At 71.6% G+C, this 54,699-nt stretch carries 53 protein-coding genes, 8 pseudogenes and 1 riboswitch (1 of these 62 running past the window's edge); of the genes and pseudogenes, 28 read left to right on the forward strand and 33 right to left on the reverse strand.

Features of this window, described 5'->3' with window-relative positions; translation table 11 throughout:
* A protein-coding gene (locus ACIBEC_RS17430) for an aquaporin (RefSeq protein ID WP_360503916.1) crosses the window boundary here: on the reverse strand, window positions 1-121 show its beginning. 764 nt of this gene lie to the left of the window's left edge; 121 of the gene's 885 nt are visible here — the first part of the coding sequence; its start codon is at window positions 119-121; its stop codon lies off the left edge, out of view.
* Between the two features lie 5 nt (window positions 122-126).
* On the reverse strand, window positions 127-528 hold the full coding sequence (locus tag ACIBEC_RS17435; protein ID WP_360503914.1) for a DnaJ C-terminal domain-containing protein: 402 nt from the start codon (window positions 526-528) through the stop codon (window positions 127-129).
* A 587-nt stretch (window positions 529-1,115) separates the two neighbouring features.
* On the opposite strand from ACIBEC_RS17435, the gene ACIBEC_RS17440 reads away from it, so the two are divergent.
* From ACIBEC_RS17440 to ACIBEC_RS17460, 5 genes are all read left to right on the forward strand, one after another.
* Window positions 1,116-1,679 carry a hypothetical protein gene (locus ACIBEC_RS17440; protein ID WP_360503912.1) on the forward strand — a complete coding sequence of 188 codons (564 nt, stop codon included), beginning with the start codon at window positions 1,116-1,118 and terminating at the stop codon, window positions 1,677-1,679.
* Between the two features lie 38 nt (window positions 1,680-1,717).
* Complete coding sequence (locus ACIBEC_RS17445) at window positions 1,718-1,915, forward strand: universal stress protein (protein WP_360503911.1); 198 nt, start codon at window positions 1,718-1,720, stop codon at window positions 1,913-1,915.
* A 7-nt stretch (window positions 1,916-1,922) separates the two neighbouring features.
* The gene (locus tag ACIBEC_RS17450; RefSeq protein ID WP_396287967.1) at window positions 1,923-2,582 is read left to right on the forward strand and encodes a universal stress protein; all 660 of its coding nucleotides are present in this window, start codon (window positions 1,923-1,925) and stop codon (window positions 2,580-2,582) included.
* 427 nt (window positions 2,583-3,009) lie between these two features.
* Complete coding sequence (locus ACIBEC_RS17455) at window positions 3,010-3,306, forward strand: hypothetical protein (protein ID WP_360503909.1); 297 nt, start codon at window positions 3,010-3,012, stop codon at window positions 3,304-3,306.
* A 46-nt stretch (window positions 3,307-3,352) separates the two neighbouring features.
* Window positions 3,353-4,255 (forward strand): ribose-phosphate pyrophosphokinase, encoded by a 903-nt coding sequence (locus tag ACIBEC_RS17460; protein ID WP_360503907.1) that lies wholly within the window; start codon window positions 3,353-3,355, stop codon window positions 4,253-4,255.
* A 133-nt stretch (window positions 4,256-4,388) separates the two neighbouring features.
* On the opposite strand, the gene ACIBEC_RS17465 is transcribed toward ACIBEC_RS17460, so the two are convergent.
* From ACIBEC_RS17465 to ACIBEC_RS17485, 5 genes and pseudogenes are all read right to left on the reverse strand, one after another.
* Entirely contained in the window at window positions 4,389-4,727 is a 339-nt protein-coding gene (locus ACIBEC_RS17465; RefSeq protein WP_360503905.1) for a hypothetical protein, read from the reverse strand.
* Between the two features lie 216 nt (window positions 4,728-4,943).
* On the reverse strand, window positions 4,944-5,738 hold the full coding sequence (locus tag ACIBEC_RS17470; RefSeq protein WP_396287968.1) for an RtcB family protein: 795 nt from the start codon (window positions 5,736-5,738) through the stop codon (window positions 4,944-4,946).
* Between the two features lie 10 nt (window positions 5,739-5,748).
* A complete protein-coding gene (locus ACIBEC_RS17475; protein WP_360503903.1) occupies window positions 5,749-6,372 on the reverse strand; it encodes an RtcB family protein in 624 nt (207 codons plus the stop codon).
* A gap of 5 nt (window positions 6,373-6,377) precedes the next feature.
* Window positions 6,378-7,361, reverse strand: coding sequence for a CapA family protein (locus ACIBEC_RS17480; protein ID WP_360503901.1), 984 nt, complete (start codon window positions 7,359-7,361; stop codon window positions 6,378-6,380).
* A 24-nt stretch (window positions 7,362-7,385) separates the two neighbouring features.
* Window positions 7,386-7,640 (reverse strand): annotated as a pseudogene (locus ACIBEC_RS17485) (archease); the annotation flags it as partial.
* A gap of 551 nt (window positions 7,641-8,191) precedes the next feature.
* On the opposite strand from ACIBEC_RS17485, the gene ACIBEC_RS17490 reads away from it, so the two are divergent.
* From ACIBEC_RS17490 to ACIBEC_RS17505, 4 genes and pseudogenes are all read left to right on the forward strand, one after another.
* Window positions 8,192-8,608 (forward strand): CBS domain-containing protein, encoded by a 417-nt coding sequence (locus ACIBEC_RS17490; RefSeq protein WP_360504010.1) that lies wholly within the window; start codon window positions 8,192-8,194, stop codon window positions 8,606-8,608.
* Between the two features lie 264 nt (window positions 8,609-8,872).
* On the forward strand, window positions 8,873-9,166 hold the full coding sequence (locus ACIBEC_RS17495) for a DUF2267 domain-containing protein (RefSeq protein ID WP_396287961.1): 294 nt from the start codon (window positions 8,873-8,875) through the stop codon (window positions 9,164-9,166).
* Between the two features lie 43 nt (window positions 9,167-9,209).
* A pseudogene (locus tag ACIBEC_RS17500) lies at window positions 9,210-9,855 on the forward strand (uridine monophosphate kinase).
* Window positions 9,856-9,998: 143 nt separating this feature from the next.
* Complete coding sequence (locus tag ACIBEC_RS17505) at window positions 9,999-11,123, forward strand: site-2 protease family protein (protein WP_360503897.1); 1,125 nt, start codon at window positions 9,999-10,001, stop codon at window positions 11,121-11,123.
* A 261-nt stretch (window positions 11,124-11,384) separates the two neighbouring features.
* Here ACIBEC_RS17505 and ACIBEC_RS17510 read toward each other — a convergent pair whose 3' ends face one another.
* Window positions 11,385-11,729, reverse strand: coding sequence for an Hsp20/alpha crystallin family protein (locus tag ACIBEC_RS17510; protein ID WP_360503895.1), 345 nt, complete (start codon window positions 11,727-11,729; stop codon window positions 11,385-11,387).
* A 508-nt stretch (window positions 11,730-12,237) separates the two neighbouring features.
* Between ACIBEC_RS17510 and ACIBEC_RS17515 the strand changes: the two genes are divergently transcribed.
* The 4 genes from ACIBEC_RS17515 to ACIBEC_RS17530 are packed head-to-tail and all read left to right on the forward strand — an operon-like array spanning window position 12,238 to window position 15,566.
* Entirely contained in the window at window positions 12,238-13,365 is a 1,128-nt protein-coding gene (locus ACIBEC_RS17515; RefSeq protein ID WP_360503893.1) for a Vms1/Ankzf1 family peptidyl-tRNA hydrolase, read from the forward strand.
* A gap of 14 nt (window positions 13,366-13,379) precedes the next feature.
* The gene (locus tag ACIBEC_RS17520; protein ID WP_360503892.1) at window positions 13,380-14,183 is read left to right on the forward strand and encodes an HPF/RaiA family ribosome-associated protein; all 804 of its coding nucleotides are present in this window, start codon (window positions 13,380-13,382) and stop codon (window positions 14,181-14,183) included.
* A 32-nt stretch (window positions 14,184-14,215) separates the two neighbouring features.
* Window positions 14,216-14,452 carry a hypothetical protein gene (locus ACIBEC_RS17525; RefSeq protein ID WP_360503890.1) on the forward strand — a complete coding sequence of 79 codons (237 nt, stop codon included), beginning with the start codon at window positions 14,216-14,218 and terminating at the stop codon, window positions 14,450-14,452.
* Between the two features lie 22 nt (window positions 14,453-14,474).
* Complete coding sequence (locus ACIBEC_RS17530; RefSeq protein ID WP_360503888.1) at window positions 14,475-15,566, forward strand: hypothetical protein; 1,092 nt, start codon at window positions 14,475-14,477, stop codon at window positions 15,564-15,566.
* 92 nt (window positions 15,567-15,658) lie between these two features.
* Window positions 15,659-15,829: riboswitch (TPP riboswitch) on the reverse strand.
* 104 nt (window positions 15,830-15,933) lie between these two features.
* On the opposite strand, the gene ACIBEC_RS17535 is transcribed toward ACIBEC_RS17530, so the two are convergent.
* The 3 genes from ACIBEC_RS17535 to ACIBEC_RS17545 form a co-directional block, all read right to left on the reverse strand.
* The gene (locus ACIBEC_RS17535; protein ID WP_360503886.1) at window positions 15,934-16,299 is read right to left on the reverse strand and encodes an HPF/RaiA family ribosome-associated protein; all 366 of its coding nucleotides are present in this window, start codon (window positions 16,297-16,299) and stop codon (window positions 15,934-15,936) included.
* A gap of 365 nt (window positions 16,300-16,664) precedes the next feature.
* Window positions 16,665-16,958 (reverse strand): hypothetical protein, encoded by a 294-nt coding sequence (locus tag ACIBEC_RS17540; protein WP_360503884.1) that lies wholly within the window; start codon window positions 16,956-16,958, stop codon window positions 16,665-16,667.
* Window positions 16,959-17,349: 391 nt separating this feature from the next.
* Window positions 17,350-17,988 carry a pyridoxamine 5'-phosphate oxidase family protein gene (locus tag ACIBEC_RS17545; RefSeq protein ID WP_360503882.1) on the reverse strand — a complete coding sequence of 213 codons (639 nt, stop codon included), beginning with the start codon at window positions 17,986-17,988 and terminating at the stop codon, window positions 17,350-17,352.
* Between the two features lie 263 nt (window positions 17,989-18,251).
* Here ACIBEC_RS17545 and ACIBEC_RS17550 point away from each other — a divergent pair, with 263 nt between their 5' ends.
* Entirely contained in the window at window positions 18,252-18,389 is a 138-nt protein-coding gene (locus ACIBEC_RS17550) for a hypothetical protein (protein ID WP_360503880.1), read from the forward strand.
* 30 nt (window positions 18,390-18,419) lie between these two features.
* Here ACIBEC_RS17550 and ACIBEC_RS17555 read toward each other — a convergent pair whose 3' ends face one another.
* The 7 genes from ACIBEC_RS17555 to ACIBEC_RS17585 form a co-directional block, all read right to left on the reverse strand.
* On the reverse strand, window positions 18,420-18,866 hold the full coding sequence (locus tag ACIBEC_RS17555) for a universal stress protein (RefSeq protein WP_360503878.1): 447 nt from the start codon (window positions 18,864-18,866) through the stop codon (window positions 18,420-18,422).
* A 169-nt stretch (window positions 18,867-19,035) separates the two neighbouring features.
* A complete protein-coding gene (locus tag ACIBEC_RS17560) occupies window positions 19,036-20,397 on the reverse strand; it encodes a nicotinate phosphoribosyltransferase (RefSeq protein WP_360503876.1) in 1,362 nt (453 codons plus the stop codon).
* 145 nt (window positions 20,398-20,542) lie between these two features.
* A complete protein-coding gene (locus ACIBEC_RS17565; protein ID WP_360503874.1) occupies window positions 20,543-21,367 on the reverse strand; it encodes a hypothetical protein in 825 nt (274 codons plus the stop codon).
* The gene (locus ACIBEC_RS17570; RefSeq protein WP_360503872.1) at window positions 21,364-22,581 is read right to left on the reverse strand and encodes an ATP-dependent metallopeptidase FtsH/Yme1/Tma family protein; all 1,218 of its coding nucleotides are present in this window, start codon (window positions 22,579-22,581) and stop codon (window positions 21,364-21,366) included. The genes ACIBEC_RS17565 and ACIBEC_RS17570 overlap by 4 nt, the downstream gene beginning before the upstream one ends.
* A 326-nt stretch (window positions 22,582-22,907) precedes the next feature.
* The gene (locus ACIBEC_RS17575) at window positions 22,908-23,261 is read right to left on the reverse strand and encodes a hypothetical protein (protein WP_360503870.1); all 354 of its coding nucleotides are present in this window, start codon (window positions 23,259-23,261) and stop codon (window positions 22,908-22,910) included.
* Window positions 23,262-23,308: 47 nt separating this feature from the next.
* Entirely contained in the window at window positions 23,309-23,473 is a 165-nt protein-coding gene (locus tag ACIBEC_RS17580) for a hypothetical protein (RefSeq protein WP_360503868.1), read from the reverse strand.
* Entirely contained in the window at window positions 23,470-23,754 is a 285-nt protein-coding gene (locus ACIBEC_RS17585; protein ID WP_360503866.1) for a DUF1540 domain-containing protein, read from the reverse strand. Before ACIBEC_RS17585 ends, ACIBEC_RS17580 begins: the two co-directional genes overlap by 4 nt.
* 383 nt (window positions 23,755-24,137) lie before the next feature.
* Here ACIBEC_RS17585 and ACIBEC_RS17590 point away from each other — a divergent pair, with 383 nt between their 5' ends.
* From ACIBEC_RS17590 to ACIBEC_RS17615, 6 genes are all read left to right on the forward strand, one after another.
* Window positions 24,138-25,004, forward strand: coding sequence for a universal stress protein (locus tag ACIBEC_RS17590; protein ID WP_360503864.1), 867 nt, complete (start codon window positions 24,138-24,140; stop codon window positions 25,002-25,004).
* A gap of 262 nt (window positions 25,005-25,266) precedes the next feature.
* The gene (locus ACIBEC_RS17595; RefSeq protein ID WP_360503862.1) at window positions 25,267-25,764 is read left to right on the forward strand and encodes an adenosine-specific kinase; all 498 of its coding nucleotides are present in this window, start codon (window positions 25,267-25,269) and stop codon (window positions 25,762-25,764) included.
* Window positions 25,765-26,176: 412 nt separating this feature from the next.
* The gene (locus tag ACIBEC_RS17600) at window positions 26,177-27,187 is read left to right on the forward strand and encodes a universal stress protein (RefSeq protein ID WP_396287962.1); all 1,011 of its coding nucleotides are present in this window, start codon (window positions 26,177-26,179) and stop codon (window positions 27,185-27,187) included.
* A gap of 180 nt (window positions 27,188-27,367) precedes the next feature.
* On the forward strand, window positions 27,368-28,234 hold the full coding sequence (locus ACIBEC_RS17605) for a universal stress protein (RefSeq protein ID WP_360503858.1): 867 nt from the start codon (window positions 27,368-27,370) through the stop codon (window positions 28,232-28,234).
* 659 nt (window positions 28,235-28,893) lie between these two features.
* A complete protein-coding gene (locus ACIBEC_RS17610; RefSeq protein ID WP_360503856.1) occupies window positions 28,894-29,703 on the forward strand; it encodes a PfkB family carbohydrate kinase in 810 nt (269 codons plus the stop codon).
* A 513-nt stretch (window positions 29,704-30,216) separates the two neighbouring features.
* A complete protein-coding gene (locus ACIBEC_RS17615; protein WP_360503854.1) occupies window positions 30,217-30,978 on the forward strand; it encodes a CBS domain-containing protein in 762 nt (253 codons plus the stop codon).
* An 847-nt stretch (window positions 30,979-31,825) separates the two neighbouring features.
* Here ACIBEC_RS17615 and ACIBEC_RS17620 read toward each other — a convergent pair.
* Both ACIBEC_RS17620 and ACIBEC_RS17625 read right to left on the reverse strand, forming a co-directional pair.
* On the reverse strand, window positions 31,826-32,428 hold the full coding sequence (locus ACIBEC_RS17620) for a CBS domain-containing protein (RefSeq protein ID WP_360503852.1): 603 nt from the start codon (window positions 32,426-32,428) through the stop codon (window positions 31,826-31,828).
* A gap of 338 nt (window positions 32,429-32,766) precedes the next feature.
* On the reverse strand, window positions 32,767-33,351 hold the full coding sequence (locus tag ACIBEC_RS17625) for a CBS domain-containing protein (RefSeq protein WP_360503851.1): 585 nt from the start codon (window positions 33,349-33,351) through the stop codon (window positions 32,767-32,769).
* Window positions 33,352-33,514: 163 nt separating this feature from the next.
* On the opposite strand from ACIBEC_RS17625, the gene ACIBEC_RS17630 reads away from it, so the two are divergent.
* Both ACIBEC_RS17630 and ACIBEC_RS17635 read left to right on the forward strand, forming a co-directional pair.
* Window positions 33,515-34,939, forward strand: a complete 1,425-nt coding sequence (locus ACIBEC_RS17630) for an MBL fold metallo-hydrolase (RefSeq protein ID WP_360503849.1) — start codon at window positions 33,515-33,517, stop codon at window positions 34,937-34,939.
* Window positions 34,940-35,114: 175 nt separating this feature from the next.
* Complete coding sequence (locus ACIBEC_RS17635) at window positions 35,115-35,579, forward strand: universal stress protein (protein ID WP_360503847.1); 465 nt, start codon at window positions 35,115-35,117, stop codon at window positions 35,577-35,579.
* 286 nt (window positions 35,580-35,865) lie between these two features.
* On the opposite strand, the gene ACIBEC_RS17640 is transcribed toward ACIBEC_RS17635, so the two are convergent.
* Window positions 35,866-36,225 (reverse strand): recombinase family protein, encoded by a 360-nt coding sequence (locus ACIBEC_RS17640; protein WP_360504008.1) that lies wholly within the window; start codon window positions 36,223-36,225, stop codon window positions 35,866-35,868.
* A 98-nt stretch (window positions 36,226-36,323) separates the two neighbouring features.
* Between ACIBEC_RS17640 and ACIBEC_RS17645 the strand changes: the two are divergent.
* A pseudogene (locus tag ACIBEC_RS17645) lies at window positions 36,324-36,461 on the forward strand (exodeoxyribonuclease III); the annotation flags it as partial.
* A gap of 121 nt (window positions 36,462-36,582) precedes the next feature.
* On the opposite strand, the pseudogene ACIBEC_RS17650 reads toward ACIBEC_RS17645, so the two are convergent.
* The 3 genes and pseudogenes from ACIBEC_RS17650 to ACIBEC_RS17660 all read right to left on the reverse strand — a co-directional run.
* Window positions 36,583-37,035, reverse strand: a pseudogene (locus tag ACIBEC_RS17650) (LysR family transcriptional regulator); the annotation flags it as partial.
* A gap of 12 nt (window positions 37,036-37,047) precedes the next feature.
* Window positions 37,048-37,935, reverse strand: coding sequence for an oxygenase MpaB family protein (locus ACIBEC_RS17655; protein ID WP_360503843.1), 888 nt, complete (start codon window positions 37,933-37,935; stop codon window positions 37,048-37,050).
* A gap of 194 nt (window positions 37,936-38,129) precedes the next feature.
* Window positions 38,130-38,261, reverse strand: a pseudogene (locus tag ACIBEC_RS17660) (ATP-binding cassette domain-containing protein); the annotation flags it as partial.
* Window positions 38,262-38,630: 369 nt separating this feature from the next.
* Here ACIBEC_RS17660 and ACIBEC_RS17665 point away from each other — a divergent pair.
* Entirely contained in the window at window positions 38,631-38,870 is a 240-nt protein-coding gene (locus ACIBEC_RS17665) for a DUF3311 domain-containing protein (protein WP_360503841.1), read from the forward strand.
* Window positions 38,867-40,519 carry a monocarboxylate uptake permease MctP gene (mctP, locus tag ACIBEC_RS17670; RefSeq protein WP_360503839.1) on the forward strand — a complete coding sequence of 551 codons (1,653 nt, stop codon included), beginning with the start codon at window positions 38,867-38,869 and terminating at the stop codon, window positions 40,517-40,519. Before ACIBEC_RS17665 ends, mctP begins: the two co-directional genes overlap by 4 nt.
* Window positions 40,520-40,648: 129 nt before the next feature.
* Here mctP and ACIBEC_RS17675 read toward each other — a convergent pair.
* From ACIBEC_RS17675 to ACIBEC_RS17700, 6 genes and pseudogenes are all read right to left on the reverse strand, one after another.
* Window positions 40,649-41,080, reverse strand: a pseudogene (locus ACIBEC_RS17675) (sensor histidine kinase); the annotation flags it as partial.
* 8 nt (window positions 41,081-41,088) lie between these two features.
* Window positions 41,089-41,387 (reverse strand): annotated as a pseudogene (locus ACIBEC_RS17680) (response regulator); the annotation flags it as partial.
* Window positions 41,388-41,603: 216 nt separating this feature from the next.
* Window positions 41,604-41,750, reverse strand: coding sequence for a hypothetical protein (locus ACIBEC_RS17685; RefSeq protein WP_360503837.1), 147 nt, complete (start codon window positions 41,748-41,750; stop codon window positions 41,604-41,606).
* Window positions 41,751-41,851: 101 nt separating this feature from the next.
* Window positions 41,852-42,430 carry a sigma-70 family RNA polymerase sigma factor gene (locus ACIBEC_RS17690; RefSeq protein ID WP_360503835.1) on the reverse strand — a complete coding sequence of 193 codons (579 nt, stop codon included), beginning with the start codon at window positions 42,428-42,430 and terminating at the stop codon, window positions 41,852-41,854.
* A 380-nt stretch (window positions 42,431-42,810) separates the two neighbouring features.
* The gene (locus ACIBEC_RS17695; RefSeq protein ID WP_360503833.1) at window positions 42,811-43,539 is read right to left on the reverse strand and encodes a zf-HC2 domain-containing protein; all 729 of its coding nucleotides are present in this window, start codon (window positions 43,537-43,539) and stop codon (window positions 42,811-42,813) included.
* Window positions 43,536-44,036, reverse strand: a complete 501-nt coding sequence (locus ACIBEC_RS17700) for a sigma factor-like helix-turn-helix DNA-binding protein (RefSeq protein ID WP_360503831.1) — start codon at window positions 44,034-44,036, stop codon at window positions 43,536-43,538. Before ACIBEC_RS17700 ends, ACIBEC_RS17695 begins: the two co-directional genes overlap by 4 nt.
* A gap of 198 nt (window positions 44,037-44,234) precedes the next feature.
* Here ACIBEC_RS17700 and ACIBEC_RS17705 point away from each other — a divergent pair, with 198 nt between their 5' ends.
* Window positions 44,235-47,003, forward strand: a complete 2,769-nt coding sequence (locus ACIBEC_RS17705) for an AAA family ATPase (protein ID WP_360503829.1) — start codon at window positions 44,235-44,237, stop codon at window positions 47,001-47,003.
* On the opposite strand, the gene ACIBEC_RS17710 is transcribed toward ACIBEC_RS17705, so the two are convergent.
* Complete coding sequence (locus tag ACIBEC_RS17710) at window positions 47,004-49,859, reverse strand: AAA family ATPase (protein WP_360503827.1); 2,856 nt, start codon at window positions 49,857-49,859, stop codon at window positions 47,004-47,006. It lies immediately after the preceding gene.
* A 427-nt stretch (window positions 49,860-50,286) separates the two neighbouring features.
* Here ACIBEC_RS17710 and ACIBEC_RS17715 point away from each other — a divergent pair, with 427 nt between their 5' ends.
* Window positions 50,287-51,222 carry an NADP-dependent oxidoreductase gene (locus ACIBEC_RS17715; RefSeq protein WP_360503825.1) on the forward strand — a complete coding sequence of 312 codons (936 nt, stop codon included), beginning with the start codon at window positions 50,287-50,289 and terminating at the stop codon, window positions 51,220-51,222.
* Window positions 51,223-51,518: 296 nt separating this feature from the next.
* On the opposite strand, the gene ACIBEC_RS17720 is transcribed toward ACIBEC_RS17715, so the two are convergent.
* Window positions 51,519-52,970: a hypothetical protein gene (locus ACIBEC_RS17720; RefSeq protein ID WP_360503823.1), complete on the reverse strand. Its 1,452-nt coding sequence runs from the start codon at window positions 52,968-52,970 to the stop codon at window positions 51,519-51,521.
* Window positions 52,971-53,250: 280 nt separating this feature from the next.
* Between ACIBEC_RS17720 and ACIBEC_RS17725 the strand changes: the two genes are divergently transcribed.
* A complete protein-coding gene (locus tag ACIBEC_RS17725; protein WP_360503821.1) occupies window positions 53,251-54,411 on the forward strand; it encodes a 3-hydroxyacyl-CoA dehydrogenase NAD-binding domain-containing protein in 1,161 nt (386 codons plus the stop codon).
* A gap of 188 nt (window positions 54,412-54,599) precedes the next feature.
* On the opposite strand, the pseudogene ACIBEC_RS17730 reads toward ACIBEC_RS17725, so the two are convergent.
* Window positions 54,600-54,699 (reverse strand): annotated as a pseudogene (locus tag ACIBEC_RS17730) (IS481 family transposase); the annotation flags it as partial.

The following is a 54,699-nucleotide window of genomic DNA, read 5'->3' on the forward strand; positions in this document are numbered from 1 at the left end:
CGGTCCCGCCGCCGGTGACGGCGTCGACCACCACGGCTCCGGCCGCGACCAGCACTAGGAAGAACGTCCCCACGCCCTCGGCGACCAGCCGCCGCCACTCGGACTGCCGGACCGTGGCCACGCACCTCACCTCCCTGAGCCCCATCGTGCTCTCCGTACCGCTCCCGGAGCAGGGCCGACCGGGTCACACAGGCGGCCTGCGCCGATTTCGCCACCGCCCCGTGCGGCAGTTGGCTGACGCTGCGGCTTCCTGCTGTCGCTGCTCCGGCGGGTTCCCGTCCGCCAGGTGCGGTTGCGCGTGGGGACCGGGCCAGCTCTCGCAGCTGCCGGTACAGCCTGGTCTCCGGGGTGGTCGGTGCAGAGGGTCACGGACACGTGCAGTTCGTCACGCCCACGGGTGCCCCGGCGGGGCAGGCCCCGGCCGGGAATGCGAACAGTGCCGGGCCGGCTGCCGGGCGGCACGGTCATCGGCACGTCGCCGTCGAGTGCGGGCACGGTCAGCGTGGTGCCGAGGACGGTGTCCGGCACGGTGATCCTCGGCGTGCCACAGGTCCGCGCCGCGCCGGAGGAATCGAGGGTCTGCGGCGGTGCGGACGATCACGAACGCGTCACCATCGGCGCCGCCGCCGGCCAGTGTGGGCATGCCCTTCCGCCAGGCGCAGCGCGGTTCCGTAGGCGATGCCGCGAGGGATCTTCAGGATGACGGACTCGCTCTGCTCGACGTCGCCGTGTCCTGCGCAGGCGGGGCACGACTGCTCGATGACCCGTGCCTTTGCCGCCGCAGGCGGTGCAGGTGACGATCTGCCGCATGACGACGTTTTTCTGGCGCCGCTCGGTCACCATGCTGCCCGCGCCGTGGCACTGGTCGCAGCCGTAACGGCCGGGTGCCGCCTGAGGCGCCGGAGCCGCCGCATGCGGTGCAGGGTCTGGGTGGCGGAGGGTCACGGTCCCGGTTCCTCCGGTCGGGACGGTGGGCCAGGGCCGGGCCCACGGGCGTCGGCTCAGGGCCGGTCACCGGTCCCAAGTGGGCCCATCGGACCATGGACCAGAGACACCCCCGAACCCGACGATGGAAGCAGCACAGCCTACGCCTCGACACTGAGGAGGCGGACACCATGCCCACAGGTTCAACGCGGAACAATCCGCTGCGGCGGACCTCCGACCGCGTCCAGTGGTGGCTCGGACGTGTCCTGCTGGCCATCGTGATCGTGGGCCTGCCCGCGGCCTCGGCAAGCGTCGGCATCCTGTCCTACCGCTCCCAGTTGCACACCGGCCAGGTCCAGTCCGCGACCCGGCACCCCGTCACCGCGCAGCTGACCGCCGACGCCGCGATCCCTCCCGCCCAGAACGCCAACAAGGTTCCGGCGACCGCCGCCTGGACCGCATCGGACGGCACCACCAGTACCACGACCGTCCGGGTGTGGCCCGGGGAGAAGGTCGGCACTCCCGTCCAGGTGTGGGTCAACAGCCACGACGCTGTCGCCTCCCCGCCCGTCACCCGGGGCCAGGCCACCTCCGCCGGATGGACGGCCGCCGTCGTGACCGCCGCCTCCGTCTCCCTCCTGTGCCTGGGCGTCTGGAAGGGCTCCGCCCGCGTACTGGACCGCCACCGCTACGCCCAGTGGGACGCGGACTGGGACCAGGTCGAACCCCGCTGGTCCAAGCGGCTCCCGAACTGACCCGCCCCGTGCAACCCACCACACGGAAGGCCATCACCATGCCCAAGGACATCACCGTCGGCCTTGACGGCTCCCCCGAAAGCCTGTCCGCCGCTCACTGGGCCGCCCGCGAAGCGCAACTGCGCGGGCTGCCGTTGCGACTGCTGCACCTGTGGATCCTGCCGCCCATGACCGCACAGCGGATCTCGCGAGGACGAACAGTCCGTCGCCGCCGAGCGCCTCCTCCAGGACGTTGAGGCCGACCTGCGAACCCAGTACCCCGACGTACTCATCCACACCCAGCTCCTGCCCGCCGACACCCCTGTCGCCCTCCTCCCGGCCGCGCCCGACGCCGAGCTGCTGGTCCTCGGCTCCCAGGGGCTCGGTGCCGTGAGCGGCTACCTGCTCGGCTCACTCGGCCTGCACACGGTCGCCCAGGCGGACCGGCCCGTGGTCCTGGTCCGCGCGTACGAGCAGCCCGCCGGAACGAAGACCCCGGCCGCACAGTCCGGCGCGATCGCCGTCGGCGTCAGCCTCCGTGAGGGGTACGACGGCGCCCTGGAGTTCGCCTTCGACGCCGCCAGCCGGCGGGCCACTCCCCTGCTGGCCGTCCACGCCGCCGTCCGCCACCTGTCCGTGATCACTCGCGAGCACCCCGCGAAGGCGACCGTGCAGGAGGAGGACCGGAAGGCCCTGGCTGCGGCACTGGCGCCGTGGCGCGAGAAGTACCCCGACGTCCACGTCGTCGAGCACAACAGCCCGGAGGGCCCCGCCCGCGCCGTCGTGGACATCGCCACCGGTGCACGGCTCCTGGTGGTCGGACGCGGCGGCTACCGCACCGGCCTGTCACCGCGCATCGGACCCGTCACCCACGCCGCCATCCATCACGCCGCCTGCCCCGTCGCCGTCATCCCCCACGACTGACACCCCGGCGTCCGCATGCGTTCCACGCCCCCTCGCCTGGAATCCGCCTGAAGCGCTGCCGAGTCGGCCCGGGCCCCCGGCTGACACCGCGTGAGCCTCCGGGGCGGACAGCTGACAGCTGACGGACCCGCGAAGGAAAGCCGCCGCTCATCGGCGGCGGCGGAGAACGAAGGGGGACTCTGTCCGCTTCTCGCGGAACACGATTGCGCGGTGCACGGCCAACCAGACCGCTACTCCGTATCTCAACCCGGAGTCCCTCTTCCACTCACATGTTGCCCGTTTCCGGTCTCCGGAAAACCTGCCTCCGCCGCCCCGCACAGTCCGGGCCGACCGGCCCATGAAGGTCGGGGCGCTCGGCCGCTGCCTCCGCCGGAGCCGTCTGACAGGCTGGTGAAGTGCAAGGACTCGCCGGGGGGGGGTGGCGGCCATGATCGCAGCACTGATCAGGTATCTGGGCCGGTTCACGGCAGGCTCGGCCCGGGCCACCACCCGGCGGCGCGGCCAGCCGCCGCGTCGACAGGATCCCTCAGCCGAGCCACAGCCCTCCACCGATGGCATCCCCGGCTCCAGGGGCTCCACAACGGCGAGCGCGGACCAGACGGAGCGGATGCTCGTCGCCGCTCTGCTGGCCGGGCTGATCGAACCGGCGGAGTATCGCGAGTCGATGGCCGTCCTGGCCCGGGCCGACGACGCCGGTCGACCGCTCCACGTACCGTCGGCGTGACCCCGCTCCGACGGCCGCCACGGCCGAGACCCTGTGGGAGGACGCGATGACCGGCCCGCGGATCCTTTCCGGCACCGCCCACCCCGGGCTCGGCGACGCCGTCTCGGAGGCGCTCGGCACCGAACCGGTCGAGTGCGAGGTGAAACGCTTCCCCGACGGCGAGTTGCAGCCCACCGTCGGCCATGTGCGAGGCGAGGACGTGTACCTGGTCGAACTCCTGCTGCTCCTGGACGCATGCCGCCGGGCAGGCGCGCGCCGGATCACCGCCGTCGTGCCGTACTTCGGCTACGCCCGCCAGGACCGCCGCACCCGCTCCGGGCAGTCGGTCGGCGCCCGGGTCGCACTCGACGCGCTGACCGCCGCCGGCGCCCACCGGCTCGTCGTCGTCGACCCGCACTCCCCCGCCCTCGAAGCGATGAGTGCCGTCCTGGTCGAGACACTGACCGCGGTTCCGCTGCTCGCCGGCACCCTGGCCGAGCACACACCCGGCGAAGCCGTCGTGGTGTCGCCCGACCTCGGCGCCGTCAAACTCGCCGAGCGCTACGGCGCGTTGCTCGGCCGTCCGGTCGCTGTGGTCCGCAAGACCCGCCTGTCCGGCAGCGACGTGCAGGCCGAGGAACTGGTCGGCGAAGTCGCGGACCGGCCCGCGGTGATCGTCGATGACATGATCAGCACCGGCGGCACGATCGAGGCGGCCGTCCAGGCCCTGCTGGCCCACGGCGCGGCAACTGACATCACCGTCGCCGCCACCCATCCACTGTTCGTGGCCCGGGCAGCCGAGCGGCTCGGACGACTCCCGATCAGCCTGCTCGTGGTCACCAACACCCTTCCCCCGGACCACATCCGGGCGATGCCCTTCCGCGTACGGACCGTAGCGCCGCTACTCGCCGAAGCCATCGCTCTGCTGCACGGCGGGGAGCCCTTGGACACCCTCCTGGCACATGCCTGACGAGCTTCGGGACGTGACCCGCCTGATCCGAGGTTCCCGGGCGCCGCCGGCCGGGAGACCCCCGATGCCGGTAGTGCCGTGAGTGCTCGCGGCACCGGGGGGTGCGCTCTCGGCCCGTTTCTCCCCGCTGGGCTCAGATCGTCTCCAGGGCCTTGCCGAAGGTCACCATGAACTTCTCGGCGGCGTCCCCAGTGTGGAAGAGAACCGTCGTGAAGTCCTTGAGCAGCAGCTCGCCCCGCATGGTGAGGAGCTGCACCTCGTCCGTCATGGACAGGGCCATGAGGTCCTCGCGCTCACCCTTGACCATCCGGATGCCGAAGCCGGTCTCGGAGAAGAACGTCTCCGGCGCCGTGCACTTGCCCTCCTTCGCGCGCCGGCGCCAGTAGGCATCCGCCTCGCCCGCCCATTCGAGCAGCTTCCTCTCCCGCCCGGGAACCGGCTGAGTCCAGGTCGATACGAATGCCGCCTTCATCTCACCTCCAAGTCCTCCCTGAGTGGCAGCGCCCTGTCCTGCGGTCGCACCCGCGAGAACCGGCCATGCAGAGGCCGCCAGGCAACAACGACGGCCGGGCAACAGCGGCGCCCGATCCCGCGGGCCCAAGTGCACAGCCGAGCCGCGGGACGCTCGTCCAGCTCATCACCCGCCGCAGGGCCCGGCAATCGGGGCCCCCTTCAGGTGCGCACCCCGTCAGCCTTTGACCACGCCCAGTGGGACGAAGCGCGCGACGAGCCGGGCAAGTCCCGCGCCCTCGGTGGCGGCGGCCACCGCGTCGACGTCCTTGTAGGCCTCCGGTGCCTCCTCCGCAAGACCGCGCCACGAGGACGGGCGCACCGCGATGCCGCTCGCCTCCAGCTGGTCGCGGAGCCGTTCGCCGCGCACCATGCGCAGCGCGTGGTGGCGGCTCCACACCCGGCCGGCGCCGTGGCAGGCCGAGTGGAAGGCGTCGTTGCCAGGAAGGCCGACCATGACATACGAGGCGGTGCCCATTGTCCCAGGGACCAGCACCGGCTGGCCCGCTGCGGCCAGGTCCGGCGGCAGGTCCGGGTCGCCGGGCGGCAGCGCCCGGGTGGCGCCCTTGCGATGGACGCACAGCGGACGTTCCACCCCGTCGACCTCGTGGGTCTCGAGCTTGGCGGTGTTGTGCGAGATGTCGTAGACCAGCTCCAGTCCCGCCCCGACCGCGTCGGCGAAGGCACGGCGGGCGGCCTCGGAGAGCAACTGCCGGTTGGCGCGGGCGTAGTTGGCGGCGGCGGCCATTGCCCCGAGGTAGTCGCGGCCGGGCGGGGAGTCCACGGGCGTGCAGGCGAGCTGCCGGTCGGGGACGGAGATCCGGTAGCGGTGCATCGAACGGTTCATGGTGCGGACGTGGTCGGTGCAGACCTGGTGACCCAGGCCGCGCGAGCCGCAGTGGATCATGACGCAGACCTGGCCGGCGTGCAGCCCGAACGCGGCCGCGACATCCGGGTCGTAGACATGGTCAATGGTCTGGACCTCAAAGGAAGTGGTTGCCGCTGCCGAGGCTGCCGACCTGGTGGAGGCCGCGTTCGACGGCCCGGGTGCTGACCTGTCCGGGGGCGGCGCCCTCGAGAACGCCGAAGTCCTCGCAGCGGTCCAGGTCGCGCGGGATACCGCGGCCGTGCTCGACCGCGTACCGGGCGCCGCCGACCAGCAGGTCGTCCATCTCCTCGGTGCCCGACAGCTTCCACAGGCCGCCGCGTCCCATGCCGCGCGGGATGGTGGTGTCCAGGATGTCCATCAGCCGCTGCATCCGGTGGTGGTCGAGCGCCTCGCGGTCGATGCCGGCGGCCAGCAGCCGTACGCCGCAGGAGATGTCGAACCCCACACCGCCGGGTGAGACGACCCCACCGTGGGCGACATCGGTGGCGGCCACCCCACCGATAGGGAAGCCGTAGCCCCAGTGCACGTCCGGCATGGCGAAGGAGGCACGGACGATTCCGGGCAGGGTCGCCACATTGGCCACCTGCTCCAGCGCCTTGTCCCCCGCCGCCTGCGGCAGCAGTTCCTTGGAGGCGCACACCATCCCGGGCACCCGCATCGGGTCCCGCCGCTCGATGCGGAAGCGGTAGGGGCTCTCCTCGACAAGCGTGATCTCCACGTCACTCATCTCCAGTCGACCGTCAACCGTCCGGCCCGCTCACCCACGTCGGTGCCGAGCTCGGCGCAAGCGGTGGTGAACCGCTCGCGAATCCACTCCCACTCCTCGCCGTGGGCGAAGCGGGTGTGGCAGAAGTCCAGGGCCAGCGGCACCGCCTCCAGACGGACCGGGGCCAGGCGTCCGGGCTCGGGCCCGTCGAAGGTGACCAGGAACAGCAGCCCGAGGTCGTTGCGCAGTGCCGGGTGGACGGCGTAGTCGTCGACGAAGTCGCCCATGTCGTAGATGGTCCGGTCGCCGACACCGTGGAACACGTGGGCGGAGTGGCCCGCCACCAGCGTGGCCCCGGCCGCTAGCAGGTGCGGGGCCGCCGCGAGCACGTGCGGCGGTGGTCGGGAGGTCATGTTGGGCCCCCAGTGCGCGGTGACCAGCACGGCGTCGGCTTCCGTCGCGGCCCGGGCCACCAGCGCGCCGAGCCAGGCGGGCACGCCCGCGCGGAGGTCGGCCCAGGCCACCCCGGGATGTTCCTCGGCGGCCGCGTAGTCCTCGGGGTGGTCGGTGACGGCGACCACCGCCAGCCGCACCCCGCCGGCCTCCAGGACCACGAACTGCCGGGCCGCCAGGACGTTCCGACCGGCACCCACCGTACGGACCCCGGCCCGTTCCAGCAGGGTGCGGGTGTCGGCGAGGGCGTCGAAGCCGTAGTCCAGGGCGTGGTTGTTGGCCAAGGTCACACAGTCCACCGCCAGCGCGGCGACCACGTCGGCGGCAACGGGAGGGGCTCGGAAGAAGAACAGCTTGTGCGGGTTCGGCCAGCGGTGCCCTCGATCGGAGACACAGCACTCCAGGTTGAGCACCACGAGATCGGCCTCCGCCAGCGCCTCCCGCACCTCGGCGGCGAACAGGGTCTGCGGTGTCGGGGAGCGCCGCAGTGCCTCGGCGACGCCGCGCCCGAGCATCGTGTCGCCGGCCAGTGCCACCGTGAGCGCCATCCTCCTGCCCCGCTCCCTTCGTGGTCAGACGTCGAGTGTCACCTGGCAGATCCAGCCTCCGGAGCCGCCGTCCAGGCGGAGACCGTGCAGCGAGACGGCCTTGGGGACGGCCCCGACCGGCTCGGCGGTATCGGCGTCCACCATCGTGAAGCGCACCGACACACCCCTCCCCTCCGCCGTGTCCCGGATCTCGCCCACCTGCGTGTCGAGCGGTATCTCACCGTCGACGTCCATCTGGTAGATCACTTCCTCCAGCACCGAGACCAGCAGGTCCTCGTCCTTCTCCGCCGTGACCTCGTACTCGCGCTCGCCGACCGGCGGGGCCGCGGAGGTGTCGGCGAGCCTTCCACCGCCGCGCGCACCGCCTCACCGATGCAGCCCTCCACCGTCGGCGCGCAGGCCTCCACGCGCATGTCCGCGGTGTGCGCCACGGCTCGGTGACCGCTCCGAGAACTCTGCTGCCCGGTCATCACCGACAGCTCCCCTCATGCACGTCCGCGACCGCAGCCGCCTCACCCTTCTCAGGCTCGTCCCGCTCACCCTCCCAGGGCAAATCCGTCCAAGTCACCACCAGCAATCGCACCCGCGACCATCACGGCTCGGCGGGCGGTGGCCGCTCATGCGCACGTACCTGGCGCTGACGACCGGCTCTCGGGATGCGCAGGTTTCACCACCAGGACAACCCTGGAAGGGAGGGCTTCCGTCCATGTGGCCACCGCCTGTCGGGGCTCGACCAGAACCGGTCGATGCATCCGACGACCTTTCCGATTATCCGCCAGGCGCCGGGCCGCATCACGAGGCCGGAGCCACACTACGAGGGGACGACAGTCATGGCTACTACGCGAGACATCATGCATGCCGGAGCCACCTGTGTTCAGGGGAGTGAAACGCTGGAGACCGCGGCCCGGCGGATGCGCGAACTCGATGTCGGCGCCCTTCCCGTCTGCGGTGCCGACGACCGGCTGCGCGGGATCATCACCGACCGCGACATCGTGGTGAAGTGCCTCGCCGAAGGCAGGGACCCGAGGACCACGACGGCGGGCGAGCTCGCCCAGGGCAAGCCGATCACTGTGGACGCCAGCGCCGAACAGGCGGAGGTCCTGCGTCTCATGGAAGAGCACCGGATCCGGCGACTGCCGGTCATCGAGGCCCACCGACTGGTCGGCGTGATCAGCGAGGCCGACGTCGCACGGCATCTGAACCGGCACGAGGTTGGCGAGCTCGTCGAAGCCGTCTGCGCCGCCTGAGCCCGGGGGCCGCCCGCCGTCACAGAGCCGGATGGAGCGGGACCTACGCGAGTGACCTATCGCGTTCCGCGCACGTCGACCGCCGGCCGTCAGCCTCAGATGTCGCCATCACGAGAGTTAGGACGATCATGACTGTGACCGGACTGCCCAACTTCGGCCATGCCGTGCAGACTGCGAATGCCTGGCTCATCGACGTCGCGAAGGCTGCGGGGAGCGCGGAGGCGCCACGCTGTATACCGGCTGCTGCGGGCCTGGCTGCACACGTTGCGCGACCGGCTTCCGATCGATGCCGCGGTCCACTTCGGCGCGCAACTGCCGACCCTGATCCGTGGTGTCTACTACGAGGGCTGGGATCCGCACCCCACGCCGGTGAAGTTCGACCGGCAGGAGTATCTCAACCGGTTCTGTTACGAGACCTCCCTCGCGGAGGAAAATGCCGAGAAAGCCGTCCGCGCCGTCACCGGCGCGCTGTTCCTGCACATGCCCCCGGAGCAGTTGGGGCACGTCTTCAATGCTCTCCCGCACGGTTTGCGGTCACTGATCACTCCCGCGGTGTGAGGGGAGGGGAGTAGGCGCCGTGGGCCGGTACCGGCGGGTTGCGGTGAAGCTCAGCGGCGAGGCGTTCGCGCGCGCGGCCGGCTGGGGCACGGATCCGATGAGTCTCGCACACCTGACCGAGGAGATTCTCTCGGCAGACGAACTGGGCGTCCAGGTCGCGGTCGTACTGGGCGGCGGGAACTACTTCCGCAGCCGGAGCGCGACGGCCTGGGGCATCGACCGGGCCGCGGCCGACACCGTTGGCATGCTCGGCACCGTCATGAACGCACTCATGCTCCGTGGGGAGCTCACCGCAAGCGGCACGCAGGACGTCCGCCCTGCGGCATCTGCGCCACCATCTGATCGTGCTGCTGGCCGGAGGCATAGGTCAGCCCTACGTCACCACCGATTACGCCGCCGTCCAACGCGCCCTGGAACTGGAGGCCGACGCCCTTCTGCTTGCCAAGCACGGCGTTGACGGCGTCTACGACCTTGACCCGCGCACCCACCCCGGCGCCGTCCGCTACACCAGCATCAGCCACCAGGATGCCCTCGCCCAGGCCGTGGGCGTGATGGACACCACCGCCCTGGTCCTCGCCGCCGAACACCACCTGACCATGCACGTCTTCGACGCCGCCGCCACCGGCGCCATCCGCGCGATCTGCCAGGGCCACGACATCGGCACCCGTATCACCGACCAATCTCCATAAGAGGCCCTCCGAAGGCATGACACACCGCAGTCCTGGAACCCGACAGCCCCTGGGCGGGGACCCATACGGCCCTGTGCCGGCCCTTGCGGTGAGAGGACATTGGAGTGGAGAAAGGCTGATGGCAGACTTCGGAAGAGGCCGGAATGCACGGGTCCGCACCGCTGGGGAAGATTTTCGGCATACCGCTGCGGATCCACTGGAGTGCGCCTGTCCTGATCGTCTTCCTCGCTATCGGCCTGGCCGGGCAGACACTGCCATCGTGGGTCCCGGGCCACTCTTCCACGGCCTACGGCTTCGCCGGCCTGGTCGGCGCACTGCTGCTCACCCTGAGCCTGCTGCTCCACGAGGCGGCCCACGCCGTCACCGCGCGCCGCGCCGGGATCCGCGTCGACGACATGACCGTCTTCGCGCTCGGCGGCGTCACCCGCATGGGACGCCCCCCGAACCCTCGACTCCAGTTCGCCGTCGCCGGGATCGGACCGCTCACCAGCCTGGCACTGGGCGGGCTGTCCCTGGCCGCCGGGCTCGGCATGCTGCACACCATTCATTGGGCGATGCCCGCGGCGGTACTGCTGTGGACGGGCTGGACCAACCTCCTGCTCGGCGTGTTCAACCTGCTGCCCGCCGCGCCCCTGGACGGCGGGCGGATCCTCCAGGCGGCGGTCTGGTGGCGCGGGCGTGACCGCGAACGGGCCGAGCGCGTCGCCGGCCGGGTCGGCCAAGGCGCCGGTCTCCTGCTCTCGGCGGCCGGTTGGGTCGAACTCGTCTACGGCAGCGGGGCCGGGATCTGGCTCGCGCTCATCGGCCTGTTCATGTGGTCCTCCGCCACGGCCGAGGTCCGCCGGGCCGCGCTGGTGGCCGCGCTGCGAGGAGTGCGTATCAAAGAGGCCATGACGGCTCCTGTGGTCACCGGTTCCGACTGGCTCACCGCGGAGCGCCTCCTCACCGATCTCGCCTCGCGCACCCGCCACCCGATGGTTCCCGTGGTCGACTTCGAAGGCCGCCCGAGCGGCCTGGTCGACCTGCGCCGGGTCGCCGTGATCCCCTCCGCCCGCAGAGCCGAGATCCGCGTACGTGACGTGGCCACACCACTCGGGCTGTGCGTAGTCGCCGCACCCGATGACGACCTCGTCGAGGTCCTGGACCGCGCCACTGCGCAGCCCCCGATCCTCGTACTGGACGACGGACGACTGGTCGGAATCGTCACCCTCGATGACATCTCCAGGATCGCCCGGATGAGAGCTCCGACCACTGTGCGCGGCAGTTGAACCGCCTGGTCTGCGGCGACAGGCCGGCGTCCTGTCGGTGTTCCCAGCCGGTGGTCTGCCCGTTAGAAGGCCGCGGGCCCGCGGTGGTGTCTGCCCACTCCGCTCTGATCGTTGACGATCGGCACCGGTCGACGTCCGGCACCGATCGCGCCACACCGGAGACCGGGAACGACAAGCGGGGACACCGGCCGGTGTGCGCTCGCCGAGCGGCCTCCGTCGACTGGTTCCGCGGAGGCCACAGCGCCGTTGGGCTGCCGCAGGTCAGGCGCTGCTTTCGATCTCGATCCGCCAGCTCGGCTTCTCGACCTCGCCGATCGGGGCCTTCACGGTCAGGACGCCGTTGTCGTAACTGGCCGTGATCTCCTGCTCCTTCACACCCTCGGGTAGCCGAATGCTGCGGGTGAAGGAGCCGTAGCGGAACTCGGAACGCTGCTTCTCCTTCTTCTCCTCGCTGCGTTCGGCGTGAACGGTCAGCACCCCGCCCTCGAAGGTGATCTCGACGTCCTTGGCGGGATCGATCCCCGGCAGTTCCGCCTTGACCACATAGGTCCCGTCCTCTTCGGACTCCTCCACCCGGATGAGGTGCTCGCCCATCCGCAACTCCATGGGGAAGTCCTCAAACCACTCCGAGAAGGCAGACGGCCACCAATGCGGCGCGCGCCTGTGGAGCAACTCTCCGGCCATCTCAAACCCTCCTTACTCGTTCGGTCACCTTCCTCCATGCTGCTGCGCCGGACAGACACGCGCGATCGGAAGCATCACCGGGCCGCGAGGCAACTCCCCACTCCGATCGGCAGATTCACCGAGCAGCTGGACGAGGGGGCGTGGCGGTCTCGCGATCCGGAGGCAGCGGTGCTGCCGCCCATGCCGACTGTCTCGGATGGGCCGTCCGCCGCCCCACTTGGGCCGTCCGGCACTGTCCTGCGCCGCGGACGGCGAAACACTGGGAGTACGCACACCGGTCCGTCGCTGAGGGAGACCACCGTGAGCGAGTACGAGCACGCCAAGGCAGGCACCGAGGCCCTCCGGGCCGTTCCCGGCAGGGCATGGAGCCCCGAGGGCCCTCGTTTCCTCTGATCCTTCCGACCAGCACTCCACCCCCGGGAGGTGGGCAATGACTACCGGAACTGAGACCGGCACCGCCGCCCTGCGCGAGCTGCTCGCCGCATCCGGCCCATTCCTGTCGGTCTACTTCGATCTCGATCCACGTCCGGAGATGGGACTGGACGCCGAGCAGCGCTGGCAGGGGCTGTGCCGTGACCTCGCCGCACAGGGGGCCACGGTCGACGACCTCGCCGCGCTGACCCGGCGCTTCCTGTCCTCCCAGCCGGGTTCCGGCGTGCTGGCGGCCTTCGCCGCGGGCGGCGAGGTGGTGCACTCGGCCGTCCTGCCCGGCTGCGAGCAGACCGACCTGGCCCGCCTGGCGCCCCTGCCGCACCTGCTGCCGCTGCTGGCCTGGCGCCAGGACCACCCCGCCCATGTGGTCGCCGTCGTCGACCGCACCGGCGCCGACCTGCAGCTCTACCCCACAGGCGCCACCGAGGGCATGCGCCGCACCGTCACCGGCCCGGACGACGAGATCGAGCGCAACCAGCCTGGCGGCACGTCCCAGATGCGCTACCAGCACCGCGCCGAGGACTCCTGGGAGCACAACGCCGTCACCGTCGTCAAGGCCCTCGGCACCGCCCTGGCGAAGGTGGACGCCCATGTGCTGATGCTGGCCGGCGACGTCCGCGCCCGCCAGTACCTCACCAAGCACCTCCCCACCTGGGTCCGGCACGAGGTCGAGATCCATCCGGTCAGCGGCAGCCGCAGCCCCGACGGCGCCTGGCCGCAGCGCGCGGTCCAGGTCGACGCCGAAACCCACAAGGCCGGGCAGAAGGAGACCGCCGCCCTGCTCCACGCGTACGGCGAACAGCTCTCCCCGCGCGGCCACGCCGTCGAGGGCATCTACGCCACCCTGCGCGCTCTCGCCGACGGACAGCTGCGCACGCTGCTGGTCACCGACGATCCCGCATCCCGCCGCACCGCCTGGTTCGGCCCCGAGCCCACCGACATCGCGGACGCCAGCACCGCGTTCACCGAGCACACCAAGGGACTCATCCGGGCCCCGCTGGCGGACGCCGCCGTCCGCGCCGCGCTGCTCACCGGCGCCGACGTCCGGGTACTGCAGCCCGGCGCCACCGGCGCGCCCGCCCAGGGAATCGGCGGCCTGACCCGCTACACACACATCCAGCCGTGAACGGAGGGCTTCCGATGGCAACCGACCCAGTGGCCAGCCAGACACCCGAAGTCGAACTCGAATCGCAGGGCGACCTCCCGCCCGGCATGCCGGAACTCGCCCGCAACAAGGTGCTCACCCTCCTCGACGAGGTCCGCGAGCCCGTCCTGTCCGTCCGGATCCGGCTCACCCGCATGCACAACCCCGCGACCGAACGGCCGTTCATCGCCCAGGCCAACCTGGACGTCAACGGCCGCCCCACCCGGGCCCACGTCGCCGCCGAATCCATGCCCGAGGCGATCGACCTGCTGCGCGACCGCCTCGCCCTGCAACTGAACCGGCTGCGAAGGCATTGGGAGAACCAGCGCGCCGGCCAGCCGAAGCCCGGCGAGCACGAGTGGCGGCACGGCGACGAGCCCACCCACCGGCCCGACCACTTCCCCCGCCCGCCCGAGGACCGCGAGATCATCCGGCACAAGTCCTTCTCCCTGGCCCGCGAGAGCGTCGACGAGGCCGCCTTCGAGATGGACACCATGGACTACGGCTTCCACCTGTTCACCGAGCTCAACACCGGCGAGGACAGCGTCCTCTACCGCGCCGCCCCCACCGGCTACCGCCTCGCCCAGGTACACCCCCACCCCGGGCAACTCGGCACCACCGCCATCCAGCTGACTGTCAGCCCCGCCCCCGCCCCCCGGATGAACTCCGCCACCGCGAAAGGGCGCATGGACGAACTCGGACAACCGTTCGTGTTCTACACCGACGACGTCACCGGCCGCGGAAACGTCCTCTACCACCGCTACGACGGCCACTACGGCCTGATCACCCCCGCCGAATAGCCCAGCCGCCACCTCCTCGAAGGGAGCCGACGATGACACCCGACACGACTGGCGACCCGCCGGACGTAGCCCTCCACCCGACCGGACGCGACCTCGAAAGCGCCGTCGAGCGCGTCGAACTCCTGGAAGCCCAGGTCCAAGCCCTCGGCCAGGCCATCCGCGCCCTCATCCAGGGCCTGGAGGAGATCCCCGACCAGGAACCCGACCCCGAACGGCCCGCCCGTGCCGCCCGCCTGGCCCACGAACTCCTGCTCGCCCAAGGACTCTGAACGCCCATCGGAGCGACCCGCGATGAAGCTGACCTTCCTCGGCCCGCTGTACGCACGCCAGGGTCCCTACGCGTGCGCCTACGTCGACACCTCGCGCGACCTCGACGACCTCGACCGCGCCATCGACCGTCGCCGACGCCACCTGGAGGCCGAACTGGCAGCCCAGGGCGCCGATATGACCACCACCGGTGCCGTTGTCCGTGCGGTCGGCTCCGACCGCGACCTGCCCGGCCGGCACGGCCAGGCCGTCTTCGCCGCCCACGGACGGCTCGCCCTCGCGACGGAACTGCCCCGGCCGCCGTCCCACGACACCGCCCGGTTCACCATGCTGCCCGACGCGATGCCGCTCGCGCTCCAGCACGCCCCCGACATCCTGTACGTGGCCTTGGCGGTGCACCGCACCGCCCCACCGGCAGGCGTGCGCCCCGACGAGGCCGAGCTGGAAGTCGACCTGCAGGCCGGCCGCTGGCCCACCGCCCGCGTGGCACCCGACGACCGCACCCGCCGACGGGCTCCGGCCCACGAATGGCGGCAGACCGCCGCCGAGGTCGCCGAGCAGCTCACCGAACTCGCCGAGCGCACCGGGGCCGAGGCCGTCATCCTGTCCGGCGACCACTGGGCCCGCAACACCCTCGTGCGCGAACTGCCCAAGCGCCTTCGTGGTCGGACCGTCGGCCTCGACAGCGACGGCTGGGACGCCCAGCCCGAACGCGCCCTGCTGGAGGACGAACTCGACTACCTCTTCCGCGGCCGCCTCTCCGCCCACGACCAGTCCGGCGTCGACCGGTTCCTGGCCTGCCGCGCCCGCCGCAGCGGCGCGGTCGAGGGGCTCACGGCCACCGTCACCGCCCTGCGCCACGGACAGGCCGAAGCCGTCCTGGTCAACGACCCGTTCGACCTCGAGCAGCGCCCGTGGGTCGGCGTCGCACCGAAACAAGTCGGCCTCAGCCGTGAGGAGTTGGCCTCCCTGGGAATCGGCTCCTGCTGGCAGGAGCCAGCCGATGCCGCCCTCATCCGCGCGATCGTCGGCACCGGCGCCGAACTCATCGTCGTCCCCAGCGATGAACTACCACTCCCGGACGGTCTGGGAGCCCTGCTCCGCTACACCGGGTGAACCCGGCAATCCGGCGGGCACCCGTCATCCGTAGTCCGCGTCGGCCCAACAGATGATCTGCGGCCGGCGCGGACCTTCCCTTCCCCATGGCGGAACCTGCAAGGTGGGCTCCCTACGCCGGCATTGCCCGGATCAGGTGATGGAGGTCGCCGTCGGGGTCTCGTCGACCACCCTCCGGCCTCTCAGCCCGGCCGTCGAGATCAGCTCCGGACAGCACGATCACCGTCCAAGGCCGCTCCGGCCGAACTCCCTCGCTCGCCCTGCAGGCCATCTCCAACGCTACCCACGTTCCGCCTCTGCGCCAGGGTCGAACGGACCTCCGTCCCCCGGCTGCACGTCCCTGAGCAGGTGCCGCGTGGCGCGCAAGTCAGTGCCGGGAAGCAGCACCGCCGCGACGGCTCCAATCGGACGGACCCACCGGCAACCCGCCGCTCCAACGCGCCCAATGCTCCAGTCGGGCCAGCCGGTAGTCGAGCCGACCCCTCAACAGGTCGATCGCTTCATGCATCGTCTCGGCCGCCACCCGCGCATGCGCGGGCCGCCCGCTCACATCCAGGCTCGCCCGCGCGACCGCCGACCGCCGCACCTCCGGATCCCGCCCCTGCGTCAGCCTCACCCGCACCGACCGCACCGGCTCATGCGCATGCCGCGCCACGGCCCGCACCATCGTGCGCGCGTACTCCGCCGAGTCCGGCGGCATCTCACCGCGGACCTCCACCTCGATCTCCGGCACGCCCCGCTCGGAAGGGCCCTCCGCGCCCTCGCCCCGTCGGCTCGCGTTCCCGGCCATCGAACATCCGCTCCTCACCCGTCCAAGACGCGCGTCTGGGCACCGGACTGCATGCCGTGCCCCAAGCAGGAAAGACTGGGCTCGAATGCCGGAAACCAACGGTCCACCCGCCGCTCCGGTCCGGGGCCGCCAGCCGACACGAGAGCCGACCCTCCGGTGTACGGCTGCGCAGAGAACCGCACAGCGCATCGCCACTTCTGGACGGAGGCACGCATTCGGCAACACCCCCACCGTCACTCGCCGGAAAGCATCGCACAACCCCTGCAGCCCGCGGCCCTGTAATCCGCCCGTCACCGGCAGTGCAAGGGCTAGGGTGCGGCACGGGCGGCCATGCGCTGCCCGAGCTGCTCCAGGTAGTCGTCGTAGCAGGCCGCCACATCGTCGAGATCCACCATCGGCGGCAGATCGACCACTGGCTGCCGCTCGGCCAGGAACTCCGCCGTCTCCTCCACCAACCGCTGCTCATCCACCGGCGCGGTGTGGAACTGCTCGACGACCGCCTCGCTGGCCCGGAAGCGTGACTCGACCACCTCCTCGCCGGCTCGGGCCCGCAGCAGATACTCGTGATCACCCAGCGGCTCGACCTCGAAGTGCTCCGACATGAGCGTCGCCTCTCGCACGCCACCTGTCAGCACCGACCGGATCCCCGCCGCGACTCCGGCCGGAGCAGTAACGATATCCACGATCCCGCAGGCCGCCGAGCGAGCGCGAGACGATCAGGTTCAGGTTGTCCGCCCCGGCGAGTACGCCGTGCCGCCAGGGGTGCTGACGCGCTCGAGACCTTCGGCTGCGACTGTGCCCTGCCTGCCTACACGATCGAGATCGGTTTCAGTTCGCGAACAGATGGAACGTCTTGGAGCTAGCGTCCGTCTCCTCCTTCGCTTCATGGTGTGGGTAGTGGTGGACGTGTGCGTCCAGGCCTGGAATGAACACCGACACGTGGCCCGCGTCCGCGAGGCGCCCTGTCGCGGTGGGGTGCCTCCCCGTGAACCGTCACGTGCCCGACGCCGAGGTTGGCGTGTCGGAAATGCGGATCCGGCGCCCGGTGATGGAGGAAGGCTTGACCCGTACCCACACGTCGCGTGCTCCGCCCGCCCACGGGTCGGGACTGCCGCGCCGGGTCAGATGCTCGACGGCATCCGGGTCGTCCAGCAGCGCCGCAGTGCCCTTCACCAGGACGCTCCAACCACTGCGCTGGGCCTCGTCGATGTGATCGACCTCGAAGGCGACCCAGTCACCGACGGCGGCGGCCGGCGTACTCCCCGCGGCGGTGCGGTAGACCACCGTGCCGTCGAGGACCCGGAAGTTGACCGGCAGGACCACCGGGCCTTCCTCAGTCGCCAGTGCCACCCTGCCAATGCCGCCCGGCGCGAGCCTGGCCCAGCATTCCCAGGCCGGAAGCTCCTCCAGCACCGGGTGCGCCGCTGCGGCTGCCCGGCCGGGCGGGATGTCCACTCCTCCGCCCAGCAGCTCCCAGGCGGACGTGCCGAGCGCGCCGGCCAGCCGCGTGAGCGGAACGATGTCCGGCGGGCCGGCCGACGACTCCACGTACTCCACGAATCCGACCGCCATCCCCGCCCGGTCGGCCACGTCCTGGCGGCTGAGGCCGAGCCGCTGTCGGCGCTCGGCCACGCGCCGCCCGATGTCCCCAGGGTGGCCAGCTTGCGGTCAGCCGAGTCCCCAGCAGTGCTCTTCGGCATCTTCTGTCACTACCTCTCCTGCTGGCGTTGCCAGAAATACTCGGCGACGCCAAGGCGACGTGCCCCGGAGGGCGACCGGACGGGCGGAGGGCGGGTCCTCACGTGTGGAGTCCGTCTCTCTGCTCTTCCGGGGCTCCCGCGGCTCATGAATGATGGGGAAACTCCGTTGATGCACGAAGTAAAGGCTGGTTGTCCATGAGTGATCACGTCCATGTGCGGCTGTCCGGCGGTCTCGCTGTGAACGGCGACGGCGAACTCGTGGAGCAGTACCACTGCCGCTGCGGTGCTTCCTGGACGAAGACCTACGAGGCGGCGGGGGACACCGAGCTGTGACCCGTGCCGGCCCGCTGCGGCCGACCCTTGTCAGCGGCCGCGCACGATCGCGACCGGACACGGGGCGTGCTGGGCACAGTGCTGGCCGACGGAGCCCAGCAAGGCCCCGGTGAAGCCGCCGAGCCCGCGGCTGCCCACTACCAGAAGCGCCACGTCGTCCTCGGCGGCGGCCTTCAGCAGCGCTTGGGCCGCGGTGCCCTCCTCCACACGAGTGGTGATCTCCACGGTTGGCTCGGACCCCACGGCCTTCTCGATGCTCTCGAGCAGGACCTTGCGTGCGATGTCCCCGAGCCCTCTTTCTTCCGCGACGGGAACGTTGCCGCCCCATCCGGAGAACGGCGGCTCCCAGGCGATGACAGCCCGCACGGCCGCGCCGGTCAGCTCCGCCTGCCGCACCGCCCAGCGCAACGCTCTTCGGGACTGCTCGGAACCGTCCACCCCGACGACGATCTTCTCGCGGCTCTGCTTGTCGGTCATGGCACGCCCTTCCGTTTCGGCCGGAGAGTGTCGCGCGGTCGTGCGACGTGAAAGGGCCGATGCGTCCGAAAACCTCCCCCTTGGCAGCATCGACCGGATCCGCGCCAGCCGCACGCCGACCCGAAGCTCCTCCCAGGATCAGGCAGGCACTGGGGGCTGGCGAAGCGGGTCAGCCCCTCTGCAGGCCCCGGCCGAACCCCTCGACGCTCCGCAGCCGGTCCTCGAGCCGGTGCCGGACGTCGGCGGTGAGCCGGCGCAGCCGGTCGGAGGCGGCGGCCTGCGGGGGCTGGGGGTCGGTGAGGCGGCGGGCCGCGGCGGGGAGCTCGGCGAGGTCGGCCTCGAACGCGGCGCGGGACAGCGCGAGCGAGGGTGGTGGGCCGGTGCGCCGGCCGCCGGCCATGACCTGCTCCAGTAGCGGCCGGGTCCCGGGCGGCGCGGGCTCGTCGCGCAGCGCGATGGTATCGGTGAAGCCCTGCCCGCGGAAGACCTGCTTGGCACCGGGGGCGGTGACCTTGGCGGTGGACAGCTTCATCATCGGCCGCCCGTCGTAGCTGACCAGCTTGTACGCCGCATCCAGGTACGGTGCGTCCGCCGACACTCCGACGAGCGTGCCGACGGCGAACAGGTCGATCGGCGCCCCGGAGCGGACCAGTGCGTCGATGCCGTACTCGTCGAGGCCGCCGCTGACGGTGATCCGCACCCGTGGCAGCCCGGCGGCGTCGAGGATCTTCCGGGCCGTGACGGCGAGCGCGCCGAGGTCGCCACTGTCGAGCCGGACCGCGCAGCCGTCGTGCAGTCCCAGCTCCCGCAGTACCCGGGCCGCGACGGCCACGCCGACCTCGGTGTCGTAGGTGTCCACCAGGAAGGTCACCGGTCCGGAGTGGGAGCGGGCGAAGGCCCGGAAGGCGGCGGCTTCGTCGTCGAACGCCTCGATGTACGAGTGCGCCATCGTGCCGACAGCGCGCAGGCCGTGCGCGTGGGCGGCTGCGACGTTGCTGGTGCCCGTGAAACCCACGATGGCGCCCAGGCGGGCGGCCTGTTCGCCCGCTGCCACGCCGTGGGTGCGCCGCAGCGAGAAGTCCACCACCGGCCGCCCGGCGGCCGCCAACACGCAACGCGCGGCCTTGGACGCCACCGAAGTCTGGTGGCAGACCTGGTTGAGCAGGAACGACTCCACCAGCTGTGCCTCGGGCAGCGGGGCGGTCACCTCCAGCAGCGGCTCTCCGGCCAGGACGATCCGCCCCTCCGGCACCGCCCGCACCTCCCCGCTGAAACCGAGCCCCAGCAACGGCTCCAGGTCCCGGTAGGGGCGGCCGAGCACCGAGGCGAAGACCTTGACGTCCTCCTGATCGACCCGCGCCCGGGCCAGGTGGTCCAGGACCGGCTCCAAGCCCGCCGCAACGAGAAACCCGCGGCCGGGCGGCAGCTTCCTCACGAACAGGCTGAACGTCGCGGGAGCGGCCATACCCTCCGCCAGGTACGAGTGCGCCATCGTCACCTCGTACAGGTCGGTGATCCGAGCATCTGACACGCGGTACCTCCGGCAGAGCGCCCACTTCACCAGACTCCCACCCTTCACAAGGCACGGCAGCGTGCGGCAGCACGACCACGAGCCGGGGACACGCCGGCACGGTCCGGCGCCGACGCAAGCGCGGACAGGGGCGGCCTGCGACGACTCACTCCTGCGCGCCGTGCCCGTCGAGCGTCCGCCCGATGCCGACCTCGTCGCGACCGGCAGGTGGCAGCGCGTTCCGTTCGGGAGCTGGGGAACGTCCCGGCGGCTTGCGGATCGGTGCGGCCGAGGGCGTCGCGCCGATGATGGCGAGCACGACCTTCCCGTCCACCGTCTCCTGCGCCATCAGCAGCGCGGCGAGGTCGTCGAGGTGGCGACGGTGGTCGCGCAGGAGGTCCACCGCCCGCTTCTCGGCCTGCCGCAGCAGTCGCGCCACCTCTTCGTCGACCAGGCGTTGGGTCTGCTCGGAGTAGGGACGGCGCAGCCGGTCCTCCAGGTTCTCGCCGAGGTACTGGGCGGTGCCGCCGGACGCGTAGCCGACAGGCCCGAGAGCGCCTGAGAGGCCGAACTCGCGGACCATCCGGGTGGCGACGACGGTGGCGTTGGCAAGGTCGTTGGCGGCGCCGCTGGAGCCCTCGCCGAAGACGATCAGTTCCGCGGCCCGGCCGCCGAGCTGGACGGCCAGTAGGTCCTGCAGGTAGCCCTGGCTGTAGAGGTGCCGCTCGGCCTCCGGGAGCTGTTCGGTCACACCGAGGCTCACACCGGCGGGCAGGATGGTGACCTTGGCCACCGGGTCGGCGTGCTCGCACAGCGCGGCCATCAAGGCATGGCCGGACTCGTGCACGGCGACCGCGCGGCGTTCCTCCGGGAGCAGCGCGTTGGAGGACTCCCTGCGCCCCAGCAGGACCCGGTCGCGTGCGGTGTCGAGGTCGTGCGCGGTGATGACGGTGCGCTCGGCCCGCACCGCGTTGATGGCGGCCTCGTTCACCAGATTCGCCAGATCCGCCCCCGAGAAGCCTGGGGTGCCCCGGCCACGCGGTCCAGCTCGACGTCCTCGGCCAGGGTCTTGCCGCGCGCGTGGACGGCGAGGATCGCCGAGCGCTCGCCCTGGTTCGGCAGCGGCACGGTGACCTGCCGGTCGAACCGGCCGGGCCGCAGGAGTGCCGGGTCGAGGGAGTCGGGGCGATTGGTCGCGGCGAGCACGACGATGCCGGTGGACTGGTCGAAGCCGTCCATCTCGGCGAGCAGTTGGTTCAGGGTCTGCTCGCGCTCGTCGTTGCCGCCGAGCCGCGCTCCGCCGCCGCGCCGGGCGCCGACGGCGTCGATCTCGTCGATGAAGATGATCGACGGGGCCCGCTTGCGCGCCTCCTCGAACAGGTCGCGCACCCGCGAGGCGCCCACGCCGACGAACATCTCCACGAACGCGGACCCGGTCACCGACAGGAACGGCACCTCGGCCTCCCCGGCGACCGCCCGAGCCAGCAGCGTCTTGCCGGTACCCGGAGGGCCGACCATGATCACACCCCGCGGACCCTTCGCGCCCGCGGCGGCATATCGCTCAGGGCTGCGCAGGAAGTCCACGACCTCGCTGACCTCCTGCTTCACACCCTCGTACCCGGCGACGTCGGCGAAGCGGGTGTTCGGCCGCTCCGCCTCGATGATCTTCGCCCGGGACCGTCCGACCGCACTCAGGCCGCCGCTCATCGCTCGCGTCGCCATCCGCCCCGACCAGAGGAACAGGCCCGCGATCACGATCAGCGGCAGGAAGACGAGCAAGGTGGTCAACCCTGAGCTGCCGCCAGTGGTCTTCGCCGTGATCTCGACGTTCTGGGACTGCAGTTGCCGGGTGAGACCGCTGCTGTCCAGCGCGGTCGGGATCTGCGTGGTGAACTTCGTGCCGTCCTTGAGGGTGCCGCTGACGGCGCCCTTGTCGGTGATATCGACGGTCTTGACCTGGCCGGTGTCCACCCTGCCGGTGAAGTCCGTGTAGGTGTACCGCGTCCCCGTGCCGGACGGGGTCCGGGACAGCAGGACGAACATCATCGTCACGGCCACGGCGACCGGCAGGAGCCACCGCCGCCAGCCCGGCGGCGATTCCGGTCCGGGCTTCGCCGGCTTCGGCGGGTCCGGCGGGTCCGGCGGCGGCCCGGGTTTGGCCCGCCCGGTCGGATGCCGGGCGGGAATACTCCTGCGTGCGATCATCTCTCGCCTCCGCTCCCATGATCCGCCACTGGGAACACCGCAGGCAGGGCCGACCGGGCCAGCTGACCGGGCCCGCTGCCCCCTGCCGCACTCCGGGAGTGTGGCACTGGACTGAACCGCCGGAGGGCCACGGCCCGGCGTGGCTTCGAAGCTTGGTGCCGCGGTGCTGCGCGGAGTCGCGTGTCGGCCGCCTGTCTCCGATCGGGGCCGCAGCCGCAGTGCACGGTCACAGTACGTGAAGACGCCAACTGGAGACAGGAGTTGATGCCGGACGGCTGGCTCCGATCGCGGCCCCGCGGACGGCGCAGCAGCATGGAGGAAAGGGATCAGCCAAGCGAGGAGGATGCGAAATGGCCGGCGATCTGCTTCAGCGGCGTGCGCACTGGTGGCCGTCGTTCTCGGAACTGTTCGAGGACTTTCCCGCAGACCTGCGGATGGGCGAACACCTCATCCGGGTCGAGGAGTGCGCCTTCTCTGACAGTCTCGGCTGAGACGCCTGGCTCAGCTGGGAAGGTGGCGTGGACGGCCACCAGCGAGGTGTGGCGTCGGTCGGCGGCGTCGAAGGCGAGCTCCAGGACACCGTCGTAGCCGGAGCGCTGGCTCACGGCGACGGCGACCGGCCCGGACTGCGCGGCCGGGGTCAGGGTGCCGTCGGGGTCGTCGTGGGCGCCGACGAGCACCACCGGGTGCTCGGAGCGGGCGACGGTGTACGGGGCGAGCGAGCGGATCAGGTAACCCCCGCGGTGCTGATGTCCTGCGAGCCGAGTACCAGCAGTTGCTCGTCGCCTGCGGCGGACAGCAGGGCGGCGGAAGTGGTGGCGGGCAGCAGTTCGGTGGTGAAGGGAACGTCCGGGGAGTGCTCGCGCAGCTCGCTCTCCGTGCTCTCCGTCACGCGGGCGCGTACGTCAGGCAGTCGATGTCACTCTGGTGGAACCCGACCGTGATGCCGGTGGCGCGGCACTCAAGGCCGACGTTGTGACGGCAGTCCGACATCTTGCACGCACCGACCCTGCCGTTGGCGGAAGGGTCGCCGCCCTTGGTCGGGGCCTGCAGGTAGGTGTCGCAGTTCGCGTGACGGGCGTCGCCGACGGTGATGGCCAGGGCGTGGCAGGCGAGGCCCTGGTTGTAGGCGCAGCCATCGACCGCGCATCCGGTGATGATGGGCATTTCCATGGCGAGGTCCTTCGGTCGTGGGCTGCTCAGGTGGCGTCACGCGGTGGCCACTGTGGGCACGCGAGCCTTCCGTTCGAGCATGGGCAGTGGTGTGGTCCGCGGCCACTGGCGTTAGCCCAGCGGGAGCCGAGCTGCGGTTCTGCATCTCGCCGCAGCGCGACGTGTGAAAGCCAAGCGGCGGCGAGGCCGGCATCCGGTCTCCTGTGGCAGGCTGCGCCCGCGAGGCGGAGCCTGGAGGGGGGCGACGGAAACGGTCTTCCACGCTGGACGTACGTTCGCGTCGCTTCGGGCGCTTGACCGAGGCGGCCGGGCAACTTGGTGCCATGGGTCTGAAGCCCAGGAGCGGCGTCCTGCCGGGAGCGTGCCAGGGGGCAGGAGGAGTGATGCTTGATCCCGTGATCGTGGGAGTGGACGGCTCCGGGCGGAGTCTGCGTGCGCTGGTGTGGGCCGCGAGTGACGCGGCGCGGCGCGAGTGCCCGTTGCTGATCGCCCACGTACTTCCGGCCTGGGAGTTCGATTTCCCGTTCTTTCCCCCGGGGCGTTCTCAGGGCCTCAGCCGCCGGGGCGCGGAGATCCTGACCGAGGCGGTGGCGATCGCCAAGGAGAGCCATCCGGGCCTAGAAGTGGAGTCCGACCAAGTCTCGGGCTCCCCGGCCGAGGTTCTTCGTGCGGCGACCGAGCGGGCGCGCTGCATGGTGCTCGGCGCCCGTGGCGAGGGAGGGCTCGGCAATCTGCTGATGGGCTCCGTCAGTTTGCAGGTCGCTGGGCACGCGGCCTGCCCGGTAGTCGTGGTCGGCGAGATCACCACCGGTCACGGACGCGTCCTCGCCGGCACGGACGGTTCGGAACACTCGACCGCCGCCCTGGAGTTCGCCTTCGAGGAGGCATCCCTGCGCGGCGACCGCGTTCACGCCCTGCGGGCCTGGAGCATGCCGACCTCACCGGAACCGTCCGACGCCCAGCCCGCTCCGGACGAGGTCGAAGCCGAGCAGCGCCAGCAGCTCGACGACCAGCTCGCACCCCTCCGGCATCGCTATCCCGGTGTCGAGGTCGAGACGACCCTGGTCCGGGGGAAACCAGTGACCGAACTCGTCCGCGCCTCCGACCGGGCGGACCTCGCCGTAGTCGGCTCACGCGGCAAGGGCGGCTTCCACGGCCTGGCCCTCGGCTCGGTCAGCCATGGCCTGCTCCACTACGGCATCTGCCCGGTCGCGGTCGTACGCCCGCAACCTCACACACCATCGGCGTGATCGCCAGCCCCCTTCCGGAACAGAGCTGATTCCTCCACGATCCACAGCCTCAATAGTCCCCAGCAGCGCCCGGGCCAAGAATCCGAGCGGTACCGACCAGGTTGCGGCTCGGTTCAACAGCCGAAGAAGTCCTGCACCGAACAGCCTGCCTCGTCGCCCTTGGCGGCGCTCCCTCCGCGCGCCCTCCCGACTGCACGCGGGAAATGCGGACATGATCGGGGTGACGTGCATCGTCCGACGATGAGCGAGAGCAGGAGGTTCGATGGCCGCTGCCGGATTGTCCTTCGACGTGGTGAGCATCGAGAAGCCCGATGACGTGAATGTGATCATCGGCCAGTCGCACTTCATCAAGACCGTGGAGGACCTGCACGAGGCAATGGCCGGGGTCGGCCCGCACCTGCGCTTCGGGATCGCCTTCTGCGAGGCATCCGGTGCCTGCCTGGTCCGCCGGTCCGGAAACGACGACGAGTTGGTACCGCTCGCGGTACGCAACGCACAGGCGATCGGGGCCGGCCACTCCTTCGTCATCCTTCTGCGTGGCGGCTACCCGGTCAACGTTCTCAACGCCGTCAAGCTCGTGCCCGAACTGTGCGGGGTCTTCTGCGCGACCGCCAACCCGGTCGACGTCCTGCTGGCCGTCACCGACCGGGGCCGCGGCGTGATCGGCGTGATCGACGGCGTACCCCCGGTCGGGGTCGAGACCGACAAGGACGCCGCGAACCGCCACAGCCTGCTACGCCAGATCGGTTACAAACTCTGAGGCTTGACGTCCTGTATTCCGCCAGCCGCCTCCACCGGTGGACGGGGAGGGTGCGAACGCCTGCGCACGGCCCTCGTGGGCGCGCAGGGCCACGGCCAGTGCCACTGAGGACGGCGGACAGGAACGACACAACCGGCACATTCACACCGACGACTCGTCTCCGGCTCCGCACGCCTGGTTCCTGCTTCCCGCTCATCCTCGGGCCGAGAAGCCCCAGGGCAGGGCCGGTCGGTCCACCCACCAGGGCCTGCGGGGCCGGGTGGGTGGAAGAAGCGGCCGACCAGCGCACGACGACCGCTCGCGCTGGACAGCCGGGGGCGTCGGCGGGACCCTGGCCAGGAGGCAGACGGTCCGGCGCAGCCACAGGTGCGGCTCGGGCGGGCCGGATGCGGTACCGCGTACGGGAGCGCCGATGGACCCTGCGACGGGCAGCGCTCCGCCGGTCGTGGCGGGGGTGGACTCCGAACCCGCCGCCACGGGGATCGTTCGGTACGCCGCCCGCGAGGCTGAACTCCGCTGCGCGGCCCTGTGCCTGTTCCATTCCGTCGACCCGGCCCTGCTTGCCCCGGGCCGGACCAAGCCTGAGCAGGCGGAGCAGATGGCGGCGAGTGTGCTGGCGCCGTACGCGAGGCTGATCCGTTCGGAGTTCCCGCAGTTGACTGTCCGTGAGGAATCGGTGCTCGGACGGCCGGCCGCGGAGCTGGTCGAGCGCTCCGGGGACTGTTCTCTGATCGTGCTGGGCCACCGTGGCCGTGGCGGGTTCCCCCGGCTGCCGCTGGGGTCCGTCGCCCTCCAGACGGCCACCCACGCCCGATGTCCGGTCATCGTGGTGCGGGCACTTCCCTCCGCCCCGGGCGGCCCCGTCGCGGTCGGCTTCGCCCTGCCTGACGACTCGCGGACCGCGCTGCACTTCGCGGCGGAAGAAGCGGCACTGCGTGGAAGGCCATTGGAGATCGTCCACGCCGACTACCGCCCACAGACGCTCACCCTGGGCCTTGCACCACGCGCGCAGACCGACCAGGCAGGCGTCGTACGGGCCGAACACCACGTGCTGGAAGGCGAAGCGGCGCTTCTGCGTGCCCGCCACCCGAGTCTGCGGACCGCCGTCCGCATCGAGCACAGATACCCGGTCCCGACCCTGCCTGGATGCGGGCGAACGCGCGGCGGTGTCGTCGGCCGTGCGGGTGAGCGCGGCCGCGTGGAGCATGCGGCTGCCCCCGTAGCCGGGCAGGAAGCGGGCAGCGCAGGTCGGCGCAGCAGGCCCGCGGCTCGGATGCGCGAACCTCGGCCCCGTCACAGGCTGGAGATAAACCGCCAGCGAGGAGAGTGCGCCATGAACCCGGAAGGCTTCCACGAGGCCACGGTCAAGTTCACCGACCAGGGAGTGATCACCGCAACCAGCGAAGTGATCGACGACGCGTAGAACCCGCTTCACCTACAACTGGACGGGCCCTGGGTCCATATCGTCAAGGACAGCAGCACGCCGACGGCGACCGTCTACACCGTCCCCGCGGAGGCGATCCAGGCGATCACCTGGGACTGGCCCTCCACCCCGTCCGCCCACCAGGTGCGCGGAACCGCCGAGGACTCATAGGTCGACCCCATGCGACCAGAGATCGTCGTCGGACTCGACGGGACCCCCGAGAGCCTGTCCGCAGCCAACTGGGCAGCCCGCGAGGCGAAACGGCACGGGTTCACGCTCCGCCTGCTGCACGTGTGGATCACCGCGCCCGGAACACCGGCAGAGTCGCCCGACATGCCCCTGGAGACCGTCACGGCACGGCGGGTCCTCCAGGACGCGGAAACGGACCTGCAGGAGCGGTACCCGTACGTGCCGGTCACCTCTGAGCTCCTGGCCGCGGACAGTTCCGTCGCGCTGCTGGAGACCGCCGCGAAGGCCGAGCTCCTGGTACTGGGCTCCCAGTCGCTGGGCAGCGCCCAGGGGTATCTGCTCGGTTCGCTCACCCTGCAGGCGGTCGCCGGGTGCGAGCGGCCGGTCGTCCTGGTCCGCACCGAGGATCAGCCTGACGACGTACGCTCCGCTGCTGGGCAGCCCGGCGCGGTGGTTGTCGGGGTGAGCCTTCGCCCCGGCTATGACGGCACCCTCGCGTTCGCCTTCGATGCCGCCGCCAGGCGCTCGGCCACCCTGGTCGCCTTCCTCGCCACCAACAGGCGACGGTCCGTCGTGCTCCGGGAACGGCCGCCGAAGGAGTCCGAGGAACTAGCGGCCCATCAGGCACTCGGCGCGGCGTTGCGCCCGTGGCATGAGAAGTACCCCTACGTCCGCGTGGTCGAGCAGCTCAGCCACGAGAGTCCCGGCAGGGCGTTGGTGGACAGCGCTTCGGGGGCGCGGCTCCTCGTCGTGGGGCGCGGTGGCCATCGCAACCCGCTCACGCCCAGGATCGGCCCCGTGACCCACGCCGCCATCCATCACGCCGCCTGCCCTGTTGTGATCATCCCCCACGACTGACATCCGCCCAGCTCCATAAGCTCGTTGCCGCCGCTGCCCTGTCGGGCAACGCCCGCGGTCGCTTCAACCGGAGGCCTCCAGAAGACTCCGCTCGACGGACTTGTCCGGGCCCCTCACCATGGCAGTACTGCAGGCGCCGCCGACAACGGGAGCGCACATCGTGGCATACCCACCATGTCCGGCCTCAGTGAGGAGAGCGGGGATGACTGGCGATCTGCTGCACGGGCGTCCGCACCGGTGGCCCCCGTTCCTGCGCCGGTTCACGGACTACGCCGGGTTCCACCACTCCCTGTGGGGGGACACCCACAACCTGCCGACCGCTGCGAGGGCTGCCGAGGCGGCACGAATCGCCGCTCCCCTCCAGGACGACGTCGGCAGGATCGCAGTTCAGGCTCCAGCACCGGTCGCCTCGATCACCGCCTCCAATTCCCGACCGGCCCGGCGACGCCCAGCAGCGGGGGCAACGCGCCATTCTGCCAAGATGCGCCGAGCGACGCCGAGCACGACAACTCGTGCGCCGATACCGGGCAGACCCGACGCCAGGCCCTTGCTGCGGCGACAACGACCTCCGGGCCACTGCGATGAACGCCGCGGAAGTGCCGGGCCGGCCCGCAGCGAGAAGCGGCGAAGAAAGTCCGTTACCGGTTCTCACTCTCACGATGAACCCCACGGTCGACATCTGCTGCGACATCGACCACCTGGTGGCCGTCGGCAAGACCCGCGCCGAGGTCAGGTATGTGGCCGCCGGCGGCGGAGGGATCAACGTCGCCCGCGGCGTGGCGCGGTTCGGGGGACGGGCGACCGCCGTCCACACGGCCGGCCAGGAGATCGGCCGGCGCCTGAACCGGCTGCTGGACGAGGAGGGCATCGACCACCTCGCCCTCGGGATCACGGGTGAAACCCGCGAGGCGTTCGTGCTGTTCGAGACCGCGTCACGCCGCAGCTACCACATCGTGCCGCGCGGCCCGCGACTCGACGACGACGAGGCACGGCACTGCCTGGACCTGTTGGAGCGGGCAGCTGGCGCTCACCGGTACGTCGTGGCCAGTGGCAGCCTGCCCGGCGGCCTGCGCGACGACTTCTACACGGCCGTCGCCCGCCGGGTCAGAGGAGCCGGCTCCAGACTGCTGCTGGACACCTCGGGACCGGCCCTGCGCGAGTCGTTGCACGAGGCCGTCTTCCTGCGCAGATGCAACCGCAGCGAGGCCTCCTACCTCGTCGGTCAGGGGCACATGGAGCTGCATGCACCGCCACTGCCGGGCGAGCCCCTCAGCGACGCCGGGGCCGGGGACGGCATGATCGCCGCAATCGTCACCCGGCTGGCCGAGGGCGACGACCCGGTCGGCGCCTGCGCACTCGGGGTTGCCGCGGCTTCCGCATCGATGCTCACCCCCGGCACCGAACCGTGCGACCGAGAGGTGGCCGAGTCGCTCCGCCCCGCAGTGCGGATCAACCGGCTGGCAGGCTGACGACCCGCCCGCCGCCGGGACACGTTCCGCCGCCGGCCCGCCACCTGGCAGCCACCGACGCGCCCCCGCGCCGTCCAGGCGACCGGCCGCGGTCGGCAGCGAACGACAGGCACTGCTACGGCTTGCGCACGCGAGGCCAGCCACATCCGGCAGCCATCCGTGCACGTGCTACAAGCGGCGGCAGCAGGCCGTGCTCCACACGGCGGACTGCCGACGCCCCCCACCCGGGCGAGTGGGCTTGTAGAGTCGATCAGTTGAACACGCCGGCAGCCCGAACGTCCCGTTCCTCGCGGGCGGTGGAGGCCCCACACCCGCGAGGACGGGGAAGGGGCCAACAGACTGAACCGGCGATCCCGCCCCACGCCACGACCTCGCCGTCCGACCCACCCACCCCGCCACCAGCGGCCTCATATGTCGGCTGACCTTGAGAGCGCCCCCACCAGGGTGCACGGTAGTAACTGGGCGGCACACGCCCGCCACCGAGGCGAGGGGTGTTCGGGAAGGAGCTGGTCCATGAGCCGGCGCACCGTTCACGACGTGATGACGCACGACGTCGTCGTCGCACAGCCTGAGAGCACCTTCAAGGAGATCCTTGAACTGTTCCACCGCAACGACATCACCGCCGTCCCGATCGTGGACGAGCGCAGGCACGTGCTCGGGATCGTCTCGGAGGCCGACCTGATCCGCAAGGAGGCCGTCCTCTGGGACAACGAGGACCATCGGACTGTCCTTCGCCGACTTCGTCGCCGCGAGCACGCACGGGCGCAGGCCATGACGGCACAGGGACTGATGACCACCCCGGTGGTGACCGCACGATCCGACTGGAACATCGCCGAGGCGGCCAAGGTCATGGATCGCAGGAAACTCAAGCGGCTACCGGTGACCGGGGCGGAGGACATTCTCGTCGGCATCGTGAGCCGATGCGACCTGCTGCAACCGTTCCTGCGCGCCGACGGGGAGATCGGCGCCGAGATCGTCCACGACGTGCTGGAGAAGACGCTGCCTCAGCCCGCCGCCGCCCTCCGGGACGTCAACCTGACCGTCCGTGACGGCGTGGTCACGCTGTCCGGGACAGTCGAGCGCAAGAGCCTCATCCCGATCGTCGAAGGACTGTGCCGCGCAGTCGACGGCGTGGTCGACGTCCGCCAGAGCCTCGCCTACACCACCGACGACACCCTGATCGACCTCACCCGGCCACCGGCACCGGACGTCAGCCAACCACCGGGCCGCGCGACTACCCCTCCCGCCCCGACCCGCACGGCCGAACACCCCTGACCAGGCCTGGCTCTGGTTCTCGCTCACGAGGATGTCAGCTTCCTGACCCGGAGCAGCCGTGGCCTCGGTCTCGGCTCTCAGGGCCCTCAACCCCGACGGACATCTCGACGAACGCCGAGCCGGTCACCGACGGGAACGGGGCCTCGGCCTCCCCGATCGACCGCCCTGGGCCAGCAACGTCTTGCCGACACCCGGAGGCCCGACCACGGTTCACCACACGCTGTCCCCCCTTTCACTCCGGCAGCCGCCTGCCGCTCGCAGCTGCACAGAAACTCGACGACCTCACTGACCTTCTCCCCCCTCCGTAGTCGGCAACGTCGGCGAAGCGGGTAATCGGCCACTCAGCCTCGAAGATCTTCGCTCGGGATCGACCGACCACACCGAGGCCGCCGCTCATCAGGGTCGCGGCGGATGCCCCGTACCTGGAGCGACCTACAAGCTCGTCGCCGATCTCGGCCGGCCCGTGATGAAGCTCTTCACCTGCCAATCGACCGCGTCCAAGGCCAAGCAGGTCCACCGCACGCCTGGATTCGCGGCCCCTGTCTAACCAACCGACGAACCCGCGTCGGTACCCGGCCACTGCCGGCGACCGTGATGGCGAACGGCCACGGTGCTGGCCCCGCCCGGTCACTCAGCGAAGCTCGCGCCGTGTTCGAGGCCGCCGATCTCCCCGAACTCCCGGCTGCCGCCCGCGTCATCGATCCCCAGCCGCCAATGGCAGCCATCTCCGAACGACTACAGTCGCTCACCGGCGAGGTGCACCGATCGATCGAGGCACATCGACAAACGGTTCACGGCAACGACTGGTCGGGCCGGACCCATCCGCGGGGGCGGCAGTTAAGCCGTTTCAGTTGGGCGCGGCGAGCCTGACCTCGGCGTCCACCACGCCGGGGACGGCGCGCACCAGCCGTTCCATCACCGGCAGGGCCGAAGCGTCGGGCAGCGTCCCGCTCAGCGTGATCCGTCCCTCCTCCGCGCGGACGTCGACGGCCGAAGCCTGTTCGGGCTTCAGCACGGCGAGGAGTTCGAACCTCACTTGGTCGGCGAGGTCCTCGTCGGCGCGCAGGTGGATCTTCAGCAGGTCGCTGCGGCTGACGATGCCGATCAGACAGTCCTCGGCGTCGACCACTGGGAGGCGCTTGAAGTGGCCGCGCGCCATGGCCCGGGCGGCTTCGGCGGTCGGACTGTCGGCGTGGACGGACACGACGGGCGCCGACATCATGTCGGCGGCGGTCAGCCCGTCGGTATTGCCCTGCTCACGCTCTTCAGCGGCCAGCAGGTCCGCCTCGGACACCACGCCGACCACCCGGCCGTCGCCGGCCAGCACCGGGACGGCGCTGACCTTCCACTGCTGAAGGGTCTCCAGGATCTCCCGGAAGGTCGCGTCGCGGCCTACCGCGACCACCGCGTGGGTCATCACCTCGCCGACGGTGTTCCACTGACTGGTCATGGTGTCCTCCAAGGAGGGTGAATCGAGAGCCTTCGGTCACCGGACTGCGCTCGCCGAACCCGCTCCCGCGGAACCGGGCCGTCCGAGCTTCCGACGCGGATCAAGGCGACGGAGGCGGCCAGGTTGAACCTGGCGCCGGTCCCGTGCCCTTGAGCCGAGCGTCATCAGCCCGAGCCGGGTCAGCGCCTCGAACGGCGCGCCCCGGGCCTTGCTGGTTCGGGTCGACCTCAGCGGTCGGCACCGTAGGCACGGGGCTGTTCGACGCGGATATCGGTGTCGTCCTCGCTCCAGTCGAGGGTCGGGTGCACGGCGACCACGCCGTCCACGGCGCGGCACAGTTACTCGGCGATCGGGACGAGACTGCGGCGCGGCAGCCGTCCGGTCAGAGTGACCACACCGTCGCGGACGACGACCTGGACGTCACCCGGTGCCAGCCACAGCGTCCGGCCGAGCACGTCGTGGACGATCTCCTCGCGGATGGCAGCGTCGTGGCGCAGGAAGACCTGCAGCAGGTCGCGGCGGCTGACGATGCCGACCAGTCGACCGACCTCGTCGACCACGGGCAGGCGCTTGACGTTGTACTTGTCCATGGCTCGGGCGGCCTCCGCGACGGACCAGGAGGCGTGGGCTGTGACTGCCGGGCTGGTCATCAGCCCGCCGGCAGTCTCGGCCTCGGCCCGGGCCCGTTCCTCGGGCCTGAGCCACCGGCCGGGGTGTCGGCCCTCCGGGTCGGGCAGGACGGCCTCCTTGCGGATCAGATCGGCCTCGGAGACGATGCCGATCGGACGCTCCTGTTCGTCGACGACTGGGATTGCGGTGACGTCGTTGCGGTGGAACAGCGCCGCGATCTCCTTGAAGGGCGTGTCGGGCCCGGCAGTGACGACCTCCCGGGTCATCACGTCGTGGACACTGCGGTGCTGCATGGTCCTCACTCCTCCACCGGCTGGACTCCCTACTCACACTGTCCGCCCGCGGGAGCGGGACCGCACGGGGCCGTTCGGACCGGCCGCCAGGGCCGACACACCCCGCGCCGACCGAGCAGCCACCAGCCATCATGGGAAGTGACCACTCCCCTCGGAGGTCGCCATGACGGCGGACGCCACCGCCCCTCATCCGCAGCCCCGCCCAGGCCTGCTGACCTTCCTCGGCGGTGTCGGCACCGTCACCGGCAGCAAGTTCCTGATCGAGACCGACCGCGCCCGGGTCATGGTCGACTGCGGCATGTTCCAAGGGCTCGCCGAACTGCGCCGACTCAACCGCCGGCCACTCCCCCTCGATCCGGCCGACATCGACGCGGTGGTCCTCACCCACGCGCACCTGGACCACTGCGGCTACCTGCCCAAACTCGTACGGGACGGCTTCCGCGGACCTGTACTGACCACCCCCGACACCGCGCGCCTCGCCGAGCTGATCCTGCGCGACAGCGCCCACCTGCTCCGTGAGGACGCCGACCACGCCAACCAGCACGGCTGGTCCAAGCACCGCCCCGCCGAACCGCTCTACGACGAGGACGACGTCGAGAAGACCCTGCGCATGTTCGACCCCGTCCGACTGGACTCCGACGTCGAGATCACCGGCGGCATGGTGCTGCGACTGCACCACGGCGGCCACATCCTCGGCTCCGCCTGGGCCCATCTGACCATGGAGGACGGTCACACCCTCGCGGCCAGCGGCGACCTCGGCCGGCCCGTCCACCCGCTGCTGCGGCCGCCCGAGCCGTTCACCGGCGCGGACGTCCTGCTGATGGAGTCCACCTACGGCAACCGCTACCACGAGGAGACCGCGGCCCGCGAATGGTTCGCCGCCGCGATCAACCGCACCCTCGCCCGCGGCGGCACGGTCGTCATCCCCTCCTTCGCCGTCGACCGTACCGAGGTCGTCCTGCACCAACTCGCCGAGCTGCGCCGGAGCGGACGGCTGCCCGCCGGCGCGCCCGTCTACGTGGACAGCCCGATGGCCCTGGCCGCCCTGCAGATCTACCGCGAGGCGTTCGCCCGGCGCTCAGGCCAGCTGCGTCCCGAAATCCTCGACGAAGGCTCTTCGGCCCTCGACCCCGAACCGTTCCAGCTGATTCACTCCCTCCAGGAATCGCTGGCCCTGGAGCACTCCAGCGTGCCGTCCGTCCTGGTCTCCGCCTCCGGCATGGCCACCGGCGGCCGCGTCGTCCACCACCTGCACCGACTGCTGCCCGACCCCCGCAACACCGTCATCGTCGTCGGCTTCGCCGCCGCCGGCACCCGCGCCCGCGACCTCGTCGACGGCGCCCGGGTGCTCAAGATGTACGGCACCTACGTCCCGGTACGCGCCGAGGTCGTCAACGTGCCCGCCTTCTCGGCCCACGCCGACGCCGCCGAGATCATCGAATGGCTGCGCCACGCACCGCCTCCGAGCGCCACCTACCTGGTCCACGGCGAGCCGGACGGCGCGCAGGCCCTGCGCGACCGGATCGACCGCGAACTCGGATGGACGGCCGTCGTCCCCCGCTCCGGCGAACGCGTCCTGGTCCGCTGAGCGATCGTGGGGCCGATGGAAGTACGCCGGAAGGCAGCCATCCCCGGTGAAGCATTGACACCCGTCGACGCCGGGCGGCAGCCACTCCACTCCGCCGCGTCGCGTCCCGGATCGCGCAGCCTGCACGACCCACTGATGCTGGCAGTGAAATCGGTATAACGGTAGGAGGCATGTGGTGAGCGAGGAAGTCGGTTCGTCGACTCGAATCGTGGTGGGTGTGGACGGTTCACCGGCGTCGAAGGCAGCGCTGCGCTGGGCGGTCCGGCAGGCCGCGATGACAGGCGGCAGTATCGACGTGCTGATCGCCTGGCAGTACCCGGTCGGCTACGGCTGGCCCGCTCCCGTCCTCGGGTCCTTCGACTTCACCGGCACCGCGCGGCAGATCCTGGCCGACGCCGTCACCGAGACCGTGGGCACCGCCCCGCAGGTCGAGATCCGCCAGCACGTCGTTCAGGACCATCCGGCTGCGGCGCTGCTCAAGGCCGCCGCCGACACCGACCTGCTCGTCGTGGGCAACCGCGGACACGGCGGCTTCACCGAAGCCCTCCTCGGGTCGGTGGGCCAGCACTGTGTCCAGCACGCCCGCTGCCCGGTCGTCGTCGTACGCGCCACCGAGCCCGAGCCCGGCGCGGAGCCATGATCGGCGAGCCGAAAGCCCCTGACCGCAATGGGCTACACAGCTGAGGATACGAAACCCTGGGCCGTACATGAGCCGACGGCTCGGGACGGGAGAGCGTTGTGAGTGATCCGGTGATCGTGGGGGGGATGGTTCCGCCTCCAGCCTGGACGCGGTGGACGTCGCGGCCCGCGAAGCCCGCCTGCGCGGGGCGGCACTGCGCGTGGTGCACGCGTTCGCCCATTCGCCGGGGCGGCTGACGGCCGGTGCGCCACCCTGGCATCCGGCCGACTACGGCCTGGAGCCGATGCTACAAGGGGTGCTGGCTCGGGCCGAGGAGCGGGCGCGCATGCTCGCCCCGGACGTCGAGATCACCCGGTCCATCGTGGCTGGTGGCTGAGCGGAACGCCCGGTCAACCTTGGCCCACACCATCGCGTCCCACTCGCCCTGGCGCTGGGTGAGCCACGGCCCAAGGTCGGGACGCTTCCACGGCGTGATCTGGGCCGAGACATCCAGGTCCTCGAAGGACCCGACGATCTCCCACTCCTTGGAGACCGCATGACGTGTCGCCGACTCCGCCTGGACCAGGTGCGAGACCTTGCCCTCGTCCCCGTGCGTGTCCGACACACGCGAACCCACCACCGCCCGAACCGGCACCGAAGCCGTCATGATGCTCACAGGAGGTCCCCTACCGCCCAGGCCAGCGGGCACCCTCGAACAGGCTGTTCTCGAACGAGTGGACTCTTTTGGAAAAGGCGTCCATCCGCTGGCGAATCGACCTCATCGTGTCCACCAGGAATCTTGCCGACAAGGCCGTCGAGGCATACGTCGAGCGTGCTGCCACCCACGCCGAGCGCTGGTCCGACCACGCACCAGTCACTGCAGTATTCGATCTGAACAACTAGTCGGCAGGAACGCGTAGTCCAACAGAATCAGGAGGCAGCCCGGCGTGCGGCATTTCACAAGTCAGACTGCTTCTCGACAGCAAATACGCCAGCGGCGAAGCAAGCCTCACGGCACTCCGTGAGCCATCCACACATAGGCCCGGACGGTGAGCGGATGCCCAGCCGGCAGGACTACGACCTGGCCCTCCGTGCTGAGCTCCTCGGTGTGAAACCCGGCCGTCGAGTCGAACGGCCGGTGCAGCAGCGCCACATCGGCCCGACCCTCGCGCAGGAGTCGTGCCTGCTCGGCCGGGCCGCACAGAATGACCTCGACGGGAACCGCGCCGGGTTCGGCGGCGTACGCGTCGAGAAGCTTCGCCAGCAGTTCGCTGGACGCGCTGGCTTTCGTGACCAGGACCACGCCGGTACCGCCGGTCACGGAAAGGGCGGCGCGGCGGGTCCGACGCTCGGCGGCGTCGACCGCGTCGAGGGCCGCCCGGCCCTCGACCAACAGCACCGAACCGGCCTCGGTCAGCGTGACGCTGCCGCTGGTCCGATCCAGCAGCGCCGCCCCGAGCCTGCGTTCGAGCTGCCGGGTCGGCCAGGTTCAGCGGCTGCCCGTCTGTTCGCGCAGCCACCGGCTGGAGGGCATGCTCTCCTTTCCCAACCTCTCGAGGGCCTGGCTGAGGTAGGGCGCGGGGAAGTCAAGTCGCCTGCGGCGGGGGATCAGCAGGGCCGCGCGGCGGGCGGCCCGTAGGACCGCGGTCGCCACCGGCGCCGGCAAGCCCGAACGGCCGTAGTGACGGTGGGCCCAGTCCGGCAGCAGGGAGTACCCCAGGTGGGAAGCGGCGCTCCACGCCGGTCGCAGTACGCGGTGCGTCCCGTGCAGGGGTGGGCGCGAGACGAAGCGGTGGATCGCCCTTGCCTCGGCGGAGGCGGCCAGCGCGGGCCGGACGGCTGACAGGTAGTCCTCCAGGTCCGCGACCGAGCCGGGAGCGTCAGCGGCCGGAAGTCCCACCAGGGCCGCGGTCCGGCGCTGCTCGCGGACGTAGCGGTCCGCCTGTTGGTCCGTCAAGTTCAGGCCGCCCCGCAGGACGGCGTGCAGGTTGGACCTGACCAGCGCGCAGTGCACCCAGAGCAAGAGGTCGGGGGCGTCCAGCCGGTGGCTCTTGCCGCTCTTCGGATCGCGGATGCGCAGCCGCTCGTGCACGGCCCGGACCCGGGCGCCAGCCCGCTCCGCCTGGTCCCGGGTGCCCCACGTGGTCGCGACGATGAAGGAACCGGTGCCCACGAGTCGACCGAACGGGTCTTCCTCAAAGGAGGAGTTCTGCGCTATGCCCAGCGCCGCGATCGGATGCAAGGCCTGGAGATGCAGCGCGCTGATACCGCCGATCCACATCGCAGGGTCCGCGTGGAGGTGCCAGGTGACCGAGGACGGACCGAAAAGCCCCGCATCGATGGGGTTCTGGCCACCGGGGTGGATGAGGGTACGCACGGCTGGCCTTTCCTGTTCTGCTACGGCGTGGACTTCCTGCAAGGCAGACGAACATGCCCGGGCTCCTCCGCCCCAGGCAGCCGCCCACAGCGCGATCGCACAGGGCCTTCGGGCGGTCCTCAGCACCGCGCGCAGTGCGCTCGGGTCGATGCCGAGGGTGCGGGGGATCCGCGGTTCGCTCCAGCCACAGCGCGCGTCGACTTGCCGGAGCCCGAGGGGCCGATCAGCACCACAACCTCACCGCGGACGATGTCCAGGTCGATGTCCTGCAGCACATGCAGGGCACTGAAGTGCTTATTGACACCTCGAATCGACACCAACGTCATCGCCGCCCCGCTTCCAAGGTCGCCGCTTCCTGATCCTGTGCCCCCTTACGGCCCCGGCGACGGGTTGGTTCACGTCCGAGTCGTACTTTCCCGGCGGGCGCGGACTGCCGGTCGCGCCGACTGGCGGACCGCGCTGCACGGTCTGCTGCGGACGGCCCGAAAGTCGCTGACGCCGGGTTGAACCTCAGCGAGCGGTCAGCCGTAAACGCGGTCGGTCCGGCCGGATCACACTGTGAGGACTCCGGCCGGACCGACCATCCGGCTGCCGAACCGCTCGGCGGCCGGACCGATTCCGATCAGAACTGCCCGGAGGCTGCCCGCATGTCTTCAGAAGTCCCTTGGATGGAAAGGGAGTCGGGCACGCAACCGGTGCCTCCACTCACGCCGGAGCGCCTCCTGGCAGGCCTCGCGCTGGCCGTACCCGTAGTCGCGTTGCTGTGGGTCCCCTCGTACAGCAAGCCGGCCCCGGCGCTCGGCGGGGTGCCGTTCTTCTACTGGTACCAGCTGATGTGGGTGCCGCTGGCGGCGGTCTTCACCGCTGCGGCTCATCTGCTGCTCTCCCGGGATGAGAAGCACCGCGCAGCCGCACGCGGCGGTGACGCCCAATGACGCGCCTCGCCGATGGGGTGAACGCCCCCGCGCTCACGGTGTTCCTCCTGCTGCTCGCCCTGGTGACCGTGCTCGGGTTCCTGGCCGCGCACTGGCGACGGGCGGACAACGCTCTCGACCTGCACGAATGGGGCCTCGGCGGCCGTTCGTTCGGCACCTGGGTGACCTGGTTCCTGCTCGGCGGCGACGTGTACACCGCCTACACCTTCATCGCGGTGCCGGCGGCCGTGTACGGCACCGGGTCGGCAGGCTTCTGGTCGGTGCCGTACGCGGTCGTGGTCTACCCGCTGGTGTTCCTACTGCTGCCCAGGCTGTGGTCGGTGGCCCGGGTGCACGGCTACGTCACCCCGGCCGACTTCGTGCGCGGCCGCTACGGCTCCCGGGCGCTGAGCCTGGCCGTGGCGCTCACCGGCATTCTCGCCACCATGCCCTATGTCGCGCTGCAACTGGTAGGGCTGGAAACGGTGTTGAACGTGCTGGGAATCGGCGGCGGCCAGGCCGCCAACCCACTGGTCCGGGATCTGCCGCTACTGATCGCCTTCGCGGTACTGGCCGCATACACCTACTCCTCCGGCCTGCGGGCGCCGGCAGTGATCGCCTTCGTCAAGGACACCCTGGTCTATATCGTCATCATCGTCGCGGTGGTCTACCTCCCGATGCGGCTGGGCGGCTACGGGCACATCTTCGACACGGCCGCCGCCAAGTTCCAGGCGGTGAACCCTGTCACCCACCAGCCGACCGGTTCGCTGGTGCCGGGCCCCAAGGCCCAGTGGGCCTACGCCACGCTGGCGCTCGGATCGGCCCTGGGCCTCTTCATGTACCCGCACACCCTCACCGGCGTGCTCGCTGCGAAGTCCCGGCGGGTGGTGCGGCGCAACATGGCCATCCTGCCGGCCTACACGCTGATGCTCGGCCTGCTGGCGCTTCTCGGCTTCATGGCCGTCACCGCCGGCGTCGGCCAGGGCGTGAAGGGCTACAACGCCCAACTGGCCATTCCCCAGTTGTTCGACAAGTTTTTCCCCGGCTGGTTCGCCGGCGTGGCCTTCGCGGCCATCGGCATCGGTGCGCTCGTCCCAGCGGCGATCATGTCCATCGGCGCGGCCAACCTCTTCACCCGCAACGTCTACAAGGAGTTCCTGAAGCCGGACGCCACCTTGGAGCAGCAGACCAAGGTCGCCAAACTCGCATCCCTGATGGTCAAGTTCGGCGCCCTGGCGTTCGTCGTCGGCATGGACAAGCAGTTCGCGATCAACCTGCAGCTGCTGGGCGGCCTGTGGATCCTGCAGACCCTGCCGACCGTCACCGCGGGCCTGTTCACCCGCTGGTTCCACCGCTGGGCGCTACTGGCCGGCTGGGCCGTGGGCATGGCGTACGGCACCTGGCAGGCGTACGGGATCGCCACCCCGGCCACCAGGCACTTCGGCGGCAGCACCGCGGTGATCCCGTTCATCGGCGAGACCGGGTACATCGGACTGACCGCCTTCGCCCTCAACCTGCTCGTCGCGCTCGCCCTCACCGTGCTGCTGCGGGCCCTCGGTGCCCCGCAGGGCAAGGACGAGACCAGCCCGGAGGACTACCGTGCCGAGGCCGAGACAGCGGCGGACGCCCCCGAGCCTGCGCCGGTCCCGGCGCTGACCGCCGCGAGCTGACGCCCGCGGACGGCCGGAAGGGGTGGCGCCGTTCGGCGCCGCCCCTCGAACCGGGCGGAGAACGCCCGGACGAGTTCAGGCGCGTGGGCCGGGCGGTGGCGAAATCCGCACACCCGGTGGGCACTTGGGGATCCGCACGGCGACCTCCAGCCTGTCGCCGAACCGGGCCCGGATCAGGTTGAGGTACTGGTCGATGGAGCGCAGTTCGTCGGCGAGGCTCGTGAAGTCACCGTGCCGGCGGAACGAGTACCGGGTGAACTCGGCAAACTCCGACAACAGTTCACGGGCCCGGTCGGGGTCGGTGCGGACGAAGGAGGCGATGGCGGCCGGCGAGTTGAAGATGAAGTGCGGGGAGATCTGTGCCCGCAGGGTGCGGATCTCCGCCTCGATCAGGTCCCGGCGTGAGCGGTCGAGCTCGGCCAACTCCAGCTGCACGGCCACCCAGCGCGCGACGTCGCCGGTGGCCCGCACCAGCACCGGCGAGTCCTCCGGGCCGTACACCGCAAGTGTGCCGACCACCCGGCCGTCGACCTCCAGTGGTGCGACGGCGGCCCAGCGGACCAAGCGTCGGCCTGGACGGCGAAGCCCTCGTGCGCGGTGACGAAGACCACGGTCGGCGGTCTGGCGAACCCGGCCAGCAGGCGGCCGTGTCCAGACCGCTGAGCCCGGGCATGTCGATGTCCAGGAACACTACGTCGAGCCGGTCCTCGCCGTCCGGCCCGGCCTCCAGCGCCCGGCCGATCCGCCGCAGCGCCCCGGTCGCGTCGGCGGCACCCTCGGCCCGCTCCACCCCAGGGTCGGAGCGGAGCAGGTACAGCAGTTCCTCCAGGGCCGGCGGCTCGTCGTCCACCGCCAGTACGCGCAGCATGGCGAAGGAGTCCAGCCAGGCCGCCCGACCAGCCACGGGGTCGGGCCGGCGGGTACGGCGCAGCAGCGGGGTACCGCCGAGCAGCAGGGTCACAGCGGCAGCTGCCGCGGCCTTCATGTCTGCTGTCACGGTGAGGCTCCCGTCGGTCCGGCTGTCGTCACGCGCCCGGGCACGAGTCCAAACGCACGGAGGGGGCGGCAGAGCCCACCCGTGTCGTCAGGCGGCGCGCGGCAGTTCCCCGGGCATCCGGTGCCACTGGTCGGCGGCCTGGTCCGCGCGCCGTCCGGTGTCCACGCCGAGGTGCTCGGGGAGTTCCAGCGGTACTGGGGTCGGTCCGCCCACCAGGTCGAGCACCCACAGCACCGTCCGGACCGTGTGCAGCGCGGCCTGCTTATGGCCGGGATGGCTCCGGGATTCAATCCGGTCCGAAAATTCCTGTTCCGAGTCGCGACCGCGGTCAGGCGTCAGGGCACCAGGCCGTGCTCGCGCAGCGCCAGGCGCAGCGCGCGGATGGCATAGAAGCAGCGGGACTTGACGGTTCCTTCGGGCACCCCGAGCAGTTCGGCGGTCTCGGAGAGCGAGCGGTAATTGAAGTAGATCTCGGTGAGCACCGCCCGGTGCGCCTCGGTCAGCGAGGACAGTGCCTGGCGCACCGACCAGGTGTTGAGCAGCCGGTCGATCTCGTTACCGAGCGCGGACTCCTCGGCGAAGACCGTGAGGTCGGGCGAGCCCACCTCGGTGGGCCGGCTGCCGCGCGCCCGCAGATGGTCGATCAGCAGGTTGCGGGCGACGCGGTAGAGCCAGCGCAGCGGCGTGCCCTGCTGGGCGGAGAGGATCTCCGGGTGGCGCCAGGCACGCACGAAGGTCTCCTGGGTGAGATCCTCCGCGAGCTGTGCGTCGCCAAGGGTGCGCTTGGCGAGGTAGCCGTGCACGGCCCGGTGGTGTGTGGTGAGCAGGCTCCGGAACTCTGCGTCGGCCATCCGCGGCCGGTCGGCGGGGGCGGCCGGGGTCTGGGTGGCGAAGTCCTGGGCGTGCTCGGTCATGAGGGTCCTCTGGTCGGGTGAAGGCGTCGCTGCTCTGGCGAGGTGATCCGAGCCTCTCGGCCGGCCGGGCCGGGGACATCCGCCAACTGGCGCCGGACCTGCGCGGATCCGGCGCTTCTCGCCGGCAACCGGGCCATTCGTCGTGCCGACGCCGCACCGCCGGCGCCGGAAGGTACGACGAACGGTCGAGCGGTGATCGTCTCCGACCCCCGCCACCGATCCACCGTCACGCCGCCGACCTGCGAGTTCGCGCCAGTTGGCGGGTGTTCGTGACAGCCCGGACGGGCGGCCGGCCGCACTGCTCCGAACGGCGGGCCGAAAACGCGGAAACGGCCCGGTCAGCATGACCGGGCCGTCCCCTTTCGCGAGGTCGGAGATGATCAGACGGGTACCGAAACCAGCTCCCGCCCGTCCGCGGTGCGCACCTCGAAGTGGTCGAGCTGCTGCCGGGACAGCGAGGTGCCGCCGTGCACCAGCAGCGGATCCGGGTGCCCGGGCACGCCGTACCCGGCCGCCGGTACGGACCAACTGGTCACCGACTCCCGTTGCCCGCTCCTGGAGACCGCCACCAGCGAGCAGACCAGCGGCCCGTCGACACCACCGAGCTGGAGCGCGACATGCGTGCCCCAGGCCTTGTCCTCCAGGCCGATCACCCCGGTCACGCCGGTCGCCGGGTCGGTGGCGCCGTGCTGCTCACCGGTCATCATCAGCATGGCGGCCGGGCTCGGCGTGGGGCCGGCGGGCCCGCTCGCCACCGCCTGTACTGAGCCCAGGCGCAGCGAGACGAAGGGCGCGGCCACCAGCAGCGCGGCGGCAGCGGTCAGCGCCGCCGCCGTCCGCCAGGTGCGGCGGTGCCGGTCCCGGGCCACGTCCCGAAGCAGCTGGTCCAGCAGTTCGTCGTCCGGCCCGGCGGTGGACCGGACGTCATCCACCTCCGGCGGATCCCCCATGAGCGGGAGCAGCAGCTCGCGGACCGACTGGAAGGAGCCGATCTCGCTCAGGCACTGGTCGCAGTCGAGCAGGTGCTCCTCGAACCGGTCGGACTCCGGGCCGTCCAGTCCGCCGAGCACATAGGCGCCGAGGCCGGCGCAGTCGGGGCTACGGTTCACCAGGCCGATTCCTGTTCTTCGATGGCGAGGGCCAGGCGGTGCAGCCCGTAGTAGAGACGGGACTTCACCGCCTCGGGCGGAAGACCGAGGACCTCGGCCGCCTGCCGAACTTTCCGGCCCTTCAGGAACGTCTCGACCAGCGCCGCCCGGTGCTCGGGCGGCAGTCCGGCCAGCGTGTCGGCGATGGGCAGCTCGCTGCCGGGCCGGGCCGGCGGCCGGCCGGGCGCCGGTGAGGCCGCGACGCCACGCCGCCGACGCCACAGGCCGAAGCGCGGACGCCTGACGGACAGCCGACGCATCTCGTCGGCCAGCCAACCTGCCAGGTCGGCACCGACCCGACCGGCCGGCCGGCGGACGGCGTTCAGCAGCGCGGTGCGGAGCAGCGCGTGAGCCTGCGTCCGGTCACCGCCCGCGAGGGTGAGGGCATGCGGATACACGGCGGCGGCGTGCCGCGCGTACAGCTCACATGCCAGCCGCTCCTGCACACGCTTCGTCAACCCGCGATCTCCCGTCTCGGCTCCCCCACTCCACGTACGGAGCGAACCGCAGGTTCAGCGTGATCCACATCACAGCCCGAGGGTCCGGACCCGCCATCGGGTAGCCTCCTGACCGGAATCGGGAGCGATCGGCTGATCGGCTCCTTTCCTGGTCAGCGGGGGCGAAACGGGCAGATGACGGGCGGCGGGCAGAAGACGATGACGGCAACTGACGAGCTGCTGTTCGGCCGTGACGCGGAGTTGGCCCGCCTGGCGGACCTGCTGTCCGAGGCCCGCCGGGGCTACGGCGCGGCCGTGCTGGTCGAGGGCGAGCCCGGGAGCGGCAAGACCTCGCTCGTGGGGGCGCTGGAAGCGCAGGCGCTGGCGGCCGGCTGCACGGTGCTGCGCGGCTGCTGCGACGAGGCCGCCAGCGACTTTCCGCTGCTGCCGGTGCTCGACGCGCTGGGCGTACACCGCCGCGGCGAGGACGTCGCCCGTGCCGAGATCCGCCAGTTGCTGCGCCTGGGCTCGGGAGCGAACCAGGACGCCATCCCCGCGCTGATCGAGCGGCTGCTCGACCTGGTGGAGACCGCCTGCACCGCCGGGCCGGTGGTGCTCACGGTCGACGACCTCCAGTGGGCCGACGACACCACCGCCGTCTGGTGGCAGCGGCTCGCGCGCTGTGCCGACGAGCTGCCCCTGCTGCTGATCGGCGCGGTGCGAGCCCGGAGCGACTCCTCCGCCGTGGACGTGCTGCGCCGCAGCCACGCCAGGCGTCAGAGCCCGACGCTGCGTCTGGGCCCGCTCGACCCGTCCGCGCTGGCCGCACTCGCCGCCCACCGGCTGGGCGCCGTCCCCGGCCCGAAGCTCTCCCGGCTGCTGCTCAGTACGGGCGGCAGCCCGTTGTGCGCCGTCGAGTTCCTCGCCCACGTCAGGCGGGAGGGCCTACTCCAGCCGGCTGTGGACGGCTGGGCCCTCGACCTCGCCGAGGAGCTGGTCGGCGCCACCCTGGCCGGCGCGGTCCGCAACCGGATCAGCCATCTCAGCCCGGAGCAGCGCGAGTTCCTGCAGACCCTCAGCGTGCTCGGCCCGGAGTTCGGCACCGAGCAGGCGCTGGCCGTGCTGGACGGCTCGGCCCGCGAGCTGGCCCCGCTGTTCGCCGAGACGCAGGCCGTCGGCCTGCTCGCCCAGCACGGCGCGGTGACCGCGTTCCGCAACCCGCTGCTCCAGGAGCAGCTGTACGAGGAGATCCCGCTCCCGCTGCGGGCTCCCCTGCACACCCGGGCGGCCGAGCGGCTGGAGGCGGCCGACGCCCCGCTCGACCGCGTGCTGCAGCAGCTGACCAAGGCCACCGCCGGATCTGACTCCTTCGCCCCGCAAGGTAGTTGGGCCTACCGCTGGCTGCACGAGCACACCGAGGCGCTGGTCAACCGCACCCCCGCGGTCGCCGTCGAGCTGCTGTCGCCGCTGGTCGATCCGGCGGCACCGGGCGGCACCGTGCAGCTGGCCGTCCTCACGGCACTTCAACGCCTCCAGCGGCACGACGAGGTGGAGGCGCACTGCCGGCGGCTGCTGGAGTCCGGTACCGACCCGGAGATGATCGGCCAGGCCGGCTACCAGCTCGCGGTCTGCCTTCAGCGGGGGGCGCGGTTCGCCGAGGCGAACGACCTCACCGACCGGCTCTTCGCCCGCAGCGACCTCCCGCCGAAGTGGCGCGCGGCGCTCCACGCCGTCCGCAGCACGACCGAGGACAACGTGGGCCACCAGGAGGCGGCGGAGCGCCACGCCGAGCTGGCGATCTCGCTGGGCCGGTCCTGTGAGGCCTGGTTCGCCGTCGGTCTCGGCGGCTGGTACAGCGCGCAGTTCGCGGCATCGGCCGACCCGCACCTGGCGCTGCGCCGGTACGACGAAGCCGTCGACGCGCTGCGCCGCGACCCGTCGCAGTGGTTCATGCTGACCATCGCGCTGGGCGGCCGGCTCGGTGTGCTCCACGGGCTCGACCGCACCGCCGATCTCGCCGACACCGTCGACTCGATGCGCCGCCTGATCGGCGCCAACGGCGGCGTCGCGCCGTTCGTCACCACCATGGTCCTGGCCGAACTCCGGTACCACCAAGGCCGCTGGGACGAACTCCAGGCGGACACCGAGCACCTGACCGAGCAGAGCCCGGCCGAGAACTGGCAGCTCTACACGCTGCACGGGATGCTGGCCGTGGTCGCGGCCCACCGCGGCGACGCGGCGGCGCTGCGCCGGCACCTCGACAAGTGCGCGGACATGCCGCAGGAGGAGGGCTACCTGCTCGACTTCGGGCAGTGGACCAGGCTGGCGCGGGCGGTGGCGGCGGACCGGGCCGGGGAGCCCGGCCGGGCGGTGGCCGCTCTGCTGGAGTTCCACCACCCCGAGCTGATGCACCACCAGCGGCTGCGCTTCCATCTGCTGCCCCACCTGGTGCGGTTCGCGCTGGCCGCCGGAGACCGGGCCACCGCCGCCGACGCCGCCCAGCTGTGCCGGGCCCAGGCGGAGCCCCGTCCGGTCACGCACTGGCAGCAGGCCGCCGCACACTGCGCGGCCATGCTCGCCGACGACGCGGCCGCCCTGCTCGACGTGGCGGCGTACTACCAGCGCACCGAGCGGCCGTTGGAACACGCCCAGACCCTGCACGACGCGGCGCGCGCGTTCACGGCCGCCGGCGACCACCAGGCGGCCGAGGCCGCCACGGCCCAGGCGGTCGCCGCCTGCCACCGGCTCGGCATCCCGGGCGGCGCGGACGCCCCGGCGCAGCAGCCCGACCGCGGCTGGGAGTCCCTGACCGCCACCGAGCAGCGGATCGCCCGGCTTGCCGCGCAGGCCAGGTCGAACCCGCAGATCGCGGCGGAGCTCAACCTACCGCGCCGGACCGTCCAGACCCACGTCTCACGGATCCTCGCCAAGCTCCAGCTGCGCTCGCGGGTGGAGATCCCGTTGCACGTCCCGGCCGACGCCCGGTAGTCAGCCGACGCCCGGGTCCTCGGACCGGCGGGCGAGTTCCTGGGCTATGGCGACCCGGGAGGTGGCGCCGAGCTTCGCCAGGATGCTGGACACGTGGGTCTGCACCGTCCGCACCGAGATGCCCAGCCGGGCCGCGGACTCCGGGTTGGACAACCCCTGGCCGACCAGCCGGGCCACCGTCAGCTCGGCGGGCGTCAGCGCCTCCCAGCCGCTCGCGGCCCGCCGGCGACCGGTACGGCGCCGGACGACCGCGTCGACGCCCGCCGCGCGCAGCCGCTGCTCCGTCCGCCGGGCCTCGGCCAGGGCGCCCATCCCCCGGTACAGCTCCAGTGCCTCGGCCAGGACCGGCCGCGCCTCGGCCATCCGTCCGGCGGCCGCCTTGGTCGCCGCCAGATCCTCCAGCACCCAGGCCAGTTGGGTTCGCCGTTCTACCGACCGGAAGTACCTCGCGACGGCGCCCAGCCCGGTCGCGTCCGCCGCGAGCAGTGCCTCGCACCAGGCCAGCACCCGGTCCCGGTGCGGCACCGGCTGCTCGGCCGCCGCCTGCCGGGCGAACTCGACGAACCGCTCGGCGAGTTCGCGATGACCGCAGTCGAGTGCGTGCCGTACCGCCCGGGGGCACCAGATCAGCCGGTACGCCGCACCCTCGACGCGCCCCGCGGCCAGCTCACCCTCCAGCGCCCGCAGTGCCCGGTCGGGTTCGCCCGCGCGCTCGGCCGCCATCGCCTCGGCCACCCGGAGCAGCGTCGCGGCCCGGCCCACGGCCCGGCCGCCGGCGATCTGCTGGGCCCGGCGCAGCTGCTCGGACGCGGGCTCCGGCTCGGCGCAGACGGCCTGCTGTACGGCAAAGGCGCAGTGCGCACTGAGCATCGGCTGCGGCTCGTCCGGGCGGCACAGCTCGGCGAGCTCGTCCCCGCCGAGGGACCAGTCGCCGTTGCGCAGGTGGAGGGCGAAGCCTGCCACCGCCGTCCACCGCCCGTCATGGGTGCGCGAGCGCGTGGCCGAGGCCTTGGCGCGTGCCTGGGCGGAGTCCGAGTCGGTCCGCCGGTCCAGCTCGCCCAGCAGGTCGGCCAGTTCGGAGAGCACCACCGCGTGCAGCTCGGGCCGGCCGTCCCCGATGCCGCCCAGCAGGCCACCGGCCTCGTCCAGCAGCGCCAGGGCACGCTCGGTCGCGCCGCCCGCCCGGGCCGCGACGGCCCGGCACAGTGCCAGCCCGGCCAGCGCCCACTGGTCGCCGGACTGCCGCGCCGCGGCCTCGGCGGCGGCCTCGGCCGTGGCGAGCCTGGCCTGGACGGGTTCGCCGAGCACCACCAGCGCGTAGACCAGGCAGGCCCCGAGTCGGGCGCGCAGCGCGAGCGGAACGCCGTCCCTGGCGAGCTGTTCCTCGCACAGGCGGCCGGCCTCGGTGTGGCCGCCGACCAGGTGGAGGCTGCGGGCGAGGTCCCAGGCCAGCTCGGAGGTCAGCAACGGGTCGTCGGTCGAGGCGAGGATGTTCCGGGCCAGCTCCAGCGCCTGGGTGTAGCGCCGGGCGCGCAGCATGGCCCGGGCCAGCGCGGCCTGCAGCGCCTTGTCCCGGCCGTCGAGCTTCTCCCCACCGGCCGCCGCGCGCAGCACCGGTACGGCGAGCTGCGGCGCCTGCTCGACCAGCACGGACGCCTGCTTCCGGACCCAGCCGGCGGCCCACCGGCTCAGCACCGGCCCGGCCTGCTCCAGGTGTTCGGCGACCTGGACGGCGTCGGCGCCGGACTCCGCCAGCCGGTGCGCCGCGTCGGCGTGCATCGACCAACGCAGCACCGCCGGGACGCTCTCCCGGATGCCGCGCCAGAGCACCGGGTGACAGAAGCTCAGCCCGGCCTCGGTCTCCGCCAGCAGCCCGGCCGAGACGGCCTCCCGTACGCCGGCCAGCAGGGCAGTGGCAGGCTGCCCGGTGACGGTTGCCAGGTCCGAGAACTGGGTGCGCTGCCCGAGCAACGCCGCCTCCCGGACGGCCTGCGCGGCGCCCGGCGACAGCTCCGCGAGCCGGAGTTCGGCCAGCTCGGTGAAGGCCGGCTCGGCCGCGCCCTCGACGGCCTCGGCCGCGGTTCCGGTGCGGCGCAGCAGGCCCTGCCGGTCCAGCACGTCGAGGAGTTCCAGCAGATAGCGGGGATTGCCGCCGACCTGCGACAGCAGCCGTACGAGGCTCTCGCCCGCCGCGGCACCCAGCCGGTGACGGGCCAGTGCCAGGGTGGCGTCCGGCGCGAGCGGGCCGAGTTCGATCACGTCGCCGTCCAGCCGGCCGGCCACCACCAGGGACTCCACCGGCCGGGACCACTGCCCGTACCGCACGCACGCCAGCAGCAGCAGCGGCAGGTCCACGGCCGCCCGGGCCAGCCGGCGCCAGAGCGCGACCGAGGCGTCGTCCAGCCACTGGGCGTGGTCGATCACCAGGACCAGCGGCCCTTGGGCGCACTGCTCCTCGACCGCTTCCAGCAGCAGCCCGCTGGTCGCGGCCACCGACACCGCGCCGCCTGCACTGCGGGCCAGCTCGGCCAGGTCCGGGCTGGAGCGGTAGAGCGCCTGGCCGCTCGACGTGCGGCACTCCAGGAAGGGCAGCAGCGGCAGCCGCCGACCGAGCTCGTCCGCCTCGCCGCGCCAGACCTGCACGCCGGCCCGGACCGGCTCGGCCAGGCAGTGCTCCACCAGGCTGGTCACGCCCGCGCCGGCCTCGCCGGTTACGAGCACTCCTCCGCCGGCACCGTTCCGGGCCCGGGCCAGCCGGTCCCGCAGGCCGGCCGTCTCGTACTCCCGACCGAACAGGGCGGCAACGTCGGCTGCGCTGCCCGGTCGGCGCCCCGAGGCGGTGAAGACGGCATCCAAGCGGAACTCCTCAGCGGTACGGTGGTCGGTCCGGCGCGCCATCGGTCGTCAGGTGCGATCCGGTTTCCGGACCTCATTCTCCGCTGGAGGACGACCCGTCCACATCCTGGACCCGTACCCACCGGACTTCGTGGTCAGCCGTCCCGGCGGACCACCCGGACCGCGCGCTGGGCCCGCGGGCTGAGGTCCGGCTTGGTCATGATTCATCCGTCCGATCGTGCCGACCGTAACCCCTCCGGAAACGGTGCAATCGGCCCGGACGGCCGCCTCCGTTCCGGGCGGTGCAGTACACAGCGGGCAGCGGGGTCCGAACACGAGTGGCACGACGACCAGTTCCCGGAACTCCGCAGCACCGCACGTTGAACCCCGTATCCGAGCCGCGCGTAAGACGCTGCGTCGGAGTCCGCACCAACAGAAGGAGAGAACCGTGCGCGCAGCGTACATCGAGGCGTTCGGAGCCATTGAGGACGTCGTGCGGGTGGGCGTCCGGCCGGACCCGGCCATCGGCGCCAACGACGTGCTCATCCGCGTCCGCAGCGCGAGCGTGAATCCGATCGACCACATCGTGGCGTCCGGGGCTCTGCAGACGGTGCACCCGGTCGCGCTGCCCCTGACGCTGGGCAATGACGCGGCCGGGGTCGTCGTCGGGAAGGGCGAGGCGGTGACCCGGTTCAAGGTCGGCGACGAGGTCTACACCCGGGTCGACCCGGCCACCTCCGGGGCGTTCGCCGACTACGTCGCGGTCGATCAGGGCCTCGTCGCGCTGAAGCCCGAGACCATCGGCTTCGACGCCGCCGCGTCGCTCCCGCTGGTCGCCCTGACCGCCTGGCAGGGCCTGGTGGAACACGCGAGCCTGAGCGAGGGCCAGAAGGTCCTGATCCACGCCGGCTCGGGCGGTGTGGGCTCCATCGCCATCCAGCTGGCCCGGCACCTGGGAGCGCACATCACCACCACGGTGTCCGCCGACGGCGTGGCACAGGCCTGTGAGCACGGCGCCCACCAGGTCGTGGACTACCGGACCGAGAAGTTCGAGGACGTCGACGGCGACTTCGACGTGGTGCTGGACACCCTGGGCGGCGAGGTGCAGGAGCGTTCCTACGGCGTGCTGAAGCCCGGCGGCGTCCTGGTCTCTACCGTGTGGGTCCCTGCGGCCCATGAGGCGGCCGAGCGCCACGGCATCCGGGTCGAGCCGTTCTTCATGCGCCCCAGCGGCGAGCAGTTGGAGACGCTCGCGCGCCTCGTCGACGCCGGCACGGTCCGGCCCTTCATCGACCGTGCGTACGGCCTCGACGAGACCGCCGACGCCCTGCGCCACAGCGCCTCGAAGCGCGCCAAGGGGAAGATCGTCATCCGCGTCTCCTGACCGGCCCACGACTCCCCTGCGACGACCGCCCGGCACCACGCCGGGCGGTCGTCCGCGTTCGCCTTCTGCCGCTCGGCCCGTGCCCATGCGGAACGCCCGTCGATTCTCGGGGAGAACCGACGGGCTTCGGTGTGCTCGCGGCGGAGATCAGAGCTCGCCGGCCCTCTGCCTGCCGGGGACCAGTGCCGCCCGGCGATCGGCACCCGGAAAGCCGAGCGGGACCCCGGCCGGGCCACAAGGCCCGTTGCCGGAGTCCCGCTCGATCGGCCCGCCGGGGCCCGGGTGCTCGGGACCACTCAGTCCCCGAAGCGAATGGAGGCGATCTTCATGTCGAAACCGATCACACTGAGATCCGGGATGCCGGCGGTCACCACCGCCGAGGTGCCGGTGCAGTCGGGGCCCGTCCAGATCTTGACCGGCCCGCCGCTGAGGTCCAGCGAGGCGGCCTGGCTCCCCTTCTGGACGTTCTTGCAGCCGGGACCGCTGACGGCTTCCGAACCGTTCGGCTCGCTGAACTTGACGCCGGTGTCGATCGTGACCACCCCGTTGCCGAGGGCCACCGGGGTCCCGGTTGCGCTCGGCGCGGCGACGGACGCGCTCGGCGAAGCGGGTGCGCTCGGCGCGGTGGCGGCGGCCGAGGCCGTCGGCGCGGTGGGTGCACCACTCCCGGCGGCCGGGCGCAGCACCTTCCCGCCGTGCGGCGACACCGCGAACCAGGTGCCGCCGACCCCCTCCCCGTTCGTCTGCCCCGGGGCGGTGTCCTTGCTGAAGCGGTACACCGGCCAGCCGCCGACGGTGACCTGACGCGCGCCGTCTGCCCGGGTCACGATGCCGATCTCCGAGGTCGGCACACCGGCGACGAAGATCCGCGAGCCGGGCTGGACCAGGACCGGCGGCCACGTCGTGGCACAGGCGTCATCGCAGTTGGACTTCGACGGCTTCGCCGTGTCCTTGTCGAACCGGTACAGCGTGAACCCGGCGCCGTCGTGCACGATCGGGGTCAGGCCGCCGGCCGAACCCGCCGTCAGCTGTACCCACTTCATCGCCTCCGGGCTGTTGCGCGGCCCCGAGTACTGGTCGCCGGTGTTCGGCGGCGCGTTGTTCTCCTTCGCGGTGCCGTTCTTGTAGTCCAGGCCGGTATCGGCGTCCGCACCCTGCTGGGACTGGCCGGCCTTGCCGCCCTCCGGTGTCACAGCGAACCAAGTGCCGCCCACGCCCTGGCCGTTGGCCTGCCCGGGGGCGGTGTCCTTGCTGAACCGGTAGACCGGCCGGCCGCCGATGGTCGCCTGGAGCGTTCCGTCGTCGCGCTTGACGACACCCACGTCGGCCTGCGCCACGCCGTCCAGGAAGATCCGCGAGCCGGGCTGGACCAGGACCGGCGGCCACGTCGTGGCACAGGCGTCATCGCAGTTGGACTTCGACGGCTTCGCCGTGTCCTTGTCGAACCGGTACAAGGTGAACCCGGCGGCGTTGCGAACGACCGGATTGAGCGGACCAGCCGCACCCACGCTGAGCTGCACCCACTTCATCGCGGCCTGCGTGTTCGTCGCACCGGCGGCGAAGTCCCCGGTGTCGGCAGGCGCGTTGTTCTCCTGCGCCGTGCCGGGCACATAACTGACGGGCGAGGACGCCGTCGTGCTCTCGGAGGGCTTGGGCTCCGCCTCCGTGCCGCTCGGAGAGCAACCCGTCAATGCCGCCAGCCCCGTGGCCAGGGCAGCCGAGAGTATCGCGGTGCGTGCTCGGATCATGTCGATTCCCCAGATGGTTCCACCGGCTGCCGTTCCTCCGTCAGCCGTCCGACCCCCTTGACGGACCGGACCGGTGAACTCCTCAACCCCGCCCCCGATCAACGCGCGTGATCCGCCTCACACCTCGCTCACGGAAGCCACCCGCCCTCGACCGCCTCTCCAAGGCTGCTCGGGGCGGTGCCTCCCTCCACAGCGGCGAAACCCGGTCCGAACGCGACTGAACCGGGCACCGCGATCACCCGTGAAGCGGGCCGACAGCTTCCGAAGCGAAAGAGGGACCATGTCGGCGGCACCGGCACAGCGCCTCCTACACCGAGGAGATCGTCCCGCCTCGGGAGGTGCGATCGCGCCGCCGGCCGACCTGCCGGTGCCGGAGGTCGTCCCGGCCGGCTACATCCTGGCCGACCTCACGCCGTCCCCGGCGACCCTGGTCCACGACAACCCTCGCCTGACCTGCCCCACCATGCCCGCACTCTCCCTCCCCGCCGCGAAAGGCAGTCTCATGAGCACCTCGGAAACCTACTCCCGCGTCGCCGTCGTCGGCGCCGGCACCATCGGCGCCTCCTGGACCGCCCTCTTCCTCGCCCACGGCCTGCACGTGACGGTCAGCGACCCGCGCCAAGACCTGGAGGAGTACGTCACCGCCCAACTCCTCGCATTCACCCCGACGCTGGCCGCGCTCGGCCTGCCGACCGGGGACCTCACCGCGCGACTCGTCTTCGAGCCGGAGTTGGAGAAGGCCGTCGCCGACGCCGACGTGGTCCAGGAGAGCGGCCCGGACGACCTGAGCCTCAAGCAGGAGCTGTTCGCCCGGCTGGGGGCGGCCACCCGCCCCGGCACCCTTCTGCTCTCCTCCACCTCGGGCATCCGCGCCACCGACTTCACCGCGCGGATGGCCGCCCCCGGCCGAGTCGCGGTCGGCCACCCGTTCAACCCGCCGCACCTGATCCCGCTGGTCGAGATCGTGCCCGGCGAACAGACCGAGGCCGGCACCCTGGAGGACGCCGCCGCGTTCTACCGCCAGGTCGGCAAACAGCCGCTGATCCTGCGCCGGGAGATTCCGGGCTTCGTCGCCAACCGCCTGCAGTCCGCGCTGTTCCGCGAGGCCGTCCACCTGGTCATCACCGGGGTCGTCAGCCTCAAGGACCTGGACACCATCGTCACCAGCTCGATCGGCCCGCGCTGGGCGGCCGGTGGCCCGTTCCTCACCTTCGACCTCGGCGGCGGCCCCGGCGGCTTGGAGCACTTCCTGAAGCACCTCGGCCCCGGCATGGAGATGCTGTGGCAGCTGCTTGGCAAGCCGTCCTTCGACGAGGCCACCATCGCCACCCTGGACGCCCAGGTGCGCGAGGCCTACGGCGACCGGACCTACGACCAGCTGAGCACGGTCCGCGACCGCGACCAGCTGGCCCTGATGGCCGCCCTGCACAAGGCCAACTGAGCGATCCGAACTCGACCACGCGATGGCGCTCGGCACCGCCTCGTTGCGAATGGCCTCACCACTGCCAATCCGGTGAGAAGGCGTTCTCAGTTCCCGACGGCCGCCCCGGCTCGCTGCCGCGGCACCGCAGGGGACCGACCGGTGCCCGCACTGCTGGCCGTCATCTGCGCGGGGATCCTGCTCAGCGACTAGGTGTACTGACCAGTGAGGTTGGGGACGCGGCTGGCGGGTGGCTTGCCTGCGAGCGCGGTGTGTCCGCGGTGGTGATTGTAGGTGTGCAGCCAGTCG

It is taken from the genome of Kitasatospora sp. NPDC051164, from assembly GCF_044455625.1.
Lineage (GTDB): Bacteria > Actinomycetota > Actinomycetes > Streptomycetales > Streptomycetaceae > Kitasatospora.

Coding starts and splice junctions, on each gene's coding strand:
- ACIBEC_RS17440 (WP_360503912.1), top strand. CDS start 1,116: ATGCCCACAGGTTCAACGCGGAACAATCCGCTGCGGCGGACCTCCGAC.
- ACIBEC_RS17445 (WP_360503911.1), top strand. CDS start 1,718: ATGCCCAAGGACATCACCGTCGGCCTTGACGGCTCCCCCGAAAGCCTG.
- ACIBEC_RS17455 (WP_360503909.1), top strand. CDS start 3,010: ATGATCGCAGCACTGATCAGGTATCTGGGCCGGTTCACGGCAGGCTCG.
- ACIBEC_RS17460 (WP_360503907.1), top strand. CDS start 3,353: ATGACCGGCCCGCGGATCCTTTCCGGCACCGCCCACCCCGGGCTCGGC.
- ACIBEC_RS17465 (WP_360503905.1), bottom strand. CDS start 4,727: ATGAAGGCGGCATTCGTATCGACCTGGACTCAGCCGGTTCCCGGGCGG.
- ACIBEC_RS17480 (WP_360503901.1), bottom strand. CDS start 7,361: ATGGCGCTCACGGTGGCACTGGCCGGCGACACGATGCTCGGGCGCGGC.
- ACIBEC_RS17490 (WP_360504010.1), top strand. CDS start 8,192: ATGGCTACTACGCGAGACATCATGCATGCCGGAGCCACCTGTGTTCAG.
- ACIBEC_RS17505 (WP_360503897.1), top strand. CDS start 9,999: ATGCACGGGTCCGCACCGCTGGGGAAGATTTTCGGCATACCGCTGCGG.
- ACIBEC_RS17510 (WP_360503895.1), bottom strand. CDS start 11,729: ATGGAGTTGCGGATGGGCGAGCACCTCATCCGGGTGGAGGAGTCCGAA.
- ACIBEC_RS17515 (WP_360503893.1), top strand. CDS start 12,238: ATGACTACCGGAACTGAGACCGGCACCGCCGCCCTGCGCGAGCTGCTC.
- ACIBEC_RS17520 (WP_360503892.1), top strand. CDS start 13,380: ATGGCAACCGACCCAGTGGCCAGCCAGACACCCGAAGTCGAACTCGAA.
- ACIBEC_RS17525 (WP_360503890.1), top strand. CDS start 14,216: ATGACACCCGACACGACTGGCGACCCGCCGGACGTAGCCCTCCACCCG.
- ACIBEC_RS17530 (WP_360503888.1), top strand. CDS start 14,475: ATGAAGCTGACCTTCCTCGGCCCGCTGTACGCACGCCAGGGTCCCTAC.
- ACIBEC_RS17540 (WP_360503884.1), bottom strand. CDS start 16,958: ATGTCGGAGCACTTCGAGGTCGAGCCGCTGGGTGATCACGAGTATCTG.
- ACIBEC_RS17550 (WP_360503880.1), top strand. CDS start 18,252: ATGAGTGATCACGTCCATGTGCGGCTGTCCGGCGGTCTCGCTGTGAAC.
- ACIBEC_RS17555 (WP_360503878.1), bottom strand. CDS start 18,866: ATGACCGACAAGCAGAGCCGCGAGAAGATCGTCGTCGGGGTGGACGGT.
- ACIBEC_RS17570 (WP_360503872.1), bottom strand. CDS start 22,581: ATGATCGCACGCAGGAGTATTCCCGCCCGGCATCCGACCGGGCGGGCC.
- ACIBEC_RS17585 (WP_360503866.1), bottom strand. CDS start 23,754: ATGGAAATGCCCATCATCACCGGATGCGCGGTCGATGGCTGCGCCTAC.
- ACIBEC_RS17590 (WP_360503864.1), top strand. CDS start 24,138: ATGCTTGATCCCGTGATCGTGGGAGTGGACGGCTCCGGGCGGAGTCTG.
- ACIBEC_RS17595 (WP_360503862.1), top strand. CDS start 25,267: ATGGCCGCTGCCGGATTGTCCTTCGACGTGGTGAGCATCGAGAAGCCC.
- ACIBEC_RS17600 (WP_396287962.1), top strand. CDS start 26,177: ATGGACCCTGCGACGGGCAGCGCTCCGCCGGTCGTGGCGGGGGTGGAC.
- ACIBEC_RS17605 (WP_360503858.1), top strand. CDS start 27,368: ATGCGACCAGAGATCGTCGTCGGACTCGACGGGACCCCCGAGAGCCTG.
- ACIBEC_RS17610 (WP_360503856.1), top strand. CDS start 28,894: ATGAACCCCACGGTCGACATCTGCTGCGACATCGACCACCTGGTGGCC.
- ACIBEC_RS17615 (WP_360503854.1), top strand. CDS start 30,217: ATGAGCCGGCGCACCGTTCACGACGTGATGACGCACGACGTCGTCGTC.
- ACIBEC_RS17620 (WP_360503852.1), bottom strand. CDS start 32,428: ATGACCAGTCAGTGGAACACCGTCGGCGAGGTGATGACCCACGCGGTG.
- ACIBEC_RS17625 (WP_360503851.1), bottom strand. CDS start 33,351: ATGCAGCACCGCAGTGTCCACGACGTGATGACCCGGGAGGTCGTCACT.
- ACIBEC_RS17630 (WP_360503849.1), top strand. CDS start 33,515: ATGACGGCGGACGCCACCGCCCCTCATCCGCAGCCCCGCCCAGGCCTG.
- ACIBEC_RS17640 (WP_360504008.1), bottom strand. CDS start 36,225: ATGACGGCTTCGGTGCCGGTTCGGGCGGTGGTGGGTTCGCGTGTGTCG.
- mctP (WP_360503839.1), top strand. CDS start 38,867: ATGACGCGCCTCGCCGATGGGGTGAACGCCCCCGCGCTCACGGTGTTC.
- ACIBEC_RS17690 (WP_360503835.1), bottom strand. CDS start 42,430: ATGACCGAGCACGCCCAGGACTTCGCCACCCAGACCCCGGCCGCCCCC.
- ACIBEC_RS17705 (WP_360503829.1), top strand. CDS start 44,235: ATGACGGCAACTGACGAGCTGCTGTTCGGCCGTGACGCGGAGTTGGCC.
- ACIBEC_RS17720 (WP_360503823.1), bottom strand. CDS start 52,970: ATGATCCGAGCACGCACCGCGATACTCTCGGCTGCCCTGGCCACGGGG.
- ACIBEC_RS17725 (WP_360503821.1), top strand. CDS start 53,251: ATGTCGGCGGCACCGGCACAGCGCCTCCTACACCGAGGAGATCGTCCC.